General features: G+C 48.2%; 46 protein-coding genes (1 of these 46 running past the window's edge). 21 read left to right on the forward strand and 25 right to left on the reverse strand.

Annotated features, from left to right (window positions below):
- Window positions 1–44 precede the first annotated feature (44 nt).
- The 3 genes from AC5I6P_RS13305 to psaA all read right to left on the reverse strand — a co-directional run bounded on the left by AC5I6P_RS13305 (window position 45) and on the right by psaA (window position 5,217).
- On the reverse strand, window positions 45–323 hold the full coding sequence (locus tag AC5I6P_RS13305) for a hypothetical protein (protein WP_495694248.1): 279 nt from the start codon (window positions 321–323) through the stop codon (window positions 45–47).
- A 413-nt stretch (window positions 324–736) separates the two neighbouring features.
- A complete protein-coding gene (gene psaB / locus AC5I6P_RS13310) occupies window positions 737–2,938 on the reverse strand; it encodes a photosystem I core protein PsaB (RefSeq protein ID WP_495694249.1) in 2,202 nt (733 codons plus the stop codon).
- A gap of 23 nt (window positions 2,939–2,961) precedes the next feature.
- Entirely contained in the window at window positions 2,962–5,217 is a 2,256-nt protein-coding gene (gene psaA, locus AC5I6P_RS13315; protein ID WP_495694250.1) for a photosystem I core protein PsaA, read from the reverse strand.
- A gap of 680 nt (window positions 5,218–5,897) precedes the next feature.
- On the opposite strand from psaA, the gene AC5I6P_RS13320 reads away from it, so the two are divergent.
- Window positions 5,898–8,288, forward strand: coding sequence for a hypothetical protein (locus AC5I6P_RS13320; protein ID WP_495694251.1), 2,391 nt, complete (start codon window positions 5,898–5,900; stop codon window positions 8,286–8,288).
- Window positions 8,289–8,431: 143 nt separating this feature from the next.
- Complete coding sequence (locus AC5I6P_RS13325) at window positions 8,432–9,706, forward strand: metallophosphoesterase family protein (protein WP_495694252.1); 1,275 nt, start codon at window positions 8,432–8,434, stop codon at window positions 9,704–9,706.
- A gap of 153 nt (window positions 9,707–9,859) precedes the next feature.
- Here the strand turns inward: AC5I6P_RS13325 and AC5I6P_RS13330 are convergent, their stop codons facing one another.
- Together AC5I6P_RS13330 and AC5I6P_RS13335 are read right to left on the reverse strand one after the other, a co-directional pair.
- Window positions 9,860–10,222: a hypothetical protein gene (locus AC5I6P_RS13330; protein WP_495694253.1), complete on the reverse strand. Its 363-nt coding sequence runs from the start codon at window positions 10,220–10,222 to the stop codon at window positions 9,860–9,862.
- A 461-nt stretch (window positions 10,223–10,683) separates the two neighbouring features.
- Entirely contained in the window at window positions 10,684–12,237 is a 1,554-nt protein-coding gene (locus AC5I6P_RS13335) for an MFS transporter (protein WP_495694254.1), read from the reverse strand.
- A 202-nt stretch (window positions 12,238–12,439) separates the two neighbouring features.
- On the opposite strand from AC5I6P_RS13335, the gene AC5I6P_RS13340 reads away from it, so the two are divergent.
- Window positions 12,440–13,849 carry an amidase gene (locus AC5I6P_RS13340; RefSeq protein ID WP_495694255.1) on the forward strand — a complete coding sequence of 470 codons (1,410 nt, stop codon included), beginning with the start codon at window positions 12,440–12,442 and terminating at the stop codon, window positions 13,847–13,849.
- 6 nt (window positions 13,850–13,855) lie between these two features.
- On the opposite strand, the gene AC5I6P_RS13345 is transcribed toward AC5I6P_RS13340, so the two are convergent.
- The gene (locus AC5I6P_RS13345; RefSeq protein WP_495694256.1) at window positions 13,856–14,737 is read right to left on the reverse strand and encodes an EndoU domain-containing protein; all 882 of its coding nucleotides are present in this window, start codon (window positions 14,735–14,737) and stop codon (window positions 13,856–13,858) included.
- A 165-nt stretch (window positions 14,738–14,902) separates the two neighbouring features.
- On the opposite strand from AC5I6P_RS13345, the gene AC5I6P_RS13350 reads away from it, so the two are divergent.
- Window positions 14,903–15,136, forward strand: a complete 234-nt coding sequence (locus tag AC5I6P_RS13350; protein WP_495694257.1) for a hypothetical protein — start codon at window positions 14,903–14,905, stop codon at window positions 15,134–15,136.
- Window positions 15,137–15,214: 78 nt separating this feature from the next.
- Here AC5I6P_RS13350 and ilvC read toward each other — a convergent pair whose 3' ends face one another.
- Window positions 15,215–16,210, reverse strand: a complete 996-nt coding sequence (gene ilvC / locus AC5I6P_RS13355; protein WP_495694258.1) for a ketol-acid reductoisomerase — start codon at window positions 16,208–16,210, stop codon at window positions 15,215–15,217.
- Between the two features lie 270 nt (window positions 16,211–16,480).
- Here ilvC and AC5I6P_RS13360 point away from each other — a divergent pair, with 270 nt between their 5' ends.
- Window positions 16,481–17,671 (forward strand): glycosyltransferase family 87 protein, encoded by a 1,191-nt coding sequence (locus tag AC5I6P_RS13360; protein WP_495694259.1) that lies wholly within the window; start codon window positions 16,481–16,483, stop codon window positions 17,669–17,671.
- Between the two features lie 3 nt (window positions 17,672–17,674).
- Here the strand turns inward: AC5I6P_RS13360 and AC5I6P_RS13365 are convergent, their stop codons facing one another.
- From AC5I6P_RS13365 to AC5I6P_RS13385, 5 genes are all read right to left on the reverse strand, one after another.
- The gene (locus AC5I6P_RS13365; RefSeq protein ID WP_495694260.1) at window positions 17,675–18,445 is read right to left on the reverse strand and encodes a hypothetical protein; all 771 of its coding nucleotides are present in this window, start codon (window positions 18,443–18,445) and stop codon (window positions 17,675–17,677) included.
- 5 nt (window positions 18,446–18,450) lie between these two features.
- The gene (locus AC5I6P_RS13370) at window positions 18,451–19,884 is read right to left on the reverse strand and encodes a NupC/NupG family nucleoside CNT transporter (protein ID WP_495694261.1); all 1,434 of its coding nucleotides are present in this window, start codon (window positions 19,882–19,884) and stop codon (window positions 18,451–18,453) included.
- Window positions 19,884–20,696, reverse strand: coding sequence for a glycosyltransferase (locus tag AC5I6P_RS13375; RefSeq protein WP_495694262.1), 813 nt, complete (start codon window positions 20,694–20,696; stop codon window positions 19,884–19,886). Before AC5I6P_RS13375 ends, AC5I6P_RS13370 begins: the two co-directional genes overlap by 1 nt.
- A gap of 161 nt (window positions 20,697–20,857) precedes the next feature.
- The gene (locus AC5I6P_RS13380; RefSeq protein ID WP_495694263.1) at window positions 20,858–22,492 is read right to left on the reverse strand and encodes a DUF2079 domain-containing protein; all 1,635 of its coding nucleotides are present in this window, start codon (window positions 22,490–22,492) and stop codon (window positions 20,858–20,860) included.
- A 170-nt stretch (window positions 22,493–22,662) separates the two neighbouring features.
- Window positions 22,663–23,937, reverse strand: coding sequence for a glycosyltransferase (locus AC5I6P_RS13385; RefSeq protein ID WP_495694264.1), 1,275 nt, complete (start codon window positions 23,935–23,937; stop codon window positions 22,663–22,665).
- Window positions 23,938–24,167: 230 nt separating this feature from the next.
- Here AC5I6P_RS13385 and pyrH point away from each other — a divergent pair, with 230 nt between their 5' ends.
- Both pyrH and frr read left to right on the forward strand, forming a co-directional pair.
- Window positions 24,168–24,896: a UMP kinase gene (gene pyrH, locus AC5I6P_RS13390; protein ID WP_495694265.1), complete on the forward strand. Its 729-nt coding sequence runs from the start codon at window positions 24,168–24,170 to the stop codon at window positions 24,894–24,896.
- On the forward strand, window positions 24,883–25,431 hold the full coding sequence (gene frr / locus AC5I6P_RS13395; RefSeq protein WP_495694266.1) for a ribosome recycling factor: 549 nt from the start codon (window positions 24,883–24,885) through the stop codon (window positions 25,429–25,431). The genes pyrH and frr overlap by 14 nt, the downstream gene beginning before the upstream one ends.
- A gap of 92 nt (window positions 25,432–25,523) precedes the next feature.
- Here frr and trpA read toward each other — a convergent pair whose 3' ends face one another.
- From trpA to ndhL, 3 genes are all read right to left on the reverse strand, one after another.
- Entirely contained in the window at window positions 25,524–26,324 is an 801-nt protein-coding gene (gene trpA / locus AC5I6P_RS13400; RefSeq protein ID WP_495694267.1) for a tryptophan synthase subunit alpha, read from the reverse strand.
- A 65-nt stretch (window positions 26,325–26,389) separates the two neighbouring features.
- The gene (locus AC5I6P_RS13405) at window positions 26,390–26,707 is read right to left on the reverse strand and encodes a DUF3007 family protein (RefSeq protein WP_495694268.1); all 318 of its coding nucleotides are present in this window, start codon (window positions 26,705–26,707) and stop codon (window positions 26,390–26,392) included.
- Window positions 26,708–26,716: 9 nt separating this feature from the next.
- Complete coding sequence (gene ndhL, locus AC5I6P_RS13410) at window positions 26,717–26,929, reverse strand: NAD(P)H-quinone oxidoreductase subunit L (RefSeq protein ID WP_162424593.1); 213 nt, start codon at window positions 26,927–26,929, stop codon at window positions 26,717–26,719.
- An 863-nt stretch (window positions 26,930–27,792) separates the two neighbouring features.
- Between ndhL and AC5I6P_RS13415 the strand changes: the two genes are divergently transcribed.
- A complete protein-coding gene (locus AC5I6P_RS13415; protein WP_495694269.1) occupies window positions 27,793–28,419 on the forward strand; it encodes a hypothetical protein in 627 nt (208 codons plus the stop codon).
- Window positions 28,420–28,555: 136 nt separating this feature from the next.
- On the opposite strand, the gene AC5I6P_RS13420 is transcribed toward AC5I6P_RS13415, so the two are convergent.
- Entirely contained in the window at window positions 28,556–28,684 is a 129-nt protein-coding gene (locus AC5I6P_RS13420) for a hypothetical protein (protein WP_495694270.1), read from the reverse strand.
- A 74-nt stretch (window positions 28,685–28,758) separates the two neighbouring features.
- Between AC5I6P_RS13420 and AC5I6P_RS13425 the strand changes: the two genes are divergently transcribed.
- Both AC5I6P_RS13425 and AC5I6P_RS13430 read left to right on the forward strand, forming a co-directional pair.
- Window positions 28,759–28,980 carry a hypothetical protein gene (locus AC5I6P_RS13425; protein ID WP_495694271.1) on the forward strand — a complete coding sequence of 74 codons (222 nt, stop codon included), beginning with the start codon at window positions 28,759–28,761 and terminating at the stop codon, window positions 28,978–28,980.
- A gap of 34 nt (window positions 28,981–29,014) precedes the next feature.
- Window positions 29,015–29,215, forward strand: coding sequence for a ParE family toxin-like protein (locus tag AC5I6P_RS13430; protein ID WP_495694272.1), 201 nt, complete (start codon window positions 29,015–29,017; stop codon window positions 29,213–29,215).
- 96 nt (window positions 29,216–29,311) lie between these two features.
- Here the strand turns inward: AC5I6P_RS13430 and AC5I6P_RS13435 are convergent, their stop codons facing one another.
- On the reverse strand, window positions 29,312–30,364 hold the full coding sequence (locus AC5I6P_RS13435) for an N-acetyltransferase DgcN family protein (RefSeq protein WP_495694273.1): 1,053 nt from the start codon (window positions 30,362–30,364) through the stop codon (window positions 29,312–29,314).
- A gap of 5 nt (window positions 30,365–30,369) precedes the next feature.
- Window positions 30,370–30,720, reverse strand: a complete 351-nt coding sequence (locus AC5I6P_RS13440) for an NAD(P)H-quinone oxidoreductase subunit M (RefSeq protein ID WP_495694274.1) — start codon at window positions 30,718–30,720, stop codon at window positions 30,370–30,372.
- Between the two features lie 159 nt (window positions 30,721–30,879).
- Here AC5I6P_RS13440 and AC5I6P_RS13445 point away from each other — a divergent pair, with 159 nt between their 5' ends.
- Window positions 30,880–31,620 carry a histidine phosphatase family protein gene (locus tag AC5I6P_RS13445; protein ID WP_495694275.1) on the forward strand — a complete coding sequence of 247 codons (741 nt, stop codon included), beginning with the start codon at window positions 30,880–30,882 and terminating at the stop codon, window positions 31,618–31,620.
- A 171-nt stretch (window positions 31,621–31,791) separates the two neighbouring features.
- Entirely contained in the window at window positions 31,792–32,661 is an 870-nt protein-coding gene (locus AC5I6P_RS13450; RefSeq protein ID WP_495694276.1) for a hypothetical protein, read from the forward strand.
- 8 nt (window positions 32,662–32,669) lie between these two features.
- On the opposite strand, the gene AC5I6P_RS13455 is transcribed toward AC5I6P_RS13450, so the two are convergent.
- Window positions 32,670–34,352 carry an ATP-binding protein gene (locus AC5I6P_RS13455; RefSeq protein ID WP_495694277.1) on the reverse strand — a complete coding sequence of 561 codons (1,683 nt, stop codon included), beginning with the start codon at window positions 34,350–34,352 and terminating at the stop codon, window positions 32,670–32,672.
- Between the two features lie 373 nt (window positions 34,353–34,725).
- Here AC5I6P_RS13455 and AC5I6P_RS13460 point away from each other — a divergent pair, with 373 nt between their 5' ends.
- Window positions 34,726–36,840: a GAF domain-containing sensor histidine kinase gene (locus AC5I6P_RS13460; protein ID WP_495694278.1), complete on the forward strand. Its 2,115-nt coding sequence runs from the start codon at window positions 34,726–34,728 to the stop codon at window positions 36,838–36,840.
- A gap of 52 nt (window positions 36,841–36,892) precedes the next feature.
- Here the strand turns inward: AC5I6P_RS13460 and AC5I6P_RS13465 are convergent, their stop codons facing one another.
- Complete coding sequence (locus AC5I6P_RS13465; protein WP_495694279.1) at window positions 36,893–37,084, reverse strand: hypothetical protein; 192 nt, start codon at window positions 37,082–37,084, stop codon at window positions 36,893–36,895.
- Between the two features lie 56 nt (window positions 37,085–37,140).
- On the opposite strand from AC5I6P_RS13465, the gene AC5I6P_RS13470 reads away from it, so the two are divergent.
- The 8 genes from AC5I6P_RS13470 to AC5I6P_RS13505 all read left to right on the forward strand — a co-directional run bounded on the left by AC5I6P_RS13470 (window position 37,141) and on the right by AC5I6P_RS13505 (window position 52,199).
- Complete coding sequence (locus AC5I6P_RS13470) at window positions 37,141–38,829, forward strand: ABC1 kinase family protein (RefSeq protein WP_495694280.1); 1,689 nt, start codon at window positions 37,141–37,143, stop codon at window positions 38,827–38,829.
- A gap of 67 nt (window positions 38,830–38,896) precedes the next feature.
- Entirely contained in the window at window positions 38,897–40,681 is a 1,785-nt protein-coding gene (locus tag AC5I6P_RS13475) for an ABC transporter substrate-binding protein (RefSeq protein WP_495694281.1), read from the forward strand.
- A gap of 29 nt (window positions 40,682–40,710) precedes the next feature.
- Entirely contained in the window at window positions 40,711–42,579 is a 1,869-nt protein-coding gene (locus tag AC5I6P_RS13480; protein WP_495694282.1) for an ABC transporter substrate-binding protein, read from the forward strand.
- Between the two features lie 342 nt (window positions 42,580–42,921).
- Window positions 42,922–45,048 carry a glycogen debranching protein GlgX gene (gene glgX / locus AC5I6P_RS13485; protein WP_495694283.1) on the forward strand — a complete coding sequence of 709 codons (2,127 nt, stop codon included), beginning with the start codon at window positions 42,922–42,924 and terminating at the stop codon, window positions 45,046–45,048.
- A 69-nt stretch (window positions 45,049–45,117) separates the two neighbouring features.
- The gene (gene treZ, locus AC5I6P_RS13490) at window positions 45,118–46,965 is read left to right on the forward strand and encodes a malto-oligosyltrehalose trehalohydrolase (RefSeq protein WP_495694284.1); all 1,848 of its coding nucleotides are present in this window, start codon (window positions 45,118–45,120) and stop codon (window positions 46,963–46,965) included.
- Window positions 46,966–46,985: 20 nt separating this feature from the next.
- A complete protein-coding gene (treY, locus tag AC5I6P_RS13495; protein WP_495694285.1) occupies window positions 46,986–49,781 on the forward strand; it encodes a malto-oligosyltrehalose synthase in 2,796 nt (931 codons plus the stop codon).
- 102 nt (window positions 49,782–49,883) lie between these two features.
- Window positions 49,884–50,096: a ssl0294 family protein gene (locus AC5I6P_RS13500; RefSeq protein ID WP_495694286.1), complete on the forward strand. Its 213-nt coding sequence runs from the start codon at window positions 49,884–49,886 to the stop codon at window positions 50,094–50,096.
- Window positions 50,097–50,276: 180 nt separating this feature from the next.
- A complete protein-coding gene (locus tag AC5I6P_RS13505) occupies window positions 50,277–52,199 on the forward strand; it encodes an ABC-F family ATP-binding cassette domain-containing protein (RefSeq protein WP_495694287.1) in 1,923 nt (640 codons plus the stop codon).
- 87 nt (window positions 52,200–52,286) lie between these two features.
- Here AC5I6P_RS13505 and AC5I6P_RS13510 read toward each other — a convergent pair whose 3' ends face one another.
- The 5 genes from AC5I6P_RS13510 to AC5I6P_RS13530 all read right to left on the reverse strand — a co-directional run.
- Window positions 52,287–52,709, reverse strand: coding sequence for a hypothetical protein (locus AC5I6P_RS13510; protein WP_495694288.1), 423 nt, complete (start codon window positions 52,707–52,709; stop codon window positions 52,287–52,289).
- Window positions 52,710–52,785: 76 nt separating this feature from the next.
- On the reverse strand, window positions 52,786–53,829 hold the full coding sequence (locus tag AC5I6P_RS13515) for an agmatinase family protein (RefSeq protein WP_495694289.1): 1,044 nt from the start codon (window positions 53,827–53,829) through the stop codon (window positions 52,786–52,788).
- A 100-nt stretch (window positions 53,830–53,929) separates the two neighbouring features.
- Window positions 53,930–54,241: a VOC family protein gene (locus tag AC5I6P_RS13520; RefSeq protein WP_495694290.1), complete on the reverse strand. Its 312-nt coding sequence runs from the start codon at window positions 54,239–54,241 to the stop codon at window positions 53,930–53,932.
- Between the two features lie 175 nt (window positions 54,242–54,416).
- Complete coding sequence (locus tag AC5I6P_RS13525; protein WP_495694291.1) at window positions 54,417–56,279, reverse strand: sensor histidine kinase; 1,863 nt, start codon at window positions 56,277–56,279, stop codon at window positions 54,417–54,419.
- 229 nt (window positions 56,280–56,508) lie between these two features.
- Window positions 56,509–57,671: the 3' portion of an amylo-alpha-1,6-glucosidase gene (locus AC5I6P_RS13530; protein ID WP_495694292.1), read on the reverse strand. Its footprint extends 1,123 nt past the window's final position; 1,163 of the gene's 2,286 nt are visible here — the last part of the coding sequence; its start codon lies off the right edge, out of view — the gene reads right to left on this strand; its stop codon occupies window positions 56,509–56,511.

Consider the following 57,671-nt stretch of genomic DNA (forward strand, 5'->3'; position numbering starts at 1 on the left):
TCTCCTCAAGCTCAGCTAACCAGCTTTTAGATTCTCTTTATAAATTAGCTCTTACTAGAAGAAATTGAAGATATGGGTAGGAGTGAGAGCGGCTGTTGAAACAGGACTATCGATCGACACATTTCCGAGTGAATCTCCTTTTGTGGATGAAGAAATTCTTGAGCTAAACTATACGGAGTGCCAAGAATTAGATCTTTAAAGTGCATCGTTAATCCTTTGATCTTCGTTGACCCGCTCTCAATAATTTGAGCCACTTCCTGACGCGTAATCTCAATTTCTTGCAGAACGAGCAGTTCGGTGATCGCATCCAAGCGATCAAGCACAGCCCATGGGTGTAAAAGTCAGCGCTGTTCGGAAATAATCATTGACAAATCGACTCGATATAAGCGTCGTACTCATCCACATTCACTTCTTAGTTTTGAGAAAGTCCAAAAACCTAACCGTCCCGTCTCATGGCAACAAAGCAGGACGGCTAAAAGGAATGATAAAATCCTCGACTAGCTCTCCATACTGGTCTAGCCCAAGGGTCCAGTAATTTATTACGATTGGAACAGCTCTGGGCAACACCAGATTATAAGTTGTGAAAAAAGTTCGCTAAAAAAGCTTAACTTAGGGCAAAACTATACATTAAAGAATTAAAAAATTTGCTCAAGTCAAGCTCAACCAAGAAATGCAAAAATCCCCTACCTAGAAGGCAGGGGATTTTTTACTCTACAGCGTTAACCAATCTCAAGGATTAATTAAACTTACCCGCTGTAGCCGCAATCAAGAAGGCAGCGTAAGTTAGGATATAACCCACCGTAAAGTGAGCTAGACCCACTAACCGACCTTGGACAATAGAGAGAGCAACCGGCTTGTCCTTCCAGCGAATCAGGTTCGCTAGAGGAGTCCGCTCGTGTGCCCAAACCAGAGTTTCGATCAGTTCTTGCCAGTAGCCCCTCCAGGAGATCAAGAACATGAATCCAGTTGCCCAAACCAGATGTCCAAATAGGAACATCCAAGCCCAAACCGCCAAATTATTCATGCCATACGGGTTATACCCGTTAATCAATGGAGCAGAGTACTGCCAGAGGTAGTCACGCAGCCAACCCATGAGATAGGTGGAGCTTTCGTTGAATTGAGCGACGTTACCTGACCAGATTGCGAGGTGCTTCCAGTGCCAGTAGAACGTAACCCAACCAATCGTATTCAGCATCCAAAACATTGCCAGGAAGAAGGAGTCCCATGCAGAGGTATCGCACGTACCGCCACGACCCGGACCATCACAAGGGAAGGCATATCCGAAGTCTTTCTTATCTGGCATGAGCTTGGAACCGCGAGCATCCAACGCACCTTTGACCAAGATTAAGGTGGTGGTGTGCAGACCGAGCGCGATCGCATGGTGAACCAAGAAATCGCCAGGGCCAATCGTCAGGAACAAAGAGTTGGTTCCATTATTAATGGCCTCTAACCAACCGGGCAGATAAAGCGCACCAGTATTGGATGCCAAGCTGTCAGGGTTAGCCAACAGTACGTTCAAGCCATACAGTGCCTTACCAGAGGAAGCCTGAACAAATTGAGCAAACACCGGCTCGATCAAGATCTGCTTATCAGGCGTTCCAAACGCGGTTACTACGTCGTTATGAACATAGAGACCGAGCGTGTGGAAACCCAAGAACAGGGAGACCCAACTGAGGTGAGAGATAATCGCTTCTTTGTGTGACAACACCCGCGCCAACACATTGCTCTTGTTCTGATCCGGATCGTAGTCACGTACCCAGAAGATAGCTCCGTGGGCAAATGCGCCGACCATGAGGAACCCAGCAATGTACTGGTGGTGCGTGTAGAGCGCCGCTTGCGTAGTGAAGTCTTTCGACATGAACGCATAGGGAGGCATCGCATACATGTGCTGAGCCACCAAGGAGGTGATCGTACCCAAGGCAGCGAGTGCCAAGCCTAACTGGAAGTGCAGGGAGTTGTTCACCGTGTCATAAAGACCTCTGTGACCTTCGCCCAGTCCACCAGCCGGAGGAATGTGAGCATTGAGGATGTCCTTAATGCTGTGACCAATTCCGAAGTTGGTCTTGTACATGTGACCCGCAATGATAAAGATCACTGCGATCGCCAGATGGTGGTGCGCCATGTCCGTCAACCAAAGCGATTCGGTTTGCGGATTGAACCCACCCAAGAACGTCAGAATTGCTGTACCTGATCCTTGCGCTGTGCCGAACACATGATTGGCAGTATCCGGATTTTGAGCATACGCTCCCCAGTTGCCCGTAAAGAAGGGCTGTAAGCCTGCGGGGTGAGGCAGCGTAGACAAGAAGTTACCCCAGCCGACATGCTGCCCCCGAGATTCGGGAATCGCAACGTGAACCAAGTGACCCGTCCAAGCCAAAGAGCTAACGCCGAACAAACCAGCCAAGTGGTGATTCAGGCGAGACTCAGCGTTCTTAAACCACGCCAAGCTCGGACGGAACTTGGGCTGGAGGTGCAACCAGCCTGCAAACAAGAAGATCGCAGACAAGATCAGCAAGAAGATCGAACCTTGGTACAGATCACCGTTGGTTCTCATGCCGATCGTGTACCACCAGTGATACAGACCAGAGTAGGAGATGTCTACAGGATAGGTAGCGCCGCCCTGCGTAAACGCATCAACCGCGGGCTTACCAAACTGAGGATCCCAAATTGCGTGTGCGATCGGTCGCACATTCAGCGGATCTTTAATCCACTGCGGAAAGTTGCCTTGCCAAGCAACGTGAAACAAACTGCCTGAAGCCCATAAGAAGATGATTGCCAGATGACCGAAGTGAGTTGCAAAGATCTTCTGATGCAACTTCTCCTCTGTCATGCCATCGTGGCTTTCAAAGTCGTGTGCCGTCGCAATCCCGTACCAAATCCGACGAGTCGTAGGATCTTGGGCAAGGTCTTGGCTAAATTTTGGAAATTTAGTCGCCATAACTGTTTATTAATCCTCTCGGCTCATCCAATTGACAGTGACCGAGCAAGGAAGAATGCCCACGTGGTGACAATTCCTCCCAACAGATAGTGAGCAACGCCCACTGCCCGTCCTTGAATAATACTCAACGCACGAGGCTGAATCGCCGGTGCAAATTTGAGCTTATTGTGTGCCCATACAATGGATTCGATCAACTCTTGCCAGTAGCCACGACCGCTAAACAAGAACATCAAGCTGAATGCCCAAACAAAGTGAGCGCCCAAGAACAAGAGTCCGTAAGCAGACAGAGCAGAACCGTAGGAGTTAATCACCTGAGAGGCTTGTGCCCACAGGAAGTCACGCAGCCAACCATTGATCGTGATTGCGCTTTGAGCAAAGTTGCCGTAAGTGACATGAGTAACCGTGCCATCAGGAGCAACTGTTCCCCACACATCCGACTGCATCTTCCAACTGAAGTGGAAAATTGCGATCGACAGGGAGTTGTACATCCAGAACAGACCGAGGAAGACGTGATCCCAACCAGAAACCTGGCAGGTGCCGCCTCGACCCGGACCATCGCAAGGGAAGCGGAAGCCCAAGTTCGCCTTGTCTGGAACCAGACGAGAGCTACGTGCAAACAGCACACCCTTGAGCAGAATCAGCACCGTCACGTGAATCGTGAAGGCGTGGATATGGTGGATCATGAAGTCTGCCGTACCCAGCGCCATCGGCATCATGGCAACTTTGCCGCCAACAGCGACCACATCGCCACCAAACACGACAGAAGCAGGTCCTAAAGCGTTGGGAGCGGTGGCACCAGGAGCCAGCGTATGAATGTTTTGAATCCACTGCGCGAACACTGGCTGGAGTTGAATTGCGGTATCTGAGAACATATCTTGGGGACGGCCCAACGCACGCATGGTGTCGTTATGGACGTACAGTCCAAAGCTATGGAAGCCCAAGAAAATACAGACCCAATTTAAGTGAGAGATGATGGCATCGCGGTGACGCAGGACGCGATCGACGATGTTGTTTTGATTCACAACCGGATCGTAGTCACGCACCATATAAATGGCAGCGTGAGCAGCTCCACCGACGATAAAGAATCCACCGATCCACATGTGATGGGTGAAGATCGACAACTGGGTAGCGTAGTCAGTTGCCAAGTAGGGATAAGGCGGCATCGAGTACATGTGCTGAGCAACAATAATGCTCAGAGAGCCGACTGCTGCCAAGTTGATTGACAATTGAGCATGCCAAGAAGTGGTTAGGTTCTCATAAATCCCCTTGTGGCCTTCGCCAGTGAAAGGACCTTTGTGAGCCTCATGAATTTCCTTGATGCTGTGTCCGATACCCCAGTTGGTGCGGTACATGTGACCGGCAATGATGAACAGCACCGCGATCGCTAAGTGGTGATGCGCGCTATCTGTCAGCCATAAGCCGCCAGTTACAGGATTCAGACCACCTTTGAAGGTGAGGAAGTCAGCGTACTCACCCCAGTTCAGGGTAAAGAACGGAACCAAGCCTTTCGCGAAGCTGGGATAGATGTCTGCCATCAGTTGAGGATTCAAAATGAACTCATGAGGCAGAGGAATCCGATCCGCAGGAACGCCACGATCCAGCAATTCGTTGATGGGCAACGCAACGTGAATTTGGTGTCCTGCCCAAGCCAGCGAACCCAGTCCAAACAGACCGGATAGGTGGTGGTTCAGCATCGACTCCACATTCTGGAACCACTCCAGCTTAGGAGCGCGCTTGTGATAATGGAACCAGCCTGCAAACAGCATGAGACCAGCCATCACCAGACCGCCGATAGCCGTCACATAAAGCTGGAAGGTGTTTGTAAAGCCAGCTGCACGCCACAGTTGGAAGAATCCAGAAGTAATTTGAATGCCACGGAAGCCGCCGCCGACATCCGCGTTGAGAATTTCTTGACCGAAGATGTCCCACACAACCTGGGCGCTGGGTTTGACTCCTAGCGGGTCGGCGAGCCATGCTTCATAGTTTGAAAACTTAGCGCCATGGAAATACATGCCACTGAGCCAGATGAACACGACTGCCAAATGACCGAAGTGAGCGCTAAAGATCTTACGTGAAACGTCTTCTAAGTCGCTTGTGTGACTATCGAAATCATGAGCGTTGGCGTGTAGGTTCCAAATCCAGGTGGTGGTTTTAGGACCTTTGGATAGGGCGCGATCGAAATGACCCGGTTGCCCCCACTTCTCAAAAGAAGTTGGAGTGGGATCCTTATCGACGACAACCCGTACCTTTGCCTCACGCTCCGGTGGGCTAATTGTCATTGAGACTCTCCTCTCTCTAGACAAGGAACGAGGAATCCGCACACTTGGGCGAGTATCTCAAACCGTTTACCACTCGTTAGTGAGCAACCTGATACTTAAACGCCGCCCAGCAGATCGATCCAGCTAGGGATGGCATATGGGATTCAGGTTCAGTTTGAGATACAAGAAACATCCAAAATATTTTCAGAAGGTGAAATTATGGTGGATGCCGCTTTTGTGGGTTCTCACTCGAGTCATTATAGGGTGGTCTGTTAAGCCTTTTCTGATGGATTTAACAATAATTCAAAGTTCCGGGATCCTTACGGGGCTTGGGAAGCGATCGCACTCCATTTCAAGATTTACGCTTGGATAAACGGCAATAAAGTCAAGAGGTTTTTACTGAAGTTAATATTCCTTAAAAGTCGAACGTTGAACTTAAACCCCATAAGTGGAATTGATATTTCTTTTATCTGATTATTAATAAAACGTTGTGAAACGATTTGTAAACGCGCAACGCCGCTTTACGTTCTCTGAATTTCCCACAGGCAGACCGAGTTTTTCCGCTATAGTTCCGTATGGATGGCTAGAAAATCGAGAAATCGCAAGCTGTTCCTGTCGAATGACTTGGGTCTTCTCGGAGTGTTGACTGTTATTAGGAGTACGGTTTGGTGTTTGGGATCACGCGCTGGCGCAAAACTCGGATGCTTTCACTCTCTTTAGTGTTGGCAATGACAGTAAGTTTGTGGGGCTGTGGAGGGTCTGCTCCGGCAGCGATTCCGCCAGAAGCGATTAGCGTAGGGCGCACTGGTGTGTCGAAACTAAAGCCCGCACCCACAAAGATTTCTGGAAAGATTTCGGAAGTGTCGCCTCCAGAGGTGATTGGGCAGCTAAAGGACGTGTTGGATCAGTACCAGCCGCAGCTTACGATCGCAAGTCCCCGCTCCGACGAAGTCTTAAACGACAATACTGTGTCGATCAAGTTTCAAGTCCAGGATCTACCTGTATTTAAAGATGAAAAACTAGGCTTAGGTCCTCATATTCATCTTTTCTTAGATGATCAGCCTTACCAAGCGGTTTACGATATCAGCAAACCTGTTGTTCTAAAAGATCTTGCCGCAGGAACGCACACAGTTCGTGCTTTTGCAAGTCGTCCTTGGCACGAAAGCTTCAAGAACGAAGGCGCTTACGCCCAAACGACCTTTCACGTTTTTACCAAGACGCCGGACAATAATCCTAGTGCTGATCAGCCGCTTCTAACCTATAGCCGTCCCCAAGGAAGCTATGGCGCAGAGCCAATTATGCTAGATTTCTATCTCACGAATGCACCGCTTCACTTTGTCGCTCAAGAGGACAAGAAAGATGAGATTGCCGACTGGCGAATCAAAGCAACGGTAAATGGCAGTAGTTTTATCCTCGATCGCTGGCAACCGATCTATTTAAAGGGCTTTGAACCTGGCAAAAATTGGGTTCAGCTAGAATACATCGATGAGAACGGCAACGCAATTCAAAACGTTTACAACAATACGGCGCGAATCTTCACTTACGAGTCGGGTGGCAACGATGCCTTATCTAAACTCGTGCGAGGCGATTTATCATTTGATGCTGCCCGGAGTATTGTTGACCCAAATTACAAACCGTCCGAGCCAAAAACACCAGAGGTTCCAACTCTAAAACCTGCTCCTAGCCTTGAGGTAACGCCTGCTCCTGATATTGCTCCAGTAGTTCCTCTGCCGCAGGTAAACAACAAAAGCCCGCTTGTTCCAGTGGTTCCTCTGCCAGAAGCAACTGAAAAGCTGCCTGCCGAACCTGAAAACGTTCCTGAGAAAGAAACTCCGCTTGCGCCAGCACCGGAAAGTCAATCTAGTAAGAAACCTAAAGGCGGATTCTTCAATCGCTTCCGTTCTGGTACTGAGAAATCAGACTCAAAGGCGACTCCTGCTCCAAGTGAAGCACCGAAGCTTATAAACCCTGAAGAGCCATCTAAACCTTCAGAGACGACAGAAAACAAAACTCCTGAAATACCAAAAGTTATAAAAGCGAAGGAGTTAGAACCTAAAAAGGTAGAGGTCAAGGAGCCAGAAGCTGTTCCTGCTGTTGAAGTGCCTGAAGTGAAGGAGCCAGCACCTGTAGTTCCTCCGATAAAAGAAACACCAAAAGGTGGGTTTTTCAATCGGTTCCGCCCCGGTGCAAAATCTTCTCCAGCACCTGCCCTGCCTGAGCCGCCTGCTGAAGCAATTAAAAAAGCAGTAGAACCTGAAGCGAAACCAAGTGATTCTAAAGATTCAGTAGTGGAGCGTTACGATGACAAGTTCAAAGAGTTAGAAGACGCTCCTGCTAAGCTATCGAAGCCTGCTGCAAAGCCTGAAGCTTCTGAGGCGTTAAAAGCGATCGACAAAGCTGTTCCTAAACCGTCAGCAACAAAAGCTCCGGTTAAAGCTCCGATTAGTGTGCCTGCTCCAACCAATCCATCACCTGTAGAAGATCTTGAAGCTACAGAGACAACCTTACCTGAACTTGCCGCACCACCCGCACCCGAACCCACTCCAAAAGCAGGGTTCTTTAATCGCTTCCGTCCTACTAAAGCTCCGAAAGCGACTCCAACACCTAGCTTTGAGGTTCCAAAAGCAACTCCAAGTCCAACGCCTAACCCTCAAGATCCGTTACAGATTTTAGAGAAGAAAGAAACGGCAGATAACAAGCCGAATGAACCGAGTGCCAATGAGGGCGCGCGCGATAGTTTAGTCGATCGTCTTCTAAAATCGCCAGAACCGACTAAGCCAGATCCTACGATCGCGAAGCCTGCTGACACGACCAACAAATCATCTGAGAACGTCTCTTCTGAAGTCAGTCCGACACTCAGCAGTCCAAAGCCAACGGCATCGTCTGGGCCTAGCATTCGACCTACGGCTAAAACTCCTGCACCTGTTGAGCCATCTTCTAAAGATATATCCACTCCAGCCGTACCTAAAGTAGAAACACCTGTTGCTTCACCTACAGAAGTTGAAGCTCCTGATACTTCAGGGTTTCAGCCTCAGACAGAGCTAGAACGACGACTCGGAATACCACTCAAAGCTTTATCTCCCACACCTTAGTAAGGAGTCTGGGTAGATAAGACAAGAGTTAGCCCTTACCCCAATCCTCTTTTGCGGGAGAGGGAGCAGGAGTTGGATATGGAAGAGGAGAGAAGCGGGGCTATTGGTAGACTAATGCTTATGTACTCATTGCTTTAACAGCTATGCCTCGTTTTCTTCATTTAGCGGACGTTCATCTAGGGTTCGATCGCTACGACAGCAAAGAACGAACGAAGGATTTTTACCGAGCGTTTGAAAACGTGTTGGACAAATATGCTGTGGGTCACAACACTGAAGGTGTGCCTCCGGTTGATTTTGTGGTGATTGCGGGCGATTTGTTTGAGCATCGCACCATTCAACCCAACATCCTGAACCAAGCCAAACTCTGTTTGCAGATGCTGAAAGAGCATCACATTCCAGCGATCGCAATCGAGGGAAATCACGATAATCGACCCTACGGCACTCAGACCAATTGGATTAAATATTTAGCAGACGATGATTTGCTGATTTTGCTGGAACCAGAGCGATCGCCCGACGGCGACATCGTCTATGAGATGTGGGACGGTGAAGCGGGGGGATACATCGATCTGGATTGTGGCGTCCGCGTGTTGGGATCTCAGTGGTATGGTGCGTCTGCCCCTCGCGCGATCGGGTCGTTGGCTGAAGCAATTTACAAATTACCGCCGAGTCCAGGACATACGGTAATGCTGTTTCATCATGGGTTAGAAGGACAAATTGCGCGGTATCAGGGAGCGCTGAAATATAGCGACTTGTTGCCGCTCAAAGACGCTGGCGTTGATTATTTGGGATTGGGACACATTCACAAGAGCTATGTTGAGCAGAATTGGGTGTTCAATCCTGGCTCGCTAGAGGCAAATAGCGTTGAAGAAGCGAACTACGATCGCGGTGCATTTCTGATCGAGTTGACGCCCGATGGTATTCAGGCAGAACTCAAAACAAACTATCTTCAGCGATCGCTAGTTCGGCTAAAACTCAAAGCGACGGGACAGGAGAGTTCGCAGCAGATCGAGGAGGGCGCGATCGCAATCATTCAGTCGGCGATTCAATCCGGGAAGCTCAATCCTGCTGTTGAACCGATGGTGGAATTGCGAATTGAAGGAACAGTCGGCTTCGATCGCTTCGAGTTAGACATCAAAAAGCTTCAGCAAAACCTAAAAACGCTGAGTGGAGCGCTAATTTTCTTGCTGAAATACGAGGTGGATTTACTTGAGTACGCCACACCTTTAGCGGAAGATGCGAGTCGAGTCCAGGTCGAACAAGAAGTCTTTACCGATTTATTAGCGGCAAATAACACGTATAAAAAACGAGCGACGGATTTAGCAAAAGGTTTGATTGACCTGAAGGACTTGCAGTTAGAAGACCAATCAGAAACGGAATTGTATCAGTTTGTAGAACAGCTAATTGAGCAGAGCAACTAGCAATCTGTCAAATTGGGATCAATGCATTTAAAAAGGGATAAGGGATGAAAAAATCCCTCTTGTAAAGACGCGACGCCTTCGGTGCTGCGAAGCAACTGATCGCGTCTTTACGACTCGGCATTGAAGTCGATCAACAAGTCTCCAACACTACTCTTAACTGACTGCCTTCTCACTGACTTTCCGAGTGCGTCGCTTTCGCTGGCTTTTGCGAACACCGCCAGCCATTTCATATTCAGAGCTATCATTGCCGTACTGAAAAGCAACGCCAAGCAGCATTTTTTCTGAGATTTCCATCAATACTTTTTCAGCTTCTAGCATCGCGGTGCGGTCTGCATCTAGGCGTGAAAGTGTTGTGTTGTAAGCGGCTACCCGTTGGCGTGTGGTTTCGATCGATTCTGCAAATGCTTTAATGGTGAGACCCTTACCCAAGTCAAGCTCTGGGTTGATAGACTTCAAACCCGCTATTCGACGCTCGGCTTTATCGACACTGGTTGAACTGCGCTTTAGACGTGCCATAAGACGTATTTCATTCTCAAAAGGTGGATACTGCCAAAATGCCCGGCACAATGCCACCATAAACCTATCGATCGCTCGGTAAATTACGGATTTTTTAGCGATTCATTCTTTGGAATAACCGAGAATCTACTGATCAATTTGACTTTGAGTAAGTGAAATCGGCTAACGGAAACCGAAATGCTTTGAACACATACCTGAAATTGAGAAATCGGTATCCAAAACTAAGAAATGCTAACTTGAATTAAGAAATACTTATGCAAGCTCAAGAAACGCATACCTGAAATCGAGAAACGCTTATCTAAAATCAAGAAACAGGTCTGTGTTTCAAAGATTCGTCGAGCAGGAAGGCGAGTTATTGCAGTGGCGAAGCATTCAAATGGAGATGGCTTCCGCTTAACCGAATACATTCGAGCTGTGTATCACTAAATAACCTGTTGACTGAACCTAACGAAGGTGAAGCGTCACCCTTGCATCGGATCAATTGCCTCAACAGGTTCGGCTGAATCTTCGGGTTGAGCCTTCAACGGCAATAGCGCCCAAAGCATTTGCCTTATCGAAGTTTGCCGATTCTCTCGCACAAAGACTAACGGCAACAGCGCGAGCAATCTCGTGCCGCTTGAGAGGGCAAATAGTCCTGGCAAGCCACCATAGTTAGCAAACTGAGCCAGGACGCCACCCACCGTTGTTCCTAACGCACCGCTAACTCCTGCGATCGCGGCGGCGATCGCAAAATAACTAGACTGATTTCTGAGCGGCGCAACTTCCAGTTGAATATTGTTATTGCACAGATCGATCGCAGCCCACGTTCCGCCTGCCACAATATGCAGCAACGGTAACCAGAGCCAGATCGACAGCGCATCTGTTCCCGTTCCTAGCCACAGAATCGGGGTTGCTGCAACCAATACGCCAACTGTCAATAACAAAAATCGATTTCCAACTCGATCTGCCAATTTGCCCCAAAAGATTAGCATTACCAAGTTTGCACCTGCCGTTAGGCTGTTGTAGAGCGTCACCCAACGAACATCAAGCGCCAGGTTATCTAGCATGTACAGGTTAAAAAATGGCGCACTCAAATTAACCGAAAACATCCACACGCCAAAGTAAAGGAGAAAGCGTAAGAAATTTTTGTCCTTTAGGATAGCTAGAACTGGAGACTGACTTGCCACTGACAATTCATTAGAGTTCTCTTCACTCGACTCCACCTCGCTACTGGAGTTCTCTTTTTCACCAGAAGAAAGGCTAGAAATAGAAGCCGCCGACTCCGCGTCTTGCAATTCATGTAGTTGGCGAGGATTCACATCCACCATCCCCCACTGAAACGCTAGACTAAGTAACCCGATCAGAACTCCGAGAAACAGGATTATCCCATACCCTTCAATTGATCCGTCTGGAAACAACGACACCATAAATCCGGCGAACGGAATCGAAATTAAACACGTCAGATTAGCCGCACTGTTGCGAATACTAAAATAGCGTCCTCTAAGGCGGCGGGGCACTAATGCTGCCATCCAACTTAGCCAAGACGCGCTGCCAAATGCGCCCATAACGTGAGTGACAAATACGATCGCCAGCGTCCAAATAATCAGTACGTGGGAATCGATTTTGCCGTAGCTAAATAAGGCGATGCCAACGACCAGCAGCAGCCAGACCAAACGCGCTGGAGCATAAATCCATAAGCAATAGTTGTGACGACTCGTAGAGCGATCGCCAAAATAAGCGCCGATGGGCTGCATCAAATTTGCCAGCATCGGAATCGAGGCTAACATGCCAACCTCCGTCGGATTCGCGTGTAGCTCGACCAAAAAATTGCTGAGCAGAACTCCCCCCGCCACATTTGAGAATACCGTCGCAAAAATTCCGTCTAGCGTAGAGGCGCGTAAGCTCTGGCGAATTTCGGGTTTAGACAACCGGGATTCGGGTTCTTTGCCATATGAAATAACAGATTCGGTTCCCGTGATCGGCTCTGGCGATGTTTGTGAAAGATGGGTAATTGTTTCGCTCGTTCCTAAATCCACAGGTAACCCCTCTGCGATTATTCGCTGCAAAAAAGTCTACTGCGATTTCACGAAGCTTTATCCCGCTAATCAGAGACCGTTTTGCAAAGTCTGCGATTTACGCTAGAAACTCGTGTCAAGATCCAATAGACGACTTAAATATAAACGTAAATATATTATTTGCTTTACATAATAGAAACCTTCTGCCTCTGGGATAGCATTCATGGATTTGGACCTAGCATTTTCCTCAGCTCTAGAACAAGCACGACTGATTCGAGAAAAACAGATTTCTCCTCTAGAGCTAACGCAGCTTTACCTCGATCGCATTGAGCAATTCAATCCTCATTTAGGCAGTTTTTACACGGTGACGGCAGAGCTTGCCCTGCAAGATGCCGCAGCAAAAACCGAACAGATGATGCAGGATTCAGAATTGCCGCCTCTATTTGGCGTGCCGATCGCCATCAAAGATCTCAATCCGGTAAAAGGCATTCCGTGTTCCTACGGCCTCAGCATTATTAAAAAGCGGGTAGCCGAACTGGATGACGTGACCTACATCAAACTGAAAGCGGCGGGTGGAATTTTACTTGGCAAAACTGCAACGTCCCAATTGGGTTCGTTTCCCTACACAGAGCCACCAGGCTTTCCACCCGCCCGCAATCCCTGGAATCTTGACTACACGCCTGGGGGTTCTAGCGGTGGGTCGGCGGCAGCAGTGGCGGCAGGATTGTGCGCGATCGCTCAAGGGTCAGACGGTGGCGGGTCGGTGCGAGGCCCAGCGTCTTGCTGTGGATTAGTGGGCTTAAAGCCCTCACGAGGACGCATTTCTCAAGCCCCAATTGGCGAACATTTAGCGGGCTGCGCGACGAATGGGCCGATCGCCCGTACGGTTGCAGATTTGGCAGCGTTCATGGATATCACCGCCGGGTACGTTACAGGCGACCCATACTGGTTGCCCAATCCTGAGCCATCGTTTTTAGCAATGACTCAGCGATCGCCGCAACCGTTAAAAATTGGGGTAGTGACAACCATCGAGCCAGTGGGAGAAGCTGATCCAGAATGTGTGGCGGCAGTGGAAAAGATGGCTCGGCTGTTGGAGGGGTTGGGGCATAAGGTTGAGCCTGCGATCGTTAACTTAGGCGATATGGTAGAGCCATTCATCATCCTGTGGCGGACTCAAACCGATGTTGGCGTTCCACCATTCTTCCTAGAGAAAGTAAATCGCTGGCTCTGGTGGAGAGCAAAATTTACGACTGCTGCTCGTTATGTTAGGGCAACGCACCAAGTCCAAACCTCTGCCCGTCGCTTGGTGCAACTGTGTGAGCCGTTTGATGTGCTGCTCACTCCAACGTTTATGGCCCCGGTGATCCGCGTCGGCGAATGGAAACAGCTAAGCCCCGTGCAGACGCTCGACCAAATCATTCGATGGATTGCACCATTGCCGCCCTTTAATATGAGCGGTCAACCCGCGATCAGCATCCCCGCCGGATTCGATGAGCGTGGGCTACCGATTGGCGTGCAACTGGTCGGGCGTCCAGCAGGGGATGGAACCCTTCTATCGTTAGCGGCACAGATCGAACAGGCGCAACCGTGGGCCAGCGATCGCCCCACCTTTGCAACCCGTTCGATCCTCTAGAGGACGTCAGCCCTTGCTAACCCCACAGTCGGGATCACCAGCGTTGGGAGTGGCGTCGGGATAGTAGGTCACGATCGCTCGGCTGGTTTTTACAAATACTGCCTTAAACGGTTGCTTTGCATCAGGATCTTGAACGGTATACAAGCAGGCCGCGTTACCAGCAGATCTGCCAGCAAATCCTTTAAACGCTTGACTTGCTTCAACCAAAATATCTTGAGCATCGCTGACGTAAGAATATCCCTTCTTAGAATCTCGAATTCTCCGATTGCCTTGCCGAACTTCAACACCTAGCGTATAGATTTCTCCATCTAATACTTCTTCTGCCCCCGAATTGTTTGCCAAGCGTCCGCCAATGCCTTCGGTTTGCAGTTGCAGATAGCGACCCCTGAAATGCAAGCCGCCAATCTTTTGTGAGCCGCGAATCTCACCACAAAAAATGTGTTTAAACCCGTTGCGATCGGACCAAATCGTAATCAGGTCATCCTGAAACTGACTATCACTCCGGCGTCCAGCAAACAGTTCTCCGCCCACCGCCGCCTTAATTTTCTGAACCACTTCTGGCGATTCTGTAAACAAACGACGAAGCGCGATCGTACCAACCTGACTGCCAAATGCTCCGCACGTTGCCAACACTTTCTGATCAAACGAATTGAGTTGCGGTGCGGATGGCGTGATATCGACCTTACGATTTTTAGGTACGCCGACCGAAACCGGATTACTGGTTTGATCAAAAAACGGCAGTAGAGCGCTGCTTGTATTTTTAGGGGAATGTCGCTTTTTAGGACGAACCCGATACTCGCTTTGAGAAGTTTGAGCCAAGGCCAAGTCGTGAAGTGGAGTAACTACTCCTGCCAAAATAAGCAGCAATCCGAGAAAACGCATCGTCATAGAACGCACCTACAGATAATGAATAACGGGATGGGTAATCAATTGTGTAATCAATCACGTTATCCGCAGATCGTGTCACGAAATCCTCAAAGTGCAGCAACTTTCTTCAGCGCGTTCTAAAAACTGGTGGATGGGTAAACTCCCAATATCGTCTGTAATTGAGCTATGCGTTCCAAGTTCCCGTTTGCGTTGATACTACTTCTCGGTTTGATTTACGTGGGGTTTGGCGATCAGTTTTTACCATCTGCGATCGGGCGCTACAGTTTGCAGACGCGAAGCGCGATCGACACCGCATTGGTTGGGTTGTTTCCCGCTTGGCGACCCAAAACCAACCCTCACAAACGAACGAATGATGCGATTGATCGCGTTGAAAAACAAGGCAAATCTGCTAATCCCTAGCGCTAGCAGCGGATTTAGTAACCAAATTAACGGATAAGATCATTTGTTAATCTGCTGCTAAATCCGCTGCCAACCTAACTATGCTTTTTTGAGCCAGCTAAACATCGATCGCAAATCCTTGCCGACTTCTTCGATTTGATGTTCGGCTTCTCGGCGGCGCATCGCGTGGAATCCAGCTTTACCCGACTGATTTTCTAACACAAACTCACGGGCAAACTGTCCCGTTTGAATTTCGCTTAGAATTTTCCGCATCTCTGCGCGAGTGTCATTCGTGACAATTCGAGGGCCGCGAGTCAGATCGCCGTACTCAGCCGTGTTAGAAATACTGTCGCGCATCGTGGCTAAACCACCTTCGACAATCAGATCGACAATCAGCTTCACTTCATGCAAACACTCGAAATACGCGAGTTCTGGCTGATAACCCGCTTCCACTAGCGTTTCAAATCCGGCTTTGATCAACGCGCTCAGACCGCCGCACAACACCACCTGTTCACCAAACAGATCGGTTTCGGTTTCTTCCCGGAACGTCGTTTCGAGAACGCCGCCCCGTGTGCCACCGATTCCTTTTGCATATGCCATTGCGCGATCGCGAGCTTGACCCGTCGCATCTTGATACACCGCAATCAGCGCAGGCACACCTTGTCCTTGCTCATACGTGCGGCGCACCAAATGCCCAGGCCCTTTGGGGGCCACCATGACTACGTCAACTTCCGCCGGAGGAACGATCTGAGCGTAGTTGATGTTAAAGCCGTGAGCAAATGCCAGCACATTTCCTGCTGATAAATTCGGTTCAATCTCATTCGTATAGACCGATCGCTGCACTTCGTCTGGCAGCAAAATCATGATAAAGTCAGCCGCTTTGGTTGCATCAGCAACACTGTGAACGGTCAAGCCCGCGTCTTTGGCTTTGACAGCAGACTTGCTGCCCGGATACAGTCCTACAATGACGTTCATGCCGCTGTCTTTGAGGTTGAGGGCGTGAGCGTGCCCCTGAGAGCCGTAACCGATAATCGCGATCGTTTTTCCAGCCAGTAAATCTAAGTTGGCATCAGCGTCGTAGTACATCCGAGCCATAGGGTCTCCTTCCAGCGAGTCAAGTAATGTCAGAACCCCTAATGGTATCAGAAGGGGGGGACGGGATGGAGAATTGTCATTAGTTATTAATGGAGGATCGCTGTGGGCAAGGCTTTGTAAGAAGGGAGGTCTTCGATCCACTTTGCGAGAAGGAACCCCTACGGCAACGCTTCGCAAATCATCCCCACTTTGAACAACAATTTGAACAAAGTTGTGGGTTAGAGTAAGCTTCGTTCTGCGTCATTGATCGTTGAGAAGACGACTGAATTTATGGCTTCTGCACCTCGATTTCCGTTGCTTCGCTTCATTCGCGAATACTTCATTTATCTCTTACCGTCTGCATTGATTGTTTATCTAGTTTTAGAGTCGTATCAAATCGATCTTCGTCCTTATTACATTGCGGGTAAGTCAATTTTGTATGGATTAGATCCTTACTTCAACCATGTCAATCAATATCCTGAGTTCTACACGCCAGTCAATGCAAATGACTCGCCCGGTTCAGGATTTATTTATCTACCGATCGCAGCGTTTTTATTTGCGCCGCTTGCGGTAATGCCTTACATGACAGCGAAAATTGTTTACAGCGTTGTTATTTTGATTGTTTTATGGTTGCTTTTATTTGAATTAGTCAAGCAGAGTAATTTTGTGATTCAGGGCGAACCCTTACTCTTTGCAATGACTAGTTTTCCTGTTTTTGCTACCTTTGAACGTGGACAAATCGACATTCTTGTTTGTTATCTCACGGTCTTAAGTTTTCTGATTTATCAGCAGTCAAGACAAAAAGTTTTGCCCGCTTTTCTAATCGCGATATCGTTTTGCATCAAACTATTCCCCGGAATTGCGCTAGTTTACTTTCTAATTAAGCGAGAGTACAAACTAGTTGCTTATGGAGTGGGATTTATTATGGCGTTCCTTTTAGCGCCGCTTACCTATTTCAATTCGTCTATTTACGTTCATTACGTGCAACGAATCTTACCTGAGGTGTTTGGCAGACTTACGAGTTCAGTGCCCATTAGCACGCATGGACAAAACACCCTCAATCGAGTCGTTACATCGGTCGATAGTCGAGGATTGCGAGTGACCCACGATTTCGTCAACGGCTACATGAATCCGTTTTTACGCCATAGCCCAGTAGCATCAATGATTGTGGGCGCGATCGCATTTGCCCTCCTACTCTATTATCTCCGGCGAGATACGCTCGAATTTCAGTTTTTTGCCATGATCAACAGCATTAATCTTTTCAATCCCAAACCCTGGATCACAGGAATTGTTTGGTATATTCCGCTATTCGTCTACTTGTTTGGTAAAGCGAATCATCTCGGTAAATTTATTCTGCTTCTACCGCTGTTTGTACCCCCATTCACCAACAGTAACGGAATGTTGGCCTATGCGATCGCATTAGCGTTTGCGATTCCTCGATCAAGAAAGCGGCTATTGCAGCCTTTGACTGCGCCGCAATAAGATTTAGCGAAGCGATTGAAAGCCATCTACTAATGCAGATGCCGCACCTAACACGCGATCGCCGCCTGATTCTGTTGCCGCAATCAGCAGCAGTAACACGCTATCCCGCACCTGACGCGATAGAATCACACCGCCCACGGGTTGAGTTTGCCCCGCGATCGTTAGATTTCCTGTCCAGTCGAGTTGCAGTCCGCCCGGAATCGATCGCACTTCTCCCGTGGCAAAGCCTTCGCCCTGCTTAAACGCGTTCTGCACGATCCTAACCAAGGCATCGTTAGGCAGTAGTCCACCCGCAACGCCTAACTGCGCCTGAGGCTGCACCTGCACCGTATAGGCCAAGTTACCATCGGGCGACTCGACCAACACCGAACCTGCCAACGGACTCACCTTAAAATCTTTAAGAATGCCAACCTTAAATTGTCCACTCGGATCTTGATACTCTCCGCCTAGGGGTAATGGAGTCGCCGTCGGAGCAGCAGGCAACGGAGCCGAGGGAATGCCTCCTGGTGCAATGGGAACTGGCGTAATCGTCGGAATTGGCGTGATAGAAGCGCTTGGGGATGGAGAGGCAGACGGTGAAGCAGTCGGAATTGGGGGGCGTGGGTTGGGCAGACTCGGATCAACCGGGATCGGCTCGACAGGGACGCCTATCCCACCACTGGGGGACGGCGAGGGCGACTGAGCAATCACAGAAACAGGGCGACCCATCCACAACGCAACAGCCACGATCGCACCTACAGCGCATCCAATCATCCAACGGCGTCTCGATTTCATGACTCCTACCCTCTTAGTACCGATGCATTACCAAAATAAAACACGCCCGCGACACAGCCGATCATCAGCGTCGCTAACGTCGCCGCCCACAGTGCTTTCCAGCCTAATTCGCTCAAATCTCTGCGGCGCGATGGAATCAAAACCGAAAATCCGCCGACAAAGATTCCGACCGAGGGCAAGTGAGCAAATCCGCACAGGGCGTAACTGACAATCAGCAAACCGCGATCGCTAATCACGCCCTGACTTGCTAGAACCGCAAGCTGTTGATAGGACGGCACTTCGGTCGTAATCAATCGGCTACCAATCAACACCGACGCCTGCCAGAGTTCATTCCAATTTCGCGAAATGCCTGTGAGAAAGGTGAGCGGCAAAAACAGCGCTCCCATAATGTTTTGCAGGGTGATCACTTGGAAAATTAAGCCAATCCGCCGCAAAATTAAACTATTGCTGTTTGCGAGAGACGCAAGATTACCAAAGAAGAGATTGACTAAGGCAATCAGTCCGAGAATCGCAATGAGTAGAGCCGCGATCGCAATGGCCAACTTCACCCCTTCCATTGCCCCGACAATCACGCTCTCCATCGCATTGATGGATTCAGCTGGTTTATCATCGCTCTCGTCAATCTTTTCTTCGGGCAGACTGCCTAAAGTCTTTGGTACTTCTATTTCAGGAACCAACAATTTAGACATCACAAAACAGGCAGGAATCGCCATAATCGAGGCGGAAACCAAATGTCCTGTAATATTTGGAAACGTCGGACGCAACAGCCCGGCATACAGCGCTAACACAGTTGAAGCAATACTACCGTAGCAGGCCGTGAGAATCGCGCAGAGTTCACTACGAGTCATGTCTGCTAAAAACGGGCGAACCACAAGCGCCGATTCAATCCCGACAAAAATATTCGTTGCGCCGCTGAGCGCTTCTGCACCGCTCAGATTCATGGTTCGCCGAAATAGCTTGGCAAACGCTTGAACAACAGGCTGAATCAGCCTCAAATAATAGAGCAATGACATCAAGGCAGAGAAGAAAATCACGGAGGGCAATGCCCGAAACGCAAAGACGTAGCCCAAGCTGAGGTTTTCGGGACTTAAGCGATCGCCCGGAACCGGAACATAGGGAGGCGTCACAGCTCTTGCAATCCAGCGCCCTATCAAAATTGGACCCGATGGAGTGGCGGGATTAGGAACCAGCAACGGACCAAAGATAAATCGCGCGCCCTCTTCTGTGGCATCTAAGATTGCATTCACGCTGGTGCTAACGGCACTCACGAGGGTACGAGTGATCGGAAATGTAAAAATTAACAATCCCAGGACTAGCTGTAGCCCAATTCCCCATAAAATCACCTTCCAAGGAATAATCTGGCGATTTTCTGACCCGAGCCAAGCAATGCCGCACAGAGCAAAGATGCCAGCAAATGACAGCAGATTTAACCAAGACATTAGCGGTACAAACCCATACAATCGTTCAATCGAATCTTTAGCAAATCTATCAGCATTCGGATCGAATCTTGCAGCAGATTCACGTTTGATGGTTTTAGCCGATAGCGAGTAGAAACTTTGGCTGGAATTTCGCCGATCGCATAGCCCCACTTTTTCGCCAAATAAATCAGCTCCACATCAAACGCCGCATTCGTTAGCTCTTGAGCGCCAAACAGATTTCTGGCCGCGTCCCCACGAAACCCGACTAAGCCGGACTGCATATCGCTGTAGTTAAGATTTAAAATGCGGCGCGCTAAAAAGTTAGAAACTTTTCCAGCAAGTTTGCGCTTCAGCTTTAGTTCCTTACCATTGCCTCTCGCTAGGGTTCGATCGCCGATCGCGACATCACACGAGCGCAGCTTTTCAACCAATCCATCTAAGTGATCTAATGAGTAGCTCAGGTCGCCATCTAAGTAGCAAATAATATCGCTATCGGTATATTCCACGCCGCGTCGCACCGCATATCCTTTGCCCGCACGAGGGCTATAGGACAACAGTTCAATTCGTCTGGCTTTGGTGGCATACAGCCCGGCTGCCAAAATTTCTTTGGTGCGATCGCATGATCCATCATTGACGAAAATAAACTTGTAATTTGGATGATCCGGCAGGTAGCGCAGCAACGCTTCAAAGGTTTTTTGAATAGACGCTTGTTCGTTATAGACGGGCAAAATGACCGATACCTGTCCCGTTGCACTGAAGCGAGTAGACAGTGAATGATTCGCGGTGCGACGCTCTATCGGAGGAGTTTGTCTTGCCTTCGGATAATTACTCACAGTCGGTTCACCAAGAGATGCTACGGTACATTGGTTTCTTCATTTGCCGTCCTTCCTGCTGAAGGTGGCAGCCTATCACACCGCAGGTTGACTAGAACACATAAATTACGATACAGGAAAAGACGGAGGAGCCGCCTGTAATTTAATTTGACAGCTTCCTTCTAGGAACGGATTTGATTTAGTAAGAGCGACCATTGGCTCAGCGCTTGAGGATCAGACGGCTGGCTCTTTGCAAGCAAAACAACGCCATCTTCAACCTGAAGCAGCCCGTACTGGTTTTCAGCGAGGAGTTTTTCGATTTGTGGAACCGTCGTGCTGAGTGCCGATCGACTGTCAGGAAAAGCTTTGCTGTACTCGGCAAGTTGCCAAATATCCGCGATCGCATAGTCCACTGAAATCTTCTCGCCCCGGTCATCATAAAGCTCGACTCGTGGCAATCTCACGACTGCCCGCCGCGTCGAGACTTGCGGAATAATGTATGTTGTCGCAGAGACACTCACATCGCTCGGAATTCGTTTTAGTAAAGTATTGATATGGCTGGCGTGTTCCCACTGCCGTGTAATCGGCACAAACACCCACGGACGAATTGAATCTGGAATGATAAATGACAGCGATCGATTCGGATTGCTGGTCAAAATCACTACAAATGACAGAACAATGCACGCTTTCCAAAATTTCTGAAACTTGGGTGTAAACCGTTCTGGGTGAAGCGACCACCAGAGGATCGCGCCGTAGAAGATGCCCGGAACCACCGCGATCGCGTAGCGCAATTGAATCGAAAGTGCGGATACTCCCTTCTGCGACATCAGCGACAGAAGCGGAAAGCCTGCCACGACCCAAGATACTCCCGAAACGGCAGGGACAAAGGCAAGTGGAAGCCAATGACCCACCAGATAGCTAATTCTGCGATCGAGGGGTAAAAACACGCTCGATAAGAGTTGTCCGGGATGAGTAATCATGCCCCACAGTACTTCCAGCGTCGAAGGACTGGGCGAATCAACATACTGTGAAAACCGCTTTGCTAAATACAGCCGCGAACTGTCGGGTGCGAGGTTCGGCAAAATCGCATTGGTGACAATCATCATGTAGCTAAAACTCACCACGCAAACCGCCGCGCCAAGCCACACATGGCGACGGCTCAGCATCAGATACACGCCAATCCCAAACAGAATAATTCCCGCTTCTTCTCGAATCCCCAAAATCAGCACGGCACAGACCCAAAACCAGATCCAGCGCTGCTTTTCCAGTGCTAGCAGTGCGCCAAACGCAAATAAAGGAATCTGACAGTGTTCGTAAAAATTGGCGAGCGTGGGACTAACGACCGCGATCGCGCTGTAATAACTTCCGGTAATCCACAGCGATAGTTGCGGTGCGAGGTAATGACGGGCTAAGGCATACAGGACTAATCCGCCTGCTGTCATCAGTCCCACTTGCAGCACGATGAGCGTGACCGGATGAGGGAACAGCGCGTACAACGGCAGCCACAGCAGAAAATCTAAAACAAAATGCTGTCCTAGATGGACAAATGCAACCGTTGGCGTGACTCCATCTTCTAGCGTTACAACTGAGTTTGCCGACGTGAGCGAGCTTTGAAACCATCGCCCATGCAAGTTATTCCAGAACAACTGATTAAACAGTCCCTGATCATAGGATGTGTAGAACGTGAAGTAACGATGAATCCCGATCAGCAGGAGGCCGCAAAAGAAAATTGTGGCAAGCAACACGGCTCGCTGCACGCCAAGCCGATCCTGTTTGAGTAAAGATCCAAAAATAGCCGGAAGTTTCAGCGCCGCCATAGAATCGCTCTATCGATGAGTTGTGCCGATTGGTTGTAGGCAACTATACCGTAATTCATTCGCCGAAAGAGAGGACGCTAATGCGCTGTCAATTAAGTGCGTTGTTAATCAGGAGAGCCTACGGCAACGCTTTGCAAAGAGGGACGAACAAGTAAGAAAAACTTTATCCCTCATCTCTTCTCTATCGTGTTGTGCCTATGAGCATTCAAGGTTTGCGCGATCGCATCACACGCCCCCCCTACTCCGTCTTCGCTGCTAATCACTTGTTGAATCGCGGCGGCATTCTTGGCATAGCGCGAATTACCTAACACGTCCCGCAGTACGTTAACCACTCGCTCTGCCCGATAGCGGATACGTGGAATGGTACGCGACGTTCCCAAGCGTTCTAAGCGGGCAGCGTTATCTGGCTGATCGTGACTATACGGCATCACAACGGTTGGACAGCCTGCTCTGAGCGCTTGCGCCGTTGTGCCGATGCCGCCTTGATGTACCACAACACAGGCACGAGAAAAAATCGCAGAGTAAGGCGCATAATCAAACGCAACAATATCTGAAGTTAGTCCGCTCGGTCGAGGATTCTTGCCAATCAGCAGAACGGCACGACGATTTAATCGCTTCGCCGCTTCGATGCTTTCGCCATAGAAGTTTCGGGGGTCAAAAACGGCTGCTGAACCTAACGTAAAGACGATCGGCGGCTCTCCCGCGTCTAAAAACTCTTTTAGTTCTGGAGTCAGTTCTGAGTTGCCATCGTAGAAGACAAACCCTGGCTGAACCGTGCTTGCTGGCCAATCCGGTTGCGGAGCCGCAAACACCGCAGAGAATAACGCTAGAACAAGATAAGGCGAGAATTTGCTTGTCGTAATTGGATTGCCGACAGGAGGTAAGCCGAGTTCTTGGCGCAATTGCTGCAACGGTTTGCTCCAATTCCAAGTGGCGAGATTTGCAGAATCAATGACTCGGCGCGTTACGACTGGAGGCAGCGATCGCAGGACTGTTAGCCCTGGCAATCCTGGAAAAACGGGCAGATCGTAAGCCGAGAGAAACGAAATGGGCGATAACTCCGCGATCGCCCAAGGAATGCCTAACGTCTCCGCCACCGATCGAGCTGGGTAAACGACTTCGCCTGCAATGATGAAGTCTGCATTCTGCGCGGCAGCGAGCAAATCAGCATAGGTTTCGCGTACGACGCTCATCAGTCCCTTCACCACAGACTCAGTTCCAGTTCGGGTGTCCATCAGTTGTGCCATTAATGCAGGCTCACTTTCCGCCGCGTTATGAGGACGCATCGCACCAAACTCGAACCCCAACGCTTCAATCGTCGGACGGTATTCTGCATGAGTGGCAACGACGACCTCATGACCTCGTTCTTGTAAACCCAAGCCGAGTGCAATCATGGGATGAAGATCACCGAGCGATCCGATCGTCGCTAACACAATTCGACTCATTGCCTTATCTCCTAATCGTTCGCTGCCTTCACTTCGCAAGTCTGACGGTCTTCATCTTAATAGTTTGCATGAATGGCAACACTCAAAGCGCAACTCACCGTACACCTGCACGTTGCATCTTCACAAACGAAACACCTTGACAAAACCTAAAGCCTACCTGATGAAATCCCCACAAATTTACCATCTGCTGCTATCTTTGTTGGGAACAACTATCACGAAAAATAAATACAATGGGAGTCACGTATCGGCGGATTCTGCTAAAGCTTAGCGGGGAAGCTCTAATGGGAGAGCTTTCATACGGGATTGATCCTGCCGTCGTCAATGGCATTGCTGAAGAAGTTGCTGAAATCGTCCAAAGTGGAGTCCAGGTTGCGATCGTCGTCGGCGGCGGAAATATTTTTCGAGGCGTCAAGGGTGCAGCCGCTGGGATGGATCGCGCCACCGCAGACTATATCGGCATGATCGCGACCGTGATGAACGCGATCGCCCTGCAAGATGCACTCGAACAAATTGACGTGCAGACGCGGGTACAAACTGCGATCGCCATGCAAGAAGTGGCAGAACCTTACATTCGTCGCCGCGCCATGCGTCATCTCGAAAAAGGTCGCGTTGTCGTGTTTGGCGCAGGGTCAGGCAATCCGTTCTTTACCACCGACACTACCGCCGCCCTTCGTGCCGCCGAGATTGGAGCAGATGTCTTATTTAAAGCTACAAAGGTAGATGGAGTCTACGATTCTGACCCGACGAAGAATCCGGCAGCAAAACGCTTTCAAAGCCTAACCTACGCTCACGTTCTCACTAACGACCTGAAGGTTATGGACAGCACTGCCATCTCTTTATGCAAAGATAACGATATCCCCATCATTGTATTTGACCTCTCGGTGAGAGGAAATGTTCGTCGGGCAGTGATGGGTGAATCGATCGGAACGATTGTCGGAGGTTCTTGTGAAGTTTGCTGATGTCGAAGACCATATGCAAAAGGCGGTCGAAGCCACGCAACGGTCTTTTAATACCATTCGGACAGGTCGAGCGAATTCGAGTTTGCTCGATAAAATCGTAGTTGAATACTACGGTGCGCCTACACCGCTGAAGCAAATGGCGAACATTTCTACGCCAGATGCTTCGACGATTCAAATTCAACCGTACGATCGCAGCAGTTTGAATATCATCGAGAAAGCCATCTCGTTGTCAGATATTGGTCTAACGCCCAACAACGATGGCTCGAACATTCGGCTGAACATTCCCCCGTTGACGAGTGATCGTAGAAAAGAACTTGTGAAGCTTGCTGCTAAGTACGCTGAAGAAGGGAAAGTGTCGGTTCGCAACATTCGCCGGGATGGTGTGGACGCGGTGAAGAAGCAGGAGAAAGCAAAAGAAATTTCTGAAGACGAATCGAAAGATTTGCAGGACAAAATTCAGAAGCTAACGGACAAGTACACGGCTGAAGTCGAACGGGTTTTAGCTGACAAAGAGAAAGACATCATGACCGTCTAACTAATTTTGTTGATTCGTTGAGATGCAACATTGAAAAAGCGATCCAATTTCTTGGATCGCTTTTTCATAGCTAAAAATGTTCACTGGAATGGTTACTCGGATACGATCGCGCTTCTTAAGCTTTGGCAAAACTCCGCGATCGCAGCCAATCCTGCTTTTGGTGTTCCTTCCGATAAGCGCTTCACAAACGCGCTCCCTACAATTACTGCATCCGATCCCCACTCCATGACTTGGTGGGCCTGGTCGGGTTGAGAAATTCCAAACCCGACACCAATCGGTTTATCTGTCGCTTGTCGCAGTTCTAGAATCAAATCTTTCACGCGAGATTGCATCTGGGCACGCATTCCAGTCACACCCGTCGTGCTGACGAGATAGATAAATCCTTGAGACTGTTGCGCGATCGCGGCAATTCGCTCTGCCGAGCTTGTCGGTGCAACCAGCAGAATTAATTCAATTCCATAGTCTTTAGCGGGTTTTAGCAGCGCGTCTGCTTCTTCTAACGGTAGATCAGGAACCACTAATCCTTTTGCACCCGCTTCCGAAATTTCTTTGAGAAAGCGTTCAATACCGCGATTCAGGATCGGGTTGTAGTACGTGAAGAGGATAATCGGCGATCGCAGATCGGGTGTTACGTCTTTTAGCAACTGAAGCACATCTTCGAGGCGCGTTCCTCGTTGCAGCGATCGGGTTGCCGCTGCCTGAATCACCGGGCCATCCGCCAACGGATCGGAGTAAGGCACACCCAACTCGATTAGATCAGCTCCACTGCGATCGAGCACTCGTAATGCTTCTGCCGTCGTCCCCAAATCTGGATCGCCAGCCGTAATAAAGGGAATCAGGGCACATCGAGCGTGATCTCGAAGCTGCTCGAAGCATTGAGAAACTGAAGTCATGGCTATCCTCTAGAAAGCGTAGATCAGTAGGGTACTGTAAATTTGCTCCTAGACATACCCATTCATTACGAACCCGGCTTTCCTTTGCGTTCCTGCTCAACCTCCGCCTGAAGCTTTTCTAGCTCTTCTGGCGTCAGTTCTTCTAGGCGCTTCTGAAGCACGGCGTCCTCGTAATCTTTTAACTGCTGGTTGTAAGTCATATCTTTGCTGACCACACGGAACAAGTAACTGGCTAGCCAGCCCACCAATCCGCCGACCAGCAGTAGTTGGCTCCAGATTCCAGCGCTAAGACTATCGATACCCGCGCCTTTCAGCAGAAAGTAGGGCACTCCACCCGCAAGGAATACCCCGATTGTGATTGCGATCGCATCAATTCGACGCATTGACGTTCCTTATGCCTCAATCTGACGACGCTTTGGTCTGAAATTGAGAAACGGCGAGAGCGCAAACAGCCCCGGAAAGAAGAAAAAGACCATGAAGTACATAAATGCTCGTTCAAATGAACTTGCAACGTACCAACGCTTCTGTAGGTAGAAAAATAGAATCAGGGGCACTACCAATAAATAAGTACCACCAAGCGCTAAGTATAAGAGAGCAACAAGCATAGCTGTACTGCTGTAGCAACTTTCCTATCGTACCGTTTTTCAGGGTAAGGAATCTTTACTGAACCGCAGAATGCTGAATTTTAGAGCCTAGAGACTGCTGCGATCGACAAAGCCAAGCCCCGAAGGATTGCTCAACGACGTGGATACTCGTAACGAATACTCGTAAAAAGTTGATAAGTTGCTCAATTAATGGTGAAATAAACAAGGTAAAAGCTCAGCCTTTGTCCGAAGTCGACTTACGACTAGCAATAAGGAAGCCGTGTGCTGACTCTTTGCTTGTCTGAAGCTCGGTTCTGGTACTTTAGCTGAAGCAAACTTGGGGGCGTGGCGGAATGGTAGACGCTACGGACTTAGATAAATTGAGCACCTGAGCAGAAATGCTCTGTGTGAATGGAGTCAAATTCGGTGAACGCTTTAACCTGCCAACGCCGAGCTAAGCTCTAGGTCAATACGTTGTCTCTCAGATAGCGCGTTGCTAGAGAAAGTGTAGAGACTAGACGGCTCCTACCTGACTGGTGCAGTGCGCTAAAAGGTAAAGGCATAGTCCAGACTACAAACACGCTTAAGGTGAAACCAACTGAAAGCGTGGTAGTGAAAGCTACAGTAGTAAGAAAATCCGTTGACCGCAAGGTCGTAAGGGTTCAAGTCCCTTCGCCCCCATATAAACACTTAAAACTCTTGAAACTCTGAACTTTTTACTGTGAAAAGTTCAGAGTTTTTACTACTCCTGCATTTTTAATTGTTCTTTAACCTATCTCTTACGGAGATTTACGGAACAAGCACAGCAGCAATGTAGTCAGGCTTTTTACATCGCAATAGCAACTGTACTTCCATCTAAGCTGTGAAATGAGGATACAAAAATTGTGGGACTACAGGGATTTGCTAAATTTCATGAGCTTCTTAAGCATAATCACCACCCAGCAATGATGGGCTTTGGAACCAAGATTTGTGCAGGAGACATCAATCGATTTGCTAGTAGAATTAAGCTCGCTAAAAACTTCCGAAGTATCAATCTTGATGAGTATTCGCCATTAACAGTCCTAGGGTACGATGCTTTCTTTCAGGTCTTTCTAACGCATTCTGCCCTAGAAAGATTTCTTGAAATTTCAGCAGTTCAACTAGATGAACTTGAGGCTTTGATGATGCCATACAAGCCAGAAGAAGTTATTCAGAAGTTCGTGGAAGAAGACAAAAAGAAGTTGTTATTTGATTTTTTACACGAGCGGTTGAATTTCAGGTTGAGAAATAAATTAAGTGATTGTCGAGACTTGAGCAGTTGCAACGTGGCTTACATTTCTGCTTCAATTCGGCACATTTTCGCTCATGGTCACTTGTGCGCTCATTCTAAAAGGATGCAGCCGAAAAATGTACATATCATTTGCACGGCAGTTTCGGATTTTCTACTGAATTTTATGGAAGCCGAATTTGCAAAGAAGATAGAGAACTATCTCGAAGTATTAAGCAATAACCAGACCGATAAAGCTATGTGATACGAGGGTTTAGCCGAATTGTGTTTGATCGCAGGCTAATCGGGTCGAGGAGAGTGTTTCTCCGTACGCTCCCATATGATATGTGAAACCTTTAAAGCTTTGATTTCTTAAACGGTCGGGATTTCAGAGTTTTTGTTTAAGTCGTTTCACGATCGAGAATCGCATCGAGCAGTACCTCTGCGCCAAAGCGAATTGGATCGGTGCAAGGCAATCCTGTTTCCTCTTGAGCCGTTGCGATCGCGCCCGCTACCTTATCCTCATTCAAATGGTTTCAACACTGCTAACCTCCAAGCTATAATTGGTGGTCATACAAGTACGCTCTTGCAACGTGGAGTGCTTATGACCACTCGCTTAGAGGTTGAATCGGCGATCAAGCAACTGCCAAAAGAAGAAGCCCGCAATCTTGCAAAATGGCTTCAGGAATACCTTGATGAGCTGTGGGATCAGCAAATTGAAGCGGATTTGGCGTCAGGTAAGTTGGATCGCCTGATTGCTCAAGCCGAAGCAGACATAGCAAACGGCAATGTGAGAGATTTGGGTGAAGTCCTTCGCAACAGCTGATTTTTGGAAAGCGTACGCTGCATTGTCACCCGACATGAAAGAGCAAGCGCGGAAAGCTTATAAACTTTGGAAGGAAGATTCACTTCACCCCTCGTTGCATTTTAAGAAGGTCGGTAAGAAACTTTGGTCTGCTCGTATCAGTGGTGACTATCGAGTTCTGGCTTTGAAAGAGGGTGACGATTACTATTGGTTCTGGATCGGTGAACACGACGAATATGAGAGCCTTTTGAAATAGTTGTAGCAAGCCATAAAGTCGTTGGAGTGCCGATTTGAGGACTTTGCGCTTCGTTACTCCAGAAGTTTAATGATCAAGATTTCGGAGTTTTTTTGTCTAATCCCCTTCACGGTCGAGAATGGCATCAAGCAGTACCTCTGCGCCAAAACGGATTGGATCGGTGCAAGGCAACCCTGTTTCTTCTTGAGTGATTGCGATCGCACTCAACGCCGCATCCTGATCCAAATGCGCCGTATTTAAAGCAACTCCCGCTACTTTTGCTGGAACAAACGATCCTCCAGCTGCCGCTACTGTTTCATACACCGTCACTACATCCTTGAGCGGCGGAATCGATACATGCGAAAAGTTGCGAATCTGGAGTTGCCCAGCCCGATGCACCAAGATCAGATGAGTAGGTTGACTTCCCCGAAGTAACGGCAGCGTCGCAGTTGACGCAGGATTAAACAGAGATCCCTGTCCTTCAATGTGCAAAATCTCGTAATTTCTCCCGTGGCGCATCACCAACTGTTCCACGGCTCCTGACGCAAAATCGACTCGGACGGCATCTAGCGCAATCCCATCGCCTGCAATCATGATCCCTGCCTGTCCAGTGCCCAGGAAGCGCGATCGCAGTCCTCGCTTTTGCCCGACGTGATCGAGTGCCAAACTGGTAGACATCTTGCCGACGCTCATATCGGTTCCCACCGTGAGAACTCTTCGACAGGGCAGCGATCGCGCTTGTCCGCTTCCCACGTTTAAGCCCAGAGGTTCTTGTCGAACATCCCAAATCCACTGCCTCGGTTGAAGCAATTCTTGAAGCTCGGGAAGGTCAGCTAGACGAGTATGCAAGCCGTTCACAATTGATAAGCCCGATGCGACGGCTTGCTTCAGTTCGGGTAGCCATTGGTCGGGCAATGCTCCGCCAGAGGGCGCAATGCCGATCGCAAGAACGTTGGGTTGATAGGCTAAAGCCTCAGAAACTGAGGCAACAATGGGCGCATCACAAGCAATATTCGTCAGCGATCGCAGCGATCCATGCGCACAGTCTTGGTCAATCACCACTGCGATCGCATCAGAACGAAACCGAATCAGTGCCAGTCCCGTCTTTCCTTGGGTTCCCCGAATTCCTCCGTTTAGGAGGACAGCAATGCGATCAGTAGACTTCAACATTGGGTCTACGGAGTCGTATCATCCACATTGAGACGCGGCATTCCCATGCTGTAGTTCAGCACGCGGCTATTCAGGTTGTAAGAAATCTCGCCCTTATTGAGCAGCGATCGTACAAGATGTTCGAGATCCGATCCAATTTTGCGTAGGTTATACTCGGTCAAATCTTGTCCGTCATACGACTCAACGAGATCGTCAAATTTGCGATACACCTTTTGCAAAGCGTCATCGTTCCAGTTCAACTCATTGTCTGGATCAACATCCAGCGTCATTACGTTATTGCTAGGAACTAGCTCGTTATCTTGCACTTCTGCTGTGAAAATATGGATGTGACGCGTTGTGGACTTAACTAATGTCATAGGTCAAACTAGCTTTTCTTGGCTCTTCTCTTGCAATTGTAGTTGCACTTTTGACCGATCACGTCAGCCTACTAAAAGCGAACCTAAAATTTTCACTCCCCATCTTTAAATTCACCCAACCGATCTTTTAACTCCATCCCTCAACCCTCCTTCACGTCCATGCCTAAAGTCTTAAAACTCCTTTTCATCCGCCATGCCCAATCTCAAGGCAACGTTGAAAAACGGATGCAGGGACATGAGGAGTTTGAGTTATCGGATCTCGGCAGACAGCAAGCCGAAAAGTTATCAAAACATTTATTAGCTGATTCTTGGCGTCCGAGTCACGTTTACAGCAGTCCGCTCAAACGTGCCGCTCAGACAACCGAAATTTTGTTATCGGGGTTTCAATCTGCAACCTTGCCCTCAACGGTGAGCGATCTAATTGATTCCGCCACCGAAACCCCGCCAGAAGATAAACCAATTCGTCGTCCGATCGTGCTGAAATACGCGGAAGAACTCAAAGAATTTCAGAACGGCGTCTTCAAGGGTCTGACTTGGGTAGAAGCACAATCTCGCTATCCCGAGTTCTGTCGCAAACTGGAAGCGTCCTCGGACTGGATTCAGATTCCTGAGGCAGAATCGCTGAAAGACGCTCGCGATCGCGCTCGAAAATTTATACAACGTTTACTAAATCTTCACAAAGATGGAGATCAAGTTTGGATCGTAAGCCACAGTTGGATTTTGCAGCATTTAATTGCAGAATTGCTAGGCAGCGATCGCTCATGGCGACTGCGCGCCGGAAATACCGCCTTATTTGAATTTTGGCTCGATCGATCGCGCTGGAATTTAGATAACCAAAACCGCTTTAATACTGACCTCTGGCAGATTCGGCGCTTCAACGACAACCGTCATTTGCACTAGGAAATGGACCTCTAACGTCGCGGCAAAAAATTATTTCTGCATTTTTTGCGAGCTAATCTATACTTCATTCGTGTCGCGGTTCCCATTTCTCATCTAGTAAAGTCAAATCAAGCGATATATTATCGTATTGGTTCCAAATGCAGGGTCTTTTCATCGTTTACTGCTAAATTCATGATTGCGAATCCAGCGAACGACATCCTTCGACAGGCTCATCAGGGCAGTGTTGCAGCTATCATCCAAGTTCTCAATGACAAACTCGCGGATTCGGGAGTGCGAACTCGCGCTATTTTTGCAAACGGCGTGTTGCAATTGCTGTGCGAAGCACCGACCGCCGAACAATTAGATCAAACCTATTTAATCGATCGCATCCGCCAAACTCTCGAATCAATTTCTCCAAAGAATATTCGGCGGGTCAATATTAATTCCCGGATTGTTCGTGAGCAGCAGCTTCTTTGGCTAGATGAGATTCATCGCGATCCTGATGGACAAGTGCTCTGGTCAAAAGAAATATCGCTTAAGTGCAAAAATATTTTTCGCCGGAGCGCTGAAGAGTGGCGCGAAGCGTTTTCTTATAAAGACGATTTTCGGAAGCCGCTATCGGTTCAAGCTGCCCGTGAAAAGCGCCTATTTGCTAAGGGGATCTTTGGCGGTTTAGGAATCAGTGCTGCCGTGTTAGCAGCAGGCTGGGGTGTCTATTCTTGGCAAACTGGAAGTTTTCCCCAATTGCTCCAGTCTAAGTTAGCGATCACGGCGCAGAAGTTGGTTCCTGCATCGGACAGAGCCTCAAGCGATCAGGGAGTGAAGAAGTCCAATCTGGCCCAAGATCCGTTTGCTGTTGCGGTTCGGCTAGCTGAGAAAGCCTCTAAAATGGGTACAACTGCTCAGACGGCTCAACAGAAACAGGACGTTGCGAAGCTGTGGGAACAGGCATCTGAGTTGATGGCATCTGTTCCTAAATCCGATAAGCGGAGCGCGATCGCACAAGACCGCACCGTTCTCTACCGCAAGTACAAAGAATCTACTCTAGAACGCTTGAAGTAAATGCTCCTCTAATCAATACTGCGCCCTCGAACCGTTTTTGCTCGACTAGGAACGGCGACGGGCGCTCTTTCAAGAGTGCGTTCTTGAATGTGGTGAACCTGGAAGTGGCTTTGCCACATGGCGGGCGCATCCAGCGTTTCTCCGCCGTGTTTGGTGAGTCGCTGCCTCACTTTACACAGTACTGGGGTATTGACACAGGCTCCCGCCACAATGATTTGCCCCTTAGTTAAAGCAGGCAATTCTTTCAGCAAATCGCGCCCTGCGGCTTCAACTCCATATTTCAAACTATCTTGATCGACTGGATTTACAATTCGCATAATGAACTGACTCATGCATTGGGACAGCACATCCGAATCTAGTTTTCCAGGGCGTTGAGTGATGAGTCCCACCCCTAGCCCAAACTTTCGACCTTCGCTAAGAATAGTGCGGATCACTGCTTTACAGCGCGAAGGTTCGTTAGAAGGCGCGAATCGATGGGCTTCCTCTAATAGGATGAAAACTGGGAACGGTAAATAATGTTCGTCTGTTTTGGCAATTAGTTCCTTGTGAGTGTTCATCCGGGCTTGGTTCGTCTGCCGGAGAACGGCGGCGCAAATGACCTGCTGTTCCTCCTGGCTGATCTCATTCATCTGTAGAACCGTGACTTGCCCCGGTTCAAATAATTCTTTAGGTCCAATGCTGTGTTCTAACGGGTGGAAGTACTGCGATCGCTCTAGCCGCTCTAATTTCCACTCCAGCGCAGGAGCCGACGAACCAGATTTCTCATTACCATCATCATCGACTTGAATATCGGCTTCTCGCACCGCCGCAATTAAGTCTTGAACGCCCCAGCGATAGTCCCCTTTCTTGTGTCGCTGCAACAACCGATAGGCTTTGTTAAGAATCGATTGTTGACGATCACTCATCTCGGGCAGCAGCGTCAAGACATCGTAATAATCCAATGACGACACCCGAATTCTAATATCATCTGGCGTCATCACTTTTACCTTTGGCGCATAGCCATCGGGTGTTTGAAAACTAGGATGCCCTCGCATGTCCGTGAGTGTTCCATACTCACCGTGCGGATCAAAAATTAGAACTGCTGCCCGGTTATGCGGCAACAGCAGTTCTTCGACCAAGACTCCTGCGGTATAAGATTTCCCCGATCCTGTGCCTGCCAAAATCGCCATGTGCGTGCTAACCAGCTCTTTCACATCAAGCGCGATCGGCACGGCATCTCCTTCTCTTAGCAGCAAGGACCCAATGTGTGCGGCTCCTACTTCCCTCGGCTGCTTGCGGTTAAGAATGTGCCGCAACATATCATCGTCTGCTAAATGCACCTTCGCCCCTGGATCAGGCGTTTTGCGAGGATTCATAAAGCCCAGTGCGGTGTGAAAATAGCCAATCACATCAACGCTGACTTCGTAAATCTCAGGATTGGCATATGTAAATCCGACAAGCGCCGCGATCGCTTCTGGGCTAATTTCTGTATCTGCAAAAATACGGTCAGGTAAGTGATCAATCAATCGCCTATCCGAGATTTTGCCCAAAATTTTGCGCGGCTCTCCAGCTTCAGAAACTTGGTAGTATACATACTCGCCAATCTTGACATAACGATTGTCCGATGTAATGAATACATACTGATTGCCGTTTTCACCCGGACCTTTGACCGTGCCAACGACGCCAGAAGAAGGGGAATGCTCTCTGCTCATGGGCAAAACCGCCTGCTGTAATTCACCTAATGTCCGTTCAAGTGTACTATGTCAACGCCGAAAGAACGAATAAAGCCAACAATTTTCGCCGCTTTATTCTCACGTCCTACTTCGCTTCATGCCCTGTCTCTCCCCGTCGCCTACACCTCCTGACTTTATTTTGTCTTTTAGGTTTTCAATCACGCGAATTTACGGATACTCTTCATGTCTGCACGCGGTAACCTGAAAGCAAGGAGCATGACTAAAGAGGCGTAGGTAAAAAGGTACCAACTTTAACAATGCCAACTTTTCTCTAGTCGCTAACAGCTACTTTGCCAGCCTGACTTGAAGGTGAGTTGACTCGAAGGTACTGTAAGCACGGGCATATGACAGGATGCAAGCAAGAATTTCGCGATCGCAGCCAGAATTGCAAGAAGTAATAGGACGAGTCATGGACTCCCTAAATCCTAGAGAAGACATTCTTCTCGTTCAATCTGATTATGTACCTTTGCTATCTAGCTATCCCGTCGAGCCGACGGCATCGCACTCATTATCGAGTCCGTCTAGCCATAGCTCATTAGAGGTGATGGCAGCGCGACGGCTGATGCAAGTTGTAGCAACCGCTGCGCCTGTGTGTGCCTTGTTTAGCCTTGCAGAAACGTTAAGCCAAACCTTTAGCGCAGCAGGGTGTGTTATTTCGGTGCAAGCAAGCTCTACCGTGTCTGAGCAGTTGATCTACTGGTTTTCTAATTCGCAGATCGCCACTACATTGCCAGAAATCGTATCTCATCACCATGCGATTAGTGCGGAAGGCAATCTTGAAAAAATCGCAGCCAGATTTGAGGAATCTACTGATGTATTTACTCTAGAGCTACAGCATGGCGACAGCTCAGGAACACTAATTAGTCTAGCAACTCAGTGTCAAGGTCAGACGAATGCAGTAGTTAGCTTATTGCGAGGCTCCCAAGGATCGCTCATGTCAGTTTCTGATTGCTCGCCTGGCTACTGGACAGAAGCTGAAGTAAATACGTTCAACACGATTGCTGATCAAGTAGCCGTTGCAATTTCGCAGATTTTATTGCAGCAACGAGTTCACAGGCAAGCTCAGTACCAAACGTTACTGCGACAAGTTACGTTGGCGATTCAAAATTCTGCTGAACTGCCACAAATTACAGAACTTGCCATTCGAGGAACTGCACAAGCGCTCGGAGCCGAACGTGCATTCTTATTGCGATTGAAGTATTGGGATCCTAGGCAAAGCTTGCGAATTGTCGATCGCGTTCCTCCAAAAGCAAGAGTGATCGTCGACTGCCACTGGCAGCACAGCTCGTTAGAACTGTCTAGCTCGGAAGGCTTAGAGGCGGTACTGCCGTTGAGCCAATCGTTTTGGGCGTCGGAGTGTGTGATTTGCCAAACAGCCCTCAACAGCACAGAGGAATTTCTCACCTTCTCAAACAAGTCTGCTTTTCCGGCGCTGACCGAGACGACTAGCATCGCTCCGATCTTCGATCCTGAAACAATGGCTTCTTTGATGCTAGTTCCGCTTGAGAGCAAAAGTCGCCTACTTGGGTTCATTGCATTGCAGCAGCGTCAACCCCGGACTTGGCTGCAAGAAGAAGTCGAACTCGTTGAATTGGTCGCGGCTCAAGTGAGTTCAGCAATTTTGCAAAAAGAGACGCTTCGACAAGTTGAATCACTCGTTGAGGAGCGGACAGCTCAGCTTCAGCAGAGCTTAGAGCTTCAAGCTAAGCTGTACGAGATTACTCGTCGGCAAATTGAGAAGCTACGGGAAATGAATCAACGAATGGATGAATTTCTCAGTACGCTAAGTCATGAACTGCGGACACCGCTTACTAGCATGATGCTGGCAATTCGGATGCTGCGGGAAGCAAATTTATCGCCAGAGCGGCGTCAGCAGTATCTCAATATTTTGGAGCAGCAGTGTGCCCAAGAGACCAGCCTGATCAACGATTTATTAGCGCTGCAAGAATTAGAAACGAAACAGGTTGCCTTCCAGTTTCAGCAAGTCAATCTTAATTCAGCGATTCAAGATTTGGTGCAATCGTTCCATCAGCGTTGGGCGCTTAAGGGTCTGAAATTAGAAATGGACTTGCCGCCGCGATCGCCGAAGTTTAATACAGATGTAGCGAGCTTTAACCGAATTTTGTTGGAACTGCTGACCAACGCTGGAAAATATGCTGATCCGAATAGCACTATCTTCCTGAAAATATCAGGGCTGCCTGGACAACGAATTCAAGTGATGTTGTCAAATACTGGCTCTGGTATTTCTGAAGCAGAGCTACCTCATATTTTTGATAAGTTCCGTCGCTGTCAAGGAATGACAAAAAATGCGGTTTCAGGTACAGGCTTAGGGCTTGCTCTAGTGAAGAGTTTAGTCCAGCACCTAAACGGAACAATCACAGCCTCAAGTCTGCCAATGGATGGGTCTCAATCTTACGAAACCTGTTTTACCATTTTGTTGCCGCAAAACCTTGACCTTGGTGAGTAAAAATAATTTGTAATTCGTAGCTGATCAATACCGTGGCAATGCGGTGAATGATCTAGATTAAAGCGGCTTCCCGTTTGATCGTTGCTGCGGCAAAGCGTTGAGCGATCCTTCGGAGCTTGGCAACGCCAATCGCTAATCCGTACCCTGTTGAGGTGATGCAGAGTGTGAAATCACACTTTAGAGTGCAGCTAGATTGGGGATTTAACCCTCGACCTGCGAGTTTTGTATCTCGAAGGCTTGGCAATACGATCAAATTTGACTACAAATTGCCCGCCTTGGTTGGGTATAATACTTGAAGTTATGTTACAAACCACGGCTGCACCCCAATCGTTACGCTGGCAACGGCACTCATCATCTCCACTGGCTCGGCAGGTGGACATTTCGAGGGCGGTAAGTAAGCTTGCCTACTATTTGTGGTGCGACCATAACTCGACAACGCTTTCTTCAGCTCATCGAAATCGCCGTGCTCAGTGGCTAGTTGGTACGTTGCTTGATTTAGGTCCAACGTTTATTAAACTGGGGCAGGCGCTTTCGACTCGCGCTGACCTGCTGCCGCTAGAGTATGTCAAGGCGTTAGGGCGGCTTCAGGATGGAGTACCGGGATTTGACCCAGATCATGCGATCGCGATCATTGAGTCAGAGCTTGGCAATCCGCTTCAGACGTTATACCAGGAATTTGAGAAGACTCCGATCGCGGCGGCCAGTTTAGGACAGGTGCATCGCGCTCGACTTCATACCGGAGAAGAAGTTGTTGTCAAGGTTCAGCGTCCGGGGTTAGAGCAACTATTTGAAACCGATTTTCAAGCGCTGGGACGATTGGTGAACCTGATCACGCGCTTCTTTCCCGTAGCGAAGCACTACGATCTCAAAGCGATGCACCAGGAGTTTTTAGAGCTTCTATCGCGTGAGATTGACTATGTTCAGGAAGCGATGAACGCCGATCGCTTTCGTCACAATTTTGTCAATCATCCCCGCATAGTGGTTCCAAAAATTTATCCTCGCTATACGACTCGGCGCGTGCTAACGATGGAGTATGTGCCGGGAATCAAAGTCAACGATCGGCAAAGCTTGATGGCGATTGGGCTCGACCCTAAAGAAATTAATCATTTAGGTATTTGCGCTTACCTTAAACAATTGCTGCAAGATGGGTTTTTCCAAGCCGATCCGCACCCTGGAAATATGGCGGTTAGCTACGATGGTAAGCTGATTTTTTACGATTTCGGCATGATGGCAGAAGTGCAGCCAATTAATCGGAATCAAATGGTTCAGACCTTTTTTGCTGTGCTGAAGAAGGACACCGATCAGGTGATCCGAACGATGATTGATATGGGCTTGATCGAGCCGACGTCTGATATGGCTCCCATCAAGCGAATTGTCAGTGTTTTAGTCGAGCGATTTGCGGATAAGCCGATTGAGATGCAGGCATTTAAGAGCTTGAGAAACGAGTTATACACTGTGTTTGAGCAGCAGCCGTTTCGCCTGCCCGCCAAAATGACCTTTATTGTCAAAGCCTTGACGACTTTAGATGGTGTGGCGCGAGATCTTGATCCGCAGTACAACTTGCTCGCTGCCGCTAAGCCATTCGTCAAAAGTTTGGCAACTCTTCCCGCGTCGCAGGGGGGAGGAATGGGAGAACTGGCGCGACAAGCAAAAAGTTTTGTAACGTATCAACTGACAAAACCCAACTCGACGCAGCAAGCTATTCGACGGCTAGAAGAACGGCTAGTGCAGGGAGAATTGCAGATGCAGTCGCAGCTGGTGGAGCGCGATCGCTCGATCAAAGTCCTCAAGCTGACGCTCAAAACACTGATTTATGGCTCTCTGACTGGGTTCTCATCTCTCATTGGAGTTCTACTTCTAACCAATGCTTCGTATGCAGGCGGCGCGGTGGCAGCATTCATCATTGCAGCAGTGTCGGGGGTGATGCTGCTTAAGTCGTTCATTCACGTTTTACTCCAAGAACGAATTAATCGATTGATCGATCAGTAATTTTCCAGAAATTCACTTTAGGGTGTAGAACAGATCAAGAACAATTTGACGTTTTTGCATCCGACATATGATTGCTGCTTCCGGTCGAGGGTTTTGGCGGTTTTGGATCTTTGCGTTTTTGGCGGGTTGGATTGCGATCGCGGTGGCGGCGTGCAATCCCCAAGACTTTAAAACGCAAGCCGCACAGACCACCCAAATTGTTGCTCGGATGGGATCGGGACCAAAAACGTTTAACTATGCAATGAACGATTCGTCCCCCAACATTTTTGGTTATACCTACACAGGACTGATTGATACAACAGGTGCGGGAGTGCTAGAACCTGGCTTGGCTGAGTCCTGGAAGATTTCAGACGATAAACTCAAATTTGTCTTTACGCTGCGAGATGGGCTGAAGTGGTCAGACGGACAGCCATTAACCGCAGACGATGTAATTTTTACGTTTAAAAATATTTACTTTAATCCTAAAATTCCGACAAATGTTCGGAGTGTTTTTGCGATCGGTGAATCACGAGCTTTACCTGTTGTGAAGAAAGTTAGCGATCGTCAAGTTGAATTCACGTTACCAGAGCCGTTTTCTCCGTTTCTGCGAAGCATTGCTCAGTCTGCCATTTTACCGGCCCACGCTTTACGAAGCGCCGTTGTTGAGAACGATCCGAAAGGGAACCCAAAATTTATTTCAACGTGGGGAACGGGAACGAATCCGAATGAGATTGTGGTGAATGGTCCTTACCGAATTGCGGCTTACAATCCCAATCAACGAATTGTTTACGAGCGCAATCCCTACTACTGGCGTAAAGATGAACAAGGTCGCCAGCTTCCCTACATTGAGCGAGTTGTGTCGCAAATCGTTGAATCAAGTGACACCGCGCTGATTCAGTTTCGGTCGGGGAGTTTAGATGTTTTGGATATTGGTCCAACATCCTTTCAGCTACTGAAGGCAGGAGACAAGCGAGGAAACTTCACCATTTACAACGGCGGAACTTCGGCGGGCACTTCGTTTATTGCATTTAACCTGAATCAAGGAAAACGCAATGGTAAACCGCTCCTCAACCCGATTAAATCTCGCTGGTTTAATACCGTTGAGTTTCGGCAAGCCGTTGCTTATGGCATCAATCGTTCTGCCATGATCAACAACATTTACCGAGGATTAGCAGAACCTCAAGACTCTCCGGTTGCAACTCAAAGTCCTTACTATTTGTCTCCTCAACAAGGCTTGAAAGCGTATGACTATAATCCGCAAAAGGCGAAAGAATTACTAAAGTCGGCAGGATTTAAATACAATGCTCAAGGTCAACTTCTAGATTCGGGCGGCAATCGAGTTCGGTTTACCATTAATGGCAACTCTGGAAGTCGGACGGTCGAAGCCCTGCTTTCGCAGATTAAAGGGGATTTGAGCAAGATTGGAATTCAGGTTGATGCACAAATTATTGATTTTGGGACTTTGGTAGAGAAGATTACCAATAGTTTGGATTTTGATTGCGTCTTTTTAGGCTTTGGCAATGATGTCGAGCCAAATAGTGTGGCTAACTTGTGGCAGCCTGACGGTGAATCTCATCTATTTAATCAAAAGCCTTTAACTGGAGAGCTTCAAGGGCGAGTGGTTGCCGACTGGGAAGCCGAAATTGGTAGCATATTTACTCAGGCAGCGAGAGAATACGACGAAACGAAACGCAAAGCGCTGTACGTCAAAATGCAGCAAATTGCTCAAGAAAAGCTTCCTTTGATTCACTTAGTCAACTCCTTAACGTTCTCGGCAGTGCGAAACACGGTTAAAGGGGTTGAACTATCGCCATTGAGTTATGAACAAACGATGTGGAATGTGGCAAAGATGCAAGTCATTGAAGATAAGTAAATCGCGTCCTTTGGTGGTATTTGCCTGTTATGACAGTTGAAGAGTCAAGGGTTCAAAGAGGTTGGCGTTGGGTTTGTGCGATCGCGCGGTTGGCAAAGCCAAGCTCCAGAGGATTGCTAGCTGCATTTCTGTTTGCGATCGCGCTTTTGCTTCCATTCACATTAGCAAGCTGTAATGCTCAAGATTACAAAACTCAAGCTGCCCAAGTTTCTCAACTCGTATTAACAGCGCCGAGCGATCCCCAAACGTTTAACTACGCCAACAATCAATCCTTTCCGAATATCTTTCTCTTCACCTATGCAGGACTAACGAGAGAGAATGGATTGACTGGCGAATATGAGCCAGATTTAGCCGAGTCTTGGACGATTTCTGAAGACAAAAAGCAAGTTGTTTTCACCTTAAGACCTAACTTGAAATGGTCGGACGGAATGCCATTAACGGCAGATGACGTGATTTTTACGTATCAAGATGTGGTCTTCAATCCTGATGTTCCAACCGATATGAAGGATGGAATTCAGATTGGCGTCAACAAAGTGTTTCCAAAGATTCGCAAGCTAGATGAACGAAGAGTAGAGTTTACATTACCCGAACCGTTTGCGCCGCTGATTGCCGCGACAGCAGGACCAACGGGCATTTTGATTATGCCGAAACATGCCTTAGAAGAATCGGTGCGATCGCGCGGGAAAGACGGCAATCTTAAATTTATTTCGACTTGGGCAGCCAATACTGATCCGACTCAAATTGTCACGAATGGTCCTTATCAACTAGAGGCTTACGTTCCAGGACAGCGAATGATCTTAAAGCGCAATCCCTATTACTGGCGAAAGGATGAGCAAGGCAATGCATTACCCAAAGCGGAGCGAATCATTTGGCAAATTATTGAAAATCAAGATACCCAATTGCTGAAGTTTCGCTCAAGAGAACTCGATGTTATTGGGGATGTTCGCCCATTACGCCCAGAGTATTTTTCGCTGTTGAAAAAGGAAGAAAAGCGAGGCGATTTTAAGGTCCACAATGGCGGTCCTTGGTCGGGTGTGCTGTATATGGCGTTTAACTTAAATCAAGCGACCAAGGGGGGTAAACCCATTGTTGATCTTGTTAAATCCCGCTGGTTTAATAATCTTGCTTTTCGCCAAGCCGTAGCTTATGCCATTAATCGAGAACGGATTAACAACAATATTTATCGTGGATTAGGCGTTATTCAAAATTCATTTATTTCGGTTCAAAGCCCGTTTTTTCGGTCTCCAAAAGATGGGCTGAAAGTGTATAACTATGATTTAGGAAAAGCCAAAGACCTGCTTAAAAATGCAGGCTTTAAATACGATGCAAGGGGTCAACTGTTTGATTCTGATGGTCATCGTGTCCGATTTACCTTGACCACAAACTCAAATAATTTAGTCCGGGTTGGTATTGGCGCTCAGATTCGACAAGATCTCGGTAAGCTGGGAATGCAGGTTGATTACAGCACGGTTAACTTCAATACTTTGAGCGAGAAATTGAGTACATCTCGCGATTGGGATGCTCACATCATCGGGTTTACGGGTGGGTTAGAACCTCATGGGTTAGCCAACTATTGGATGTCAAGTGGAGCATCTCACTATTTCAATTTAGCGCCACAAACAGGTCAACCTGAGCTTAAAGGATGGCAAGCGACCGAGTGGGAAAAAGAAATCGATCGGCTCTTTATTGAAGGAGCTAGAGAACAAGATCCCCTAAAACGGAAGAAAATTTACGGGGAGTTTCAAGAGCTGGTTCAAACGCAGTTGCCCGTTATCCTTTTAGTGAATGATTCTGCATCAATGGCGGTGCGCGATCGCGTCGATGGCTTGAAATATTCTGGGCTGCCAAGCTGGGGCTTGTGGAACATTGAAGAACTTGGAGTCACCCAGCAAAAATAGAGTCCCTTTAAAGAATCCCCTGTGAAAATGGGTTGTGGCAGACTCTGGGATTTGAAGATGCGATTTGAAGAACTGCGATCGCGTAAGGTAAAGTCTTATTAGCAGGGAGACAAAGCGAATTGCATGCCTCGTCCTGCAAATGATTTGTGCGACGACCTGTGACTTCTTCGAGAAATTGAAGATTTCGGTGCGCAATTGTAGGTGCTCATCGCACATAATGTGGGCGGTACTGTGCCAATTCTGTCTCTGGATAGAATCAATTTTGTAACAAAACGTTATCCTGATTAGTTACGTACATCGTTAAAGCCCAACTCGCTTTTACTTTTATAAAAAATAAAATCTATGCACCTTGCACTCTGGCCCGGAAATGTTTATCCACTGGGCTCATATTGGGATGGAAAAGGAACTAACTTTGCCCTATTTTCGGAACATGCAACGGGGGTAGAACTCTGCTTATTCGATGCATCTGATCAAGAAACCCGCGTGGCACTAAAGGAAGTTAGTAACTTTGTTTGGTACGGCTACATTCCAGGAGTCGGACCAGGACAGCGCTACGGCTATCGAGTACAGGGACCTTACGAGCCGGAAAACGGACATCGGTTTAACCCAAACAAACTATTGATTGATCCCTACGCCAAAGCGATCGATGGGGATGTGGGTAATGGTCCCGAACTGTTTGGCTATAGTTGGGACGATCCCGCAGAAGATCTGTCCTTCTCGGAGTTAGACAGCGCGCCCTTGATGCCGAAGTCGGTGGTGGTTGATCAATCGTACGATTGGGGAAATGACACACTGCTTCGGACGCCTTGGCACGAGACAATTATTTACGAGGTGCATGTCAAGGGCTTTACAAAACTCCATCCAGCCGTTCCGGAAGAACTGCGGGGAACCTATGCTGGAATGGCACATCCTGCCGCGATCGAGCATCTTCAGCGACTCGGAATTACGGCGGTTGAGTTGATGCCCGTGCATCACTTCTTGGCATATCCAGGCTATCTCGCCGACAAAGGACTGCGGAACTATTGGGGATACGATTCTGTTAACTACTTCGCGCCCTATTCGGGATACTGCGCAAGCGGCTCGCTAGGAGAGCAGGTTAACGAATTTAAGGACATGGTAAAAGCGCTGCATAAAGCGGGCATTGAGGTGATTCTAGATGTGGTGTATAACCACACGGGTGAAGGCAATCATCTCGGTCCTACGCTGTCGCTGCGGGGCATTGATAACCGCAATTACTATCACACCGTGACGGACAACGAGCGGTACTACATGGACTTCACCGGATGCGGCAACACCCTGTTTATGGGTCATCCGCAAGTGCTAAAGATGGTGATGGACAGCCTGCGCTACTGGGTGACCGAAATGCACGTAGACGGCTTCCGGTTTGATCTGGCATCGGCATTAGCGCGAGAGTTATTTGAGGTGAGCAGCCTTGCCGCGTTCTTCGATATCATTCATCAAGACCCGGTTCTAGCGGGTGTGAAACTAATTGCTGAGCCGTGGGATGTAGGTGACGGCGGCTACCAAGTGGGTAACTTTCCGGTGCTGTGGTCAGAATGGAACGGGAAGTACCGCGACACGGTGCGAGATTTTTGGCGCAGTGTAGACAGTACCTTAGGCGAGTTTGCGTACCGACTAACCGGCAGTCCTGACCTATATTTTCAGACGAATGGACGCCGCCCGAATGCCAGTATTAATTTCATCACGGCCCATGATGGGTTCCCGCTCCGAGATCTGGTGAGCTATAACGAAAAGCACAACGAGGCAAACGGTGAAGAGAACCGGGACGGAGAGAGCCACAATCGCTCGTGGAACTGCGGAGCCGAAGGAGAAACAGATGACCCAGAAGTGCTGCAACTGCGCGATCGCCAGCAGCGCAATTTCCTCACCACATTGATGCTGTCGCAAGGCATTCCGATGATACTGGCGGGAGATGAATTAGAGCGATCGCAGCAGGGCAACAACAATGCCTATTGTCAGGATAGTGAAATTTCTTGGCTGCACTGGTCGCTAGAAGAAAAGCCTGATGGGTTTATCAACTTTTGCCGAGAGTTAATTTATTTCCGGCGTCAGCATCCGGTATTTCGGCGGCGCAAATGGTTCCAAGGTCAGTCAATTCGCGGAACGGAAGCAGATATTGGCTGGTACAACCCTGATGGCACAGCGATGACGCAAGAGCAGTGGGACGTGGGGTACGCGAAGTCAATTGCGCTGTTTCTCAACGGCAATAAAATTCCAAGTCCGGGTCCTCAAGGTCAACGCATTAGTGACGATAGCTTTTTGCTATTCTTCAACGCTCACTACGACACGATTGAGTTTACGCTTCCAGAAGGATTCCAAGCGGATCAGTGGCAGATGTTGATTGACACGAAGGAACCCCGGTTTGTGACCGACGATCGCATCTTTACCGGGAATCAAGCTGTCCCTGTGATCGGTCGGTCGATCGTCGTTTTGCGCCAGTTGCAGTAGATCCTTCTGCTGATTCAAATTCCGTCTGTAAATCATCAATACACCAGCATCACCTCCAAACATCTGAATATGGACATGCAAGTTGGCGCTCGTTATCTGGGCAATGGACAGTGTAAGTTTACGGTTTGGTCGCCCAACGTCGAGGCAATGTCGGTGCAAATTGTGTCTTCGGCTCAACAGATTCCCATGCAGCGATCGCAGGGGGATTATTGGCAGGTAACGGCAGAAGACATTTTGCCAGAAACGCTGTATTTCTACCAGTTAAACAATCAAGACGCCCGGCCTGATCCCGCCTCGCAGTCGCAACCCCAAGGAGTACATGGTCCGTCTCAAGTAATTGATCATGCGTTTGAGTGGACAGATCAGGACTGGTCAGGTGTGGCGTTAGAAGACATGATCATCTATGAATTGCATGTCGGTACATTTACACCTGAAGGAACATTTGACGCAATCATTCCGCACATTCAAACGTTAAAAGAATTAGGCGTCACTGCGATCGAGTTGATGCCGATCGCTCAATTTCCGGGAGAGCGCCCGACAGATGATCCCGCTGCTTATCGAAACTGGGGCTACGACGGCACCTATATCTACGCCGTGCAGAATTCTTATGGCGGCGTGAACGGACTCAAACGATTGGTGGATGCTTGTCATGCTCAAGGAATGGCAATCCTGCTTGATGTGGTCTACAACCATTTTGGACCAGAAGGAAATTACATCAGTCAGTATGGTTCCTATTTCACCGATTCCTATCGTACGCCTTGGGGAAGTGCGGTCAATTTTGATCACGTTCATAGCCATCACATTCGCAACTTTTTTATTCAAAACGCGCTGTACTGGCTGCGAGAATATCACCTGGATGGGTTACGGTTAGATGCCGTTCACGCCATCTATGATTTGGGCGCAAAGCATATCCTGGCAGAACTTGCGGAAAACGTGGAGGCGCTTTCACAAGAACGGGGACGCAAACTTTATTTAATTGCAGAAAGTGACGCCAACGATCCCCGGGTGATTCGTCCCATCGATCGGGGTGGATATGGCATGGATGCCCAGTGGAGTGATGACTTTCACCATGCGCTTCATTCCCTGGTGACGGGGGATAAGATTGGTTATTACCAGGACTTTGGCAAGTGTGAACAGTTAGCTAAGGCGTATCAAGATAGTTTTGTTTACGACTGGAAATATTCGCCGCATCGTCAGCGATTTCATGGTGATGCCTGTCACGATCGCCCGTCGAGCCAATTCGTGGTGTGCATTCAAAACCACGACCAAGTTGGTAATCGGATGCTAGGGGAACGAATGTCGGAACTGACGTCGTTTGAGGGATTGAAATTAGCGGCTGGTGCGCTGATCCTTTCACCGTTTATTCCGCTTCTATTTATGGGAGAAGAATATGGAGAAGAAGCGCCGTTTACTTATTTTGTCAGTCACTCCGATTCAGACTTGATTCATGCGGTGAGAGAAGGTCGAAAGCGAGAATTTTCGGCGTTCCATGCTCAAGGTGATCCTCCTGATCCCGAATCAGCAGAGACGTTTGGCATGTGCAAGCTGAACTGGGATAAACGCAAGGAAGGAAAACATCGTGCGCTGTGGTTGTGGTATCAGCATCTGATTGGATTGCGCAACACGGTTCCTGCGCTAGTGAATCGCGATCGCACTCACCTAAAAGCAGGATTTGATGAAGAGAAAAGGCTGGTTTGGTGGTGTAGATGGAGCGAAGATAATCAAGTATTTTGCCTGATGAATTTCAATAAAAATGATGTGGTTCATGCCCCTAACCTGCCAGAGAGCGGTTGGGGAAAACTTCTTGATTCTACCGATAAGAAGTGGATGGGAGACGGCTCTCAATCACCAGAAAAGTTAGACCCAGATCAAGAATTGACCGTGCGATCGCAGAGTTTTGTGCTTTACCAAATCTAACGCTTACACCTTAAAATTTTATGCGAATTCCTACCGCCACTTATCGAATTCAATTCAACGCCAATTTTCGGTTTGAGCAGGCGAATCAAATCGTGAACTATCTCGCACAGTTAGGAATTTCTGACCTTTATGCCTCACCGATTTTTAAGGCCACAACCGGCAGTACTCATGGCTACGATGTTGTCGATCCAACCCGGCTAAATCCTGAACTTGGCACACGAGAATCGTTTGATGCTTTAGTTAAAGACTTGCAACAGCATGAGATGGGATGGCTGCAAGATATCGTGCCGAACCACATGGCGTACAGCAGTGAAAACCAGTGGTTGATGGATCTGCTTGAAAATGGCGTTAACTCAGACTACGTTGCTTATTTTGATGTCGCTTGGAACTCTCCGTTTGAATCAAGCGATGAAGCAATTTTAGTGCCGCTATTGGGTAATTTCTACGGGGAATCTTTAGAGAATGGTGAGATTCAATTAAAGTATAGTCAGAATGGTTTGAGCATTAATTACTACAGCTTGAGCATTCCACTTAATTTAGAGTCCTATGGAACGTTTCTCACTCATAACTTAGGCAAACTTGCAAAGGCATTAGGTCGTCGAGAGCCGAACTTTATTAAGCTATTAGGTATACTTTATTTGGTTAAAAATGTAACTTCTGACATTACTGGAAAGCAGCGTCAAGACCAAGTTGAGTTTGTCAAAGGATTGCTGTGGGAACTGTATAGTGACAATGCAGAAGTTAGAAGTTTTGTTGATGAAAACATTCAAGCTTTTAACGGAGAAACCGGAAATTCCGAAAGCTTCAATCTTCTGGACAACTTACTCTCTCAACAGTTCTTTCGCCTTGCGTATTGGAAAGTTGGAGCAGAAGAAATTAACTATCGACGCTTTTTTACCGTAAATGAACTGATTTCGGTCAAGGTCGATGAGACAAAAGTGTTTAATCACACTCATGATTTAATCGCTCAGCTCGTAAAAGATGGAGCGGTTACAGGCTTAAGAATTGATCACATTGACGGGTTATATGATCCGACTCAATATCTGCATTCGCTTCGCGAGAAAGTAGGAGATACCTACGTCACGGTTGAAAAGATTTTACAACCTGGAGAAGATTTACCGTCTGTTTGGGATACACAAGGAACATCTGGCTACGACTATTTGAACTATGTCAATAGCGTTTTCTGTAAAACAGAAAATCAAGATAAATTAGATCAGATTTATCAAAACATTATTGGATTTCAAGCTTCATTTGAGAGGGTTGTTCTCGACAAGAAAAACCTAATTGTTGATAAGAACTTGGCGGGCGATATCGATAATTTAGCGTCCTTGCTCAAGAAAATTTCTGGTCGATATCGTTACGGAAATGACTTTACTATTAATGGTTTAAAGCGTGCGATCGCAGAGGTTCTCACGCGCTTTTCGATCTATCGGACTTACACCACAGCAGACGGTGTTTTGGAGAGCGATCGCCCCTACGTTCAAGACGTAATTCAAACTGCCAAAGAGCAAGCCCCTCTGCTGATTAACGAACTCAACTTTATTGAAAAATTGTTGCTGCTAGATTATGACAGTTCTCTAACGCAAACCGAGAAAGAGCAGTGGCTTTATTTTGTGATGCGAGTGCAGCAATACACAGGACCATTGATGGCAAAAGGCGTCGAAGATACTGCGTTTTATGTCTATAACCGACTGATTTCTCTCAATGAAGTAGGAGGCGATCCGGATCGGTTTGGCATTGCGATCGCCGAGTTTCACGGCTACAACCAGTATCGTCAGGCGCATTGGTCGAACGCCATGAGTGCGACTTCATCTCATGATACGAAGCGGGGTGAAGACGTTCGCGCTCGCATTAATGTCCTGTCCGAAATTCCGGATGAATGGCAGCAGCAACTTCGCACCTGGCTTGAGCTAAACCGAAAGCACAAAACCAAAGTCAAAAATGTTCTGTTCCCCGATCGCAACGACGAGTATGCGCTCTACCAAACCTTAATCGGTGCGTTTCCCTTTTTGGAGCAAGAGCAAGAAAGCTTTACCCAACGGGCGAAGGATTACCTGTTAAAAGCGATTCGAGAAGCCAAGGTTTACACGGCTTGGTTACGTCCTAATGCTGCTTATGAAGACGCTTGCATGCGATTCGTTGATGCGGTGCTTGAGCCGTCCGAGGAAAATCCATTTCTTCAGTCACTGCTACCGTTTCAGAAGAAGGTGGCGTTCTATGGAATTTTCAACTCGTTGTCACAAGCGTTATTAAAAATAACATCGCCTGGAATTCCAGACTTTTACCAAGGCTGTGAACTTTGGGATCTCAGTCTTGTTGATCCAGATAATCGTCGCCCTGTTGACTTTGGACAGCGCCAAGCGTTTCTAGACGACATTCAACAGCGAATTCAATCTGACATTTCTAGCCTTGTGACCGAGTTATTAGAAACGAAAGAAGATGGCAGAATCAAGCTGTTTCTGACGGTGCAAGCGTTGAAAGCCAGAACAAAATATCTATCTGTGTTTCAAAAGGGAAGCTACCAGCCGTTAGAGGTCGAAGGTGCGCTGCACGACCACGTGATTGCGTTTGCTAGAAGCGAAGGTAGCACGACTCTCATCACCGTTGTCCCCCGCTTTTTAACCGCGATCGTGCAACCTGGTGAACATCCACTCGGAACCCAAATCTGGTCGGATACCAAAGTGAAGTTGCCTGCACAATCGTCTTCAGGGTGGCAAGATGCGATCACGGGTCAGATTATTCAACACAACGAGGCTTTACTCGTAGGTGACGTACTCAGCCGGTTTCCGGTTGCGCTGCTGGTTAGCAGAGCGTAAGTTGAACAAGCTAAGTTCAACCATTTAACTTAGCTTCTGGCACGGTCAATCGGGTTCAAGAAACGTTACGATTCAACTATATCGTTTAGTCAGTGTTGCCTTATGTTTCTGACCGAATTATCCCCTTTTCTTAAAGAACTGTCCCAACAGCCGATCGCATTTTTGGGTGGTTTGGCGTCGGGTTTCCTGCGGCTGAGTTTAGCAGATGATCCGGTGAAAAGCTGGCTGGATCAACAGACGGGATCAGCCGTTTATCCGTCTGCAACCACCGACACTGGAAATGGTAGTGGCCCGCAATCGATTTCAATTGATTAGATGTCTGATTAGGCGTCGCGATCGCGCCACACCACTGTGTCGAGATCAGGAGGCTATTAGAAGTCTTTGAAAGATTGAGAATAGCCTCATTCCTTTATGCAGGTCTGACCGTGCAGCAACGAGTCTAAGAAGTGAAACAGGTGTTAACGTTTGAGAGAGTGATTCGCGTCTTAGGTCAGCATGAGTGTTTTAACCCTGCAATCGATCAAAAAAGATTTTGGCATCAAAGAAGTGGTTCGTGATGCCAGCTTTAGTTTAGAAGCCAGCGACAAGGTGGGCTTGATTGGCACGAATGGGTCGGGCAAATCTACCCTGCTGAAAATGATTGCGGGGCTAGAACCGATCGATGATGGGCAAATCGTCTCGTCGTCTAGCACCCGCACTGTGTATCTTCCACAACAGCCCGATCTCAACGAAAATCTCACCGTTTTGGAGCAGGTGTTTGCCGACAATAGCGAGCAGATGACGCTGGTGAAAGAGTATGAGCAACTAACAGAACAACTCGCTCATGAACAGGGCGATACCGATGCGCTGATGGCCCGATTTTCTCGCGTGACGGCACGAATGGATGCGATCGCAGCGTGGGATCTTGAAACGAAAGCCAAAATCATTCTCACCAAATTGGGCATCCATGATTTAGATGCCAAGATTGGTCAGCTTTCTGGCGGCTACCGCAAACGCATCGCGCTAGCAACAGCACTGCTGTCTGAACCAGATGTGCTGCTGATGGACGAACCGACCAACCATTTAGATGCGCTCTCGATTGAGTGGTTACAGAGTTACTTGGGTCGGTATCGCGGAGCGCTGTTGCTGGTGACTCACGATCGCTATTTCCTCGATCGCGTCACGAATCGCATTATCGAACTCGATCGGGGCGATCTCTTCACCTATAGCGGCAATTACTCTTACTATCTAGAGAAAAAAGCAGATGCAGAAGCCTCAGCCGCAAGTACTCAACGTAAGCATCAAGGGGTGCTAAGACGAGAATTAGAATGGCTCAAACGTGGACCCAAAGCGCGAAGCACCAAACAAAAAGCTCGCATTGACCGAGTTCACGACATGCAGAATACTGACTTTAAGCAGAGTCAGGGCAAAGTTGAAATTTCGACAGCAGGACGGCGGATCGGTAAAAAGGTGATCGAACTGCACCATGTTTCTAAATCTTACGATCGCCCCTTAATTAAAGATTTTACCTATCTGTTCAATCCTGAAGACCGAATTGGCATCATCGGTGGCAACGGCGCGGGCAAATCGACCTTGATGGATCTAATCACTGAGCGAGTGAAGCCCGATGCCGGAACTATTGAACTTGGCAGCACCATTCACATTGGTTACTTCGATCAGCATTCGGATGAGTTGCAAGATGCACTGAATGAAGATCAGCGTGTCATTGATTATCTTAAAAGCGTTGCAGAACTCGTTAAAACATCTGACGGAGAAGTTATTACCGCTTCGCAGATGCTGGAGCGATTTTTGTTTCCGCCCAATCAGCAGTACGCGCCAATTCATAAGTTATCTGGCGGTGAGAAACGACGGCTGTTTCTCCTGCGGGTGTTGATGAGTGCGCCCAATGTCCTAATTCTCGACGAGCCAACCAATGATCTGGACGTGCAAACTTTGTCAGTGCTAGAGGAGTATTTGGAAGACTTCAACGGATGTGTCATTGTGGTCTCCCATGATCGCTACTTTCTCGATCGCACCGTTGATTTTATTTTTGCACTAGAACCCGGCGGCACTATCCGTCAATATCCTGGTAATTACTCGGTTTATCTAGATTACAAAAAAGCCGAAGAAGAAGCCAATGAAGCATCCGAAGAAAAACAGGTTAAACACGTTGAGCGCGACTCAACACTGAAAGAGCCGCTTGCAAAATCTTCAAAGCCCCGCAAGCTTACATTCAAAGAGAAGCGCGAGCTAGAGACTCTTGAAGCTCAGATTCCTAGACTGGAAGATGAGAAATCTAAAGTTGAATACGTGCTGTACAATAACCCACCCGAAGGGTTTACAGAGCTACAAACGCTGTCTGAAAAATTAGCCACGCTAAGTGAGCAGATCGATACATCGACAGAACGATGGTTAGAACTGTCAGAGATTGACGCTTAAATTAGGGATATGGGATGCAACTGGGAAGACGCTTACTCCTAGGTCTTGCACCTCATATCCCGCTTCAATAATTTCCTGTCCGTTGACTCAAGTTTCAGAAGAAATTTCAGAAGCAAGCAGATTCGCAAGTTCAGCGTGCATAAAAGCGATATCCGGATCGCGTTGAATGGCGCGATCGTACTTCTGCTCCGCTGCTGTGCCTTGCTGAGACGGCTGGAGCAATAGGCGGGCTTGCTCTAGCAGATCCTTGGTTTGATCAAGAGTCATTGGTTCTTTCGCGCTCATTGCCTCGTCGATCTGAACAATAAATTGCGACATCGGACGGAGCCAGCTAAACCACTCATCGTCAAGGACTAGCTGAAAAAATTCGCCCGTCGAGCGGATGCGACCATGCGTTTGCTCATATTCCCCGCGCTCCGAGTCCAGCAATGCCTTGTGCAGCCGAAGCAACGCAAGGCGCGTGTCCATCAAGCGTTTAAGGGCAATATCGAAAGAGGAAGTAGAAGACATCAGACTACAGCTCGCGATAAACACCTTGTTCCATATTGTCATATCCGAGCAAATTCAGAATTTCCTTGAGGCTCGCTCACGAATGCGATAGATCCATCAAATTACACAGCTTATACACCACTCTCGCGGCGACATTTCCATCCCATTCCTGATCGCCGACTTCACACACATCAAAGCCAATAATCTGGCGTCCGCTCTGCACCACTTCACGGAACAGACAAAACGCTTGCTCTAGCTCCAATCCGCCTGGAACTGGGGTCCCCGTATTTGAGCAGAGTTTTGGATCTAGTCCATCCACATCAAAGCTAATGTAAACCTGTGGTGGCAGTTCCGACACCATTTGTCTGCACAGTTCTAGCCACGAAACACCTGCATACATCTTCTGCTTCAACATCGGATCGTAGTAGGCGCTAATGCGTCCCTGCGATCGCTCGATCACCTCCACTTCGTCATGACACAAATCCCGAATGCCAACCTGCACTAGCTTGGAGATTTGCGGCAGTTTCAAGGCGTTGAACATGATGGATGCATGGGAGAATTGGAAGCCTTCGTAAGCGTCGCGCAAATCAGCATGGGCATCAATGTGCAAAATGCCAAAGTCAGAGTAGCGGTCTGCTAACGCCTGCATGTACCCCAGCGGAACGCTATGATCGCCGCCAATCACCCCGACGTGCTTTCCTCGATCCATCGCCGCAATTGCGCGATCAAACAGCCATTGGTTCATCGCTTGGCACTCTTGATTGAGCCGATCCAATCGCTCAGACAAATCGGCATCTTCTTCGACCAACTTGCCTTGCTCTAGATGTTCGATGATACGAGCAGCGTCGCGTCTCAAGGCAACGTTTTTGTCTTGCAGGTGGCTCGGAATCTGCTCCATGAAGATGCCGTGCTGCCACCCGTTGGGGTTGTCAAAGTCAAAAATATCGAGTTGGCGAGAAGCAGCCAGCACCGTTTGAGGACCGGCAGCAGTGCCCGCCCGATAGGAAACGGTTACCTCCCACGGCATCCCAAACACGATGATATTGGCAGAGTCGTAGTCGAACGGCAGTCCTAACAGGTTACCGTTATCGACCCCAAGATCGTTTGGATTGAAGCTTTGTAGAATGTCTCTAGTTGCCATGAAGCCGTTTATAGCGAATCGCAGCGTCGTTGATTACTGTTCTAGTTTATCGTCCTTCTAAAGCGACGGAACTAGCAAAGGAAATGCTTTGCTCTCGGCGCTAATCGCTTACTACTCCATAGATTTCTGCAATCTTCTCATCTTGCGCTTCGGGTGAGAAGAGTTCCCATTCAATGCCGTTGGCATCGCGCTCGCTAGAGAATCCTTGCGCAGTTTCATCCTCAAAGCCTAGATGCCGTAGTTGTCCAGCATGTTCTGGCAGTTGGTTGATCGAGAAATTAAGTAAATCGGTTCGCCACATCGCATACTTGTCCAGGACAATAACGGTGGGGTCTTGTCCAAGCCGCTGAGTGTAGTCCGCGATCGAGGCTTGAAGATTGTTGACGGCAAGAGCAATATGAAAGCGTTTCATACAAATCTTCTATCAATAGGCGTAATTAAACACCATTCAAGTTAAACACCATTCAAGTTAAACACCGATTCAACTCTATACGAATAGCTCTGCGGCATAACGTTCCTCATCACACGCCACAGATAACCTCAAACATCCAACAGAAGACTCTTTAGGCAGCTGGGTGATAGAGCCTTTAGGCAACATCACGAATGTGCTGCTGGACAGGAATTTGAATGATAAACTCCGTTCCCTTGCCAAGGGTTGAAAAACAATCTAACTTACCGCCATGTTTCTCAGTGACAATTTGATAGCTAATTGGCATTCCCATGCCCGTTCCCTTACCGACAGATTTCGTAGTGAAGAATGGCTCAAAAATCCGTTTTTGAACAGATTCAGGCATTCCCATTCCATTATCAGAAATTTCAATTCTTATCCATTTTGAATCAATCACAGAAGTCCGAATGGTAATCTGACTAGGATTTTCCTGGATCTCCTGATAGGTTCGGTTAACATTGGCTTCTTCCAAGGCATCAATGGCATTTGCCAAGATGTTCATAAACGCCTGATTGAGTTGACCAGGATAGCATTCCACAGGCAGTAGCCTACCATAGTCACGAATAACTTGAATCGCTGGACGCTCTGGTCCATCTTTCAAGCGATGCTGCAAAATCAACAATGTACTATCAATGCCCTCATGGATATCAACGGTTTTGAAGTCAGCTTCATCCATTCGTGAGAAGTTCCGGAGCGATAAGACAATCCGACAAATACGATCAGTGCCCATCTCCATAGAATCTAGCATTTTGGGTAGATCGGCTTGGACAAACTCCATATCCAGCTCTTCTGCCTTAGCCTGGATTTCGGGAATTGGGTCAGAATAGTACTTCTGGTAAAGATGCACAAAATTTAGTAAATTGTGGGCGTATTCCCGCACATGCGTCAGGTTGCCGTGAATAAAGTTGACCGGATTGTTGATTTCATGTGCTATCCCTGCCACCATTTGCCCCAAAGCAGACATCTTTTCGCTCTGCACCATTTGAACCTGGGTGCGTTGCAGTTCTTCTAAAAGTTGTTGCAACTGCGTATTTTTGTCGTTGAGTTCTTGGGTTCTTTCCTCAACTTTAGATTCAAGTTTCTGGCTGTAGGTTTCGAGTTGTTCGTTAACTGTTTTCTGCTGCTGCAAGAGTTGCTTAACTGAGTGAATGAGCTGGTTAAAGGCATTGGCAAGCATTCCAATTTCGTCATCTTGCTCAACAGTCGCTTGTAAGTCAAAATTCGACTCTTCAGTGGAGCGTCGGGCAATGCTGGTTAGAGTTTGAATGGGTCGTGCGATCGCTCGGCTAGTCAAAACTGCCAAAAGAAGGGCGATCGCAACAGACAACCCAATACTTACAACTACAATTATCTCAGCGACCTCGCTAGCCTGTTCACGTAACCTTCTCGCCACCTCCAATTCTTGGTAACTTTCGTCAATTAGACCCACCAAATTATCCGAAATGCCATCGAATTCAAGTGCTAGATCGCTGTTGGTAAACTCCAACATGATCGCTTGGGCTTGCTTAATATCAGACGGTAATGCGAGATTCAGATTACGAATTTGTTGAACTCGGCGTTCTAATTCCTGCGAATAGCGTTGTGGTATGCGGTCATAGGTTTGCAAGAAGGCCGGTATCTCCTCCTGATGTACTTGGTCATGTAAGGTCTGATTCTTTGCCGCGAATGCCTTAAGCTCAGTCCAAGTTTCTTGGATTTCAGTTTTATGCTCTAATAGATGAGCATATTCGTCCTGAAATTTTTCTGGGTATTGCGCTAAAGGAATGAGTTGCTGTTGGTGAGTGCGGGTTTGGAGAACACGAACTTGTAGACGCTGCAAAAGTTCCACCTCGTTACGAGCGTGTTCTTCTAGCTCTTCAGCCTGCTGTTGATAGTGACGCCCAACGCCAAAACTAACAATTGTTCCAGACACCACAATGCCTAGAGCAAGAGCGTATCCCAAACCGATCTTTTGCCCAACTCTGAGGCTGGATAAGCGTTGTCCTAATCTCTGCTGCATCATACAACCTTCTCTAGCCCTACAGGAGTTTGCATAGGTCTAAGATTCCCGTTTTCTTGTTGGTTTAACTTCTGTTTGAGCTGATTTGGCTCGTTCTACTCTGTGTCACCCACCTAACAAATTTTGTACAAATCACCATCACAGACTAGAAGTGGATGTGTTGTGCAAACCTTGATTTGCACAACACATCCCTTGGAACCTGATCGAGGCATTGCTCTGCACCCGGAGGCGGTTACGCCTCTATTACAACCCGCAGATTGCCCCGTTTTTTAGAGACTCGGCATGATGTAGAAGATCCTGATCGCTCAAACTCCAAATCGAGTAAAGTTGCCCCGACTCGCAAATTCTTCAGCGCTAAGAAGTTGATCGATTCTGGCAAGGCTGGATCAATAATGCGTAGGTAGTTTCCGGGCGCATCAGGAACCAAGTTCACAATCATGTGAACGAGTTGGAACACGCTGCCCGTTGCCCATGCTTGAGGAGAACAAGCGACTGGATATTGAACGGGTTCGTTATCGTCTATCCGTTCGTAGCCGCAAAACAGTTCGGGCGGACGCTGGTAGGGCTGATGTCGCGTCATGTCGAGCAACCCTTTACACAGTTCGAGTGCTTGATCGATCAAGCCGAGCGATCGCAGCCCGATCGCCGTCAGCGTATTGTCGTGAGGCCACACCGAGCCAATGTGGTAGCCCATCGGATTGTAGGCAGGCGAAGAACTGCTGAGCGTGCGAATCCCCCACCCATTAAACATGTCTGGGCCGCGAAGCCGTTCTGCTACGCTGTAGGCTTTCTCTGGCGTAAAGATGCCCAAACTTAAACAGTGTCCGGGATTTGAGGTAATGCTATCGACCTGGTTTCCATCTCCATCTAACGCCAACGCGCAGAAATCTTGATCTTCCATCCAAAAATCGCGGTTAAAACGCATCTTCAGTTCTCTGGCTTCTTCGTCCCAACGATCGGCAAGATCAATGCGTTTCTTCATGCGGGCAATCTGACTGAGTCGCACCTTTGCCGCATACACATAGCCTTGCACTTCACAGAGCGTGATTGCGCCTTGAGCGAGTTTGCCTTTGCGATCGACAATGCAGTTCCCCGAATCTTTCCAGCCTTGGTTATCGAGTCCGCGTTTCGAGATGCGCTGGTAGGCAAGGTAGCCCGTTTCTTTGAGGTTGCGATCGCACCAGTCCATCGCCGTGATCGCATTGCCCCACAATCGATCTAGTGTTTCATAATCAGCTGTCCAGGCAAAGTACTCGGCGTAGAGCATCAACCAGAGCGGCGTTGCATCGACCGTGCCGTAATAGGGCGTGTGGGGCACTTCCTGGCATCGCGCCATCTCGCCAAACCGGATCTCATGCAGAATCTTTCCGGGCTGCTCTTCGCGCCATTCATCAT

The sequence above is a fragment of the Myxacorys sp. genome (assembly GCF_059501405.1).

What these genes read in the sequence shown, in the direction of transcription:
- AC5I6P_RS13480 (WP_495694282.1), top strand. Translation starts at nt 40,711, where the DNA reads ATGACAGTTGAAGAGTCAAGGGTTCAAAGAGGTTGGCGTTGGGTTTGT.
- glgX (WP_495694283.1), top strand. Translation starts at nt 42,922, where the DNA reads ATGCACCTTGCACTCTGGCCCGGAAATGTTTATCCACTGGGCTCATAT.
- AC5I6P_RS13505 (WP_495694287.1), top strand. Translation starts at nt 50,277, where the DNA reads ATGAGTGTTTTAACCCTGCAATCGATCAAAAAAGATTTTGGCATCAAA.
- AC5I6P_RS13380 (WP_495694263.1), bottom strand. Translation starts at nt 22,492, where the DNA reads ATGGCGGCGCTGAAACTTCCGGCTATTTTTGGATCTTTACTCAAACAG.
- AC5I6P_RS13500 (WP_495694286.1), top strand. Translation starts at nt 49,884, where the DNA reads ATGTTTCTGACCGAATTATCCCCTTTTCTTAAAGAACTGTCCCAACAG.
- AC5I6P_RS13370 (WP_495694261.1), bottom strand. Translation starts at nt 19,884, where the DNA reads ATGTCTTGGTTAAATCTGCTGTCATTTGCTGGCATCTTTGCTCTGTGC.
- treZ (WP_495694284.1), top strand. Translation starts at nt 45,118, where the DNA reads ATGGACATGCAAGTTGGCGCTCGTTATCTGGGCAATGGACAGTGTAAG.
- AC5I6P_RS13435 (WP_495694273.1), bottom strand. Translation starts at nt 30,364, where the DNA reads ATGTTGAAGTCTACTGATCGCATTGCTGTCCTCCTAAACGGAGGAATT.
- AC5I6P_RS13345 (WP_495694256.1), bottom strand. Translation starts at nt 14,737, where the DNA reads ATGACGATGCGTTTTCTCGGATTGCTGCTTATTTTGGCAGGAGTAGTT.
- AC5I6P_RS13525 (WP_495694291.1), bottom strand. Translation starts at nt 56,279, where the DNA reads ATGATGCAGCAGAGATTAGGACAACGCTTATCCAGCCTCAGAGTTGGG.
- AC5I6P_RS13440 (WP_495694274.1), bottom strand. Translation starts at nt 30,720, where the DNA reads ATGACATTAGTTAAGTCCACAACGCGTCACATCCATATTTTCACAGCA.
- psaA (WP_495694250.1), bottom strand. Translation starts at nt 5,217, where the DNA reads ATGACAATTAGCCCACCGGAGCGTGAGGCAAAGGTACGGGTTGTCGTC.
- AC5I6P_RS13330 (WP_495694253.1), bottom strand. Translation starts at nt 10,222, where the DNA reads ATGGCACGTCTAAAGCGCAGTTCAACCAGTGTCGATAAAGCCGAGCGT.
- AC5I6P_RS13460 (WP_495694278.1), top strand. Translation starts at nt 34,726, where the DNA reads ATGCAAGCAAGAATTTCGCGATCGCAGCCAGAATTGCAAGAAGTAATA.
- AC5I6P_RS13350 (WP_495694257.1), top strand. Translation starts at nt 14,903, where the DNA reads ATGCGTTCCAAGTTCCCGTTTGCGTTGATACTACTTCTCGGTTTGATT.
- AC5I6P_RS13365 (WP_495694260.1), bottom strand. Translation starts at nt 18,445, where the DNA reads ATGAAATCGAGACGCCGTTGGATGATTGGATGCGCTGTAGGTGCGATC.
- AC5I6P_RS13470 (WP_495694280.1), top strand. Translation starts at nt 37,141, where the DNA reads ATGTTACAAACCACGGCTGCACCCCAATCGTTACGCTGGCAACGGCAC.
- treY (WP_495694285.1), top strand. Translation starts at nt 46,986, where the DNA reads ATGCGAATTCCTACCGCCACTTATCGAATTCAATTCAACGCCAATTTT.
- AC5I6P_RS13475 (WP_495694281.1), top strand. Translation starts at nt 38,897, where the DNA reads ATGATTGCTGCTTCCGGTCGAGGGTTTTGGCGGTTTTGGATCTTTGCG.
- AC5I6P_RS13430 (WP_495694272.1), top strand. Translation starts at nt 29,015, where the DNA reads ATGAAAGAGCAAGCGCGGAAAGCTTATAAACTTTGGAAGGAAGATTCA.
- AC5I6P_RS13510 (WP_495694288.1), bottom strand. Translation starts at nt 52,709, where the DNA reads ATGTCTTCTACTTCCTCTTTCGATATTGCCCTTAAACGCTTGATGGAC.
- AC5I6P_RS13455 (WP_495694277.1), bottom strand. Translation starts at nt 34,352, where the DNA reads ATGAGCAGAGAGCATTCCCCTTCTTCTGGCGTCGTTGGCACGGTCAAA.
- AC5I6P_RS13445 (WP_495694275.1), top strand. Translation starts at nt 30,880, where the DNA reads ATGCCTAAAGTCTTAAAACTCCTTTTCATCCGCCATGCCCAATCTCAA.
- ilvC (WP_495694258.1), bottom strand. Translation starts at nt 16,210, where the DNA reads ATGGCTCGGATGTACTACGACGCTGATGCCAACTTAGATTTACTGGCT.
- AC5I6P_RS13360 (WP_495694259.1), top strand. Translation starts at nt 16,481, where the DNA reads ATGGCTTCTGCACCTCGATTTCCGTTGCTTCGCTTCATTCGCGAATAC.
- ndhL (WP_162424593.1), bottom strand. Translation starts at nt 26,929, where the DNA reads ATGCTTGTTGCTCTCTTATACTTAGCGCTTGGTGGTACTTATTTATTG.
- AC5I6P_RS13425 (WP_495694271.1), top strand. Translation starts at nt 28,759, where the DNA reads ATGACCACTCGCTTAGAGGTTGAATCGGCGATCAAGCAACTGCCAAAA.
- AC5I6P_RS13385 (WP_495694264.1), bottom strand. Translation starts at nt 23,937, where the DNA reads ATGAGTCGAATTGTGTTAGCGACGATCGGATCGCTCGGTGATCTTCAT.
- AC5I6P_RS13520 (WP_495694290.1), bottom strand. Translation starts at nt 54,241, where the DNA reads ATGAAACGCTTTCATATTGCTCTTGCCGTCAACAATCTTCAAGCCTCG.
- AC5I6P_RS13405 (WP_495694268.1), bottom strand. Translation starts at nt 26,707, where the DNA reads ATGCGTCGAATTGATGCGATCGCAATCACAATCGGGGTATTCCTTGCG.
- pyrH (WP_495694265.1), top strand. Translation starts at nt 24,168, where the DNA reads ATGGGAGTCACGTATCGGCGGATTCTGCTAAAGCTTAGCGGGGAAGCT.
- AC5I6P_RS13325 (WP_495694252.1), top strand. Translation starts at nt 8,432, where the DNA reads ATGCCTCGTTTTCTTCATTTAGCGGACGTTCATCTAGGGTTCGATCGC.
- AC5I6P_RS13515 (WP_495694289.1), bottom strand. Translation starts at nt 53,829, where the DNA reads ATGGCAACTAGAGACATTCTACAAAGCTTCAATCCAAACGATCTTGGG.
- AC5I6P_RS13450 (WP_495694276.1), top strand. Translation starts at nt 31,792, where the DNA reads ATGATTGCGAATCCAGCGAACGACATCCTTCGACAGGCTCATCAGGGC.
- trpA (WP_495694267.1), bottom strand. Translation starts at nt 26,324, where the DNA reads ATGACTTCAGTTTCTCAATGCTTCGAGCAGCTTCGAGATCACGCTCGA.
- psaB (WP_495694249.1), bottom strand. Translation starts at nt 2,938, where the DNA reads ATGGCGACTAAATTTCCAAAATTTAGCCAAGACCTTGCCCAAGATCCT.
- AC5I6P_RS13320 (WP_495694251.1), top strand. Translation starts at nt 5,898, where the DNA reads ATGCTTTCACTCTCTTTAGTGTTGGCAATGACAGTAAGTTTGTGGGGC.
- AC5I6P_RS13340 (WP_495694255.1), top strand. Translation starts at nt 12,440, where the DNA reads ATGGATTTGGACCTAGCATTTTCCTCAGCTCTAGAACAAGCACGACTG.